This window comes from Modestobacter marinus, from assembly GCF_019799945.1.
GTDB classification, from domain to species: domain Bacteria; phylum Actinomycetota; class Actinomycetes; order Mycobacteriales; family Geodermatophilaceae; genus Modestobacter; species Modestobacter marinus_B.
In genome coordinates, this window is sequence record NZ_JABGCH010000027.1 from 1 (window position 1) to 55,289 (window position 55,289).

Here is a 55,289-nt window from a genome sequence, read left to right on the forward strand (position 1 = left end):
GATGAACTTGAATCCATGGCCGAGAACCGAGAATTGGCACTCTCGATATCAATCAACCAAAGGAACCCACCAGAATCCGAAGACCCCGGATGGGGGAATTGTTACATGGCACTGACTTTCGGCACGCTGTTGAGTTCTCAAGGAGCGGACGCGCGGAGAACCTGGCCTTGCGGCCTTCGTCTCGGGCGCCTTGTGCCACGTTACGCCGTGCACGGCTCGCTGTCACATCCGGAGATCTGACTGGCGGCTCCCGGCCCTCTCGGCCCGGTCTCGCTCGGCGCAGAGAGGAAGTTACGTGCCCGTCCGGGGCCCGTCAAACCAGTGCGGGTGCCGAACGGTCATCGACGGCTCCGATGGGATCCATCCCAGCGCAACACCGCAGGTCAGCGGGTCACGCGATCGGTGCGGTTGCGAGGCAGCTCACGGCCTCGGGGTCCCAGGGACCCCATCCGCACCCGGACCACGCCTCAGAGACCCAGGAGGGACTCGATCCCCACGGTCAGGCCGGGTCGCCGGCCGATCTCACGGACCGCCAGCAGCACGCCGGGCATGAACGACGCCCGGTCGTAGGAGTCGTGCCGCAGGGTGAGGGTCTCCCCCGCCGCCCCCATGAGCACCTCCTGGTGCGCGACCAGACCGGTCAGCCGCACCGCGTGCACCGGGACGCCCTCGACGTCGGCGCCACGGGCACCGGGCAGCGAGTCGGACGCGCGGGTCGCGTCCGGGGCGGCCGGAATCCCCGCCGCCCGCCGGGCCGCGGCGACCAGCCGGGCGGTGCGTGCGGCGGTCCCGGACGGGGCGTCGACCTTGTTGGGGTGGTGCAGCTCCACGATCTCCACGGACGGGAAGAACCGGGCGGCCTCCTGGGCGAAGCGCATGAGCAGCACCGCGCCGATGCCGAAGTTCGGGGCGATCAGCACGCCGATCTCCGGCTTGGGCTCCAGCCACTCGGCGATGGTGGCCAGACGCTGCTCGTCGAAGCCCGTCGTCCCCACCACGCAGTGGATGTTCTGGTCGATGCAGAAGCGGATGTTGTCCATCACGGAGTCCGGCCGGGTGAAGTCGACCACGACCTGCGCGCCGGCATCGGCGACGTTGAACAACCAGTCCCGCTCGTCGACCATGGCGACGAGCTCCATGTCCTCGGCCGCGTCGACCGCGCGGCAGACCTCGGTGCCCATGCGGCCGCGCGCCCCGAGCACTCCCACCGAGATGAGCGGTGGCTCCGCCGCGGAGACGTCGGAACCGGACGGGGAGGCGGCGGACGGAGTTCTCACCCCGCGATGCTCGTCAACCGTGCGGCGGGGCGCAAGGCGGCCCACCGCGTCCGGGGCTCACACCGACGCGCGTCGTCTCCGGACCAACCGCTCCCAGACCAGGAGGCCGACGAGCACACCGATCACGTCGGCGACCAGATCGGCCACCGAGGCGTCGCGGTTGACCAGGTCGGTCGCCTGCAGGATCTCGCTGACCCCGGCGTACAGGACCAGCAGGCCGGCCAGGACGCCACGGCCGACCCCGGCCCACCGACCGGTGAACGCGAGGACGGCGAACAGCAGCCCGTGCACCAGCTTGTCGATCCCGTACGGGCTCGGCGGCACGTCGGCCGGCGGGGCGAACAGCACCGCGAGCGAGACCAGGACGGCGATCGCGAAGGTGCCCCGGGAGAGGGCACTGTGCGCCTGGATCGGGGAGGCCACGGGTCAGGTCCCCAGCTTCTCGAGGTCCCGGTCCCGGTAGGGGCCGACGACGGCGAGGCACGTGGGCCGCCCGTACAGGTCCGCGGCGATCTCCCCGACCTGCTCCTGGTCGACCGCGTCGAGCCGGTCGAGCACCGCGCGCACCGGCAGGTACTCCCCGTAGGACAGCTCGCTCTTGCCCAGCCGGCTCATCCGGGACCCGGTGTCCTCCAGCCCCAGGACCAGGCCGCCCTTGAGCTGTCCGCGTCCCCGGGCGACCTCCTCGGCGCGCAGCCCGTTCGCCGCAACCTCCGCGAGCTCGGCCCGCACCAGGCGCAGCACCTCGGGCACCCGCTTGGGCGAGCAGCCGGCGTAGACCGACCAGGCGCCCGTGCCGGCGTAGTGGGTGAGCGACGAGCCGACGCTGTACACCAGCCCCCGCTTCTCGCGGATCTCCTGGAACAGGCGGGAGCTCATCCCGCCGCCGACGGCCGCGTCGAGCACGGCGGCGGCGTACCGCCGGTCGTCGAGCCGGCCCATGCCGACGCCGCCGAGCAGCAGGTGCGTCTGCTCGGTGCGCCGGTGGATCAGCCCGGTCGGCCGGGCGGGACCCGCGAAGCGGACGTCGTCCCCGACGCGAAGGGGGTCCGGGCGGGACGGCCCGGACAGCCGCTCGCCGAACGCCGCGGTCACCAGGTCCAGGACCTGCTGGTGGGACACCCGGCCGGCCGCGGACACCACGATCGAGGGCATCCGGTAGCGCCCGCGGTACCACCCGTCGACGTCGTCGCGGGTGAGCGCCTCGATCGACTCCACGGTGCCCAGGACCGAGCGCCCGAGCGGGGTGTCACCGAACAGCGTCTCGGCGAACAGGTCGTGGACGGCGTCGGACGGCTCGTCGTCGCGCATGGCGATCTCCTCGAGCACCACCGTCCGCTCGGACTCCAGGTCCGGCGCGGTGTTCAGCGCCTCGGTGACCAGGTCCCCGAGGAGCGTCACCGCGAGCGGCAGGTCGCTGGCGAGCACGTTCGCGTAGTAGCAGGTGTGCTCCTTGGCGGTGAAGGCGTTCATCTCACCGCCGACCGCGTCCATGGCGGTCGCGATCTCCAGCGCCGTCCGGCTGCGGGTGCCCTTGAAGAGCAGGTGCTCCAGGAAGTGCGACGAGCCGCCGAGCTCCGGGCTCTCGTCGCGCGAGCCGACGCCCACCCAGATGCCCAGGGTCGCCGAGAGGACGCCGGGCATCGTCTCGGTGAGCACCCGCAGGCCGCCGGGCAGCTCGGTCCGCTCGACGGTGCCGCCGAACTCGTCGACGTCGAGCACCTGTGTCAGACCGACCAGGGCCGGGACTGGCGCCACTGCGCCCGCCCCGGCCCCGGTCAGGGAGTCCGCGGTCGTCGTCACGCCTCCGCGGGTGCGTCGGCCTCGGTCGGGGCGTCGGCCGGGGCATCGGCCGCGGGGGCCTCCCCCTCGGCCGCGACCGGGACCAGGCTGATCTTGCCGCGCGCATCGATGTCGGTGATCTCGACCTGGATCTTGTCGCCGACGTTGACGACGTCCTCGACCTTGGCGATCCGCTTGCCGGCGCCCAGCTTGCTGATGTGGACCAGGCCGTCCTTGCCCGGCAGCAGCGAGACGAAGGCACCGAAGGCCGTGGTCTTGACGACGGTGCCGAGGAACCGCTCCCCCACCTTGGGCATCTGCGGGTTGGCGATCGCGTTGATCCGGTCCACCGCGGCCTGGGCCGAGGGGCCGTCGGAGGCGCCGACGTAGATCGTGCCGTCGTCCTCGATGGTGATCTCGGCGCCGGTCTCGTCCTGGATCGCGTTGATCATCTGGCCCTTGGGGCCGATGACCGCGCCGATCTTGTCGACCGGGATGCGCACCGTGGTCACCCGCGGGGCGTACGGGCTCATCTCGTCGGGGCCGTCGATGGCCTCCAGCATGACGTCGAGGATGTGCAGCCGGGCCGCGCGGGCCTGGGTCAGCGCACCGGCGAGGACGTCGGAGGGGATGCCGTCGAGCTTCGTGTCCAGCTGGAGGGCCGTGACGAAGTCCTTGGTGCCGGCGACCTTGAAGTCCATGTCACCGAAGGCGTCCTCCGCGCCGAGGATGTCGGTGAGCGCGACATACTGCGTCTTCCCGTCGACCTCGTCGGAGACCAGGCCCATGGCGATGCCGGCGACCGGCGCCTTCAGCGGCACACCGGCGTTGAGCAGCGCCAGCGTGGACGCGCAGACCGAGCCCATGGACGTGGAGCCGTTGGAGCCCAGCGCCTCGGAGACCTGCCGGATCGCGTAGGGGAACTCCTCGCGGTCGGGCAGCACCGGGAGCAGGGCCCGCTCGGCGAGCGCACCGTGGCCGATCTCGCGGCGCTTCGGCGAGCCGACCCGGCCGGTCTCACCGGTGGAGTACGGCGGGAAGTTGTAGTTGTGCATGTAGCGCTTGCGGGTCACCGGCGCGAGGGTGTCCAGCTGCTGCTCCATGCGCAGCATGTTCAGCGTGGTGACCCCGAGGATCTGGGTCTCGCCGCGCTCGAACAGCGCCGAGCCGTGCACCCGCGGGAGCACCTCGACCTCGGCCGACAGCGGCCGGATGTCGGTGACGCCGCGGCCGTCGATGCGGACCTTGTCGCGCAGGATGCGCTGCCGCACGACCTTCTTGGTGATCGAGCGGAAGGCCGCGGAGATCTCCTTCTCCCGGCCCGGGAACTGGGCCGACAGCGAGGAGACGACCTCGTCCTTGAGCTCGTCGGTGGCGTCGTTGCGCTCCTGCTTGCCGGCGATGGCCTGCGCGGCGGTGAGACGCTCGAGCCCGGCGGCCTCGACGGCGGCGTAGACGTCGTCCTGGTAGTCGAGGAACCGGGGGAAGAGCGCCTCGGGCTTGGCCGCCTGGGCGGCCAGCTCGCTCTGCGCCTGGCACAGCGCCTTGATGAAGGGCTTGGCGGCCTCGAGGCCCTGCGCCACGACCTCCTCGGTCGGGGCAGTGGCCCCGCCGGCAACCATCTCGACCGTCTTCTCGGTCGCCTCTGCCTCGACCATCATGATCGCGACGTCGCCGTCGGGCAGCACCCGGCCGGCCACGACCATGTCGAAGACGGCGTCCTCGAGCTCGGCGTTCGTCGGGAAGCCGATCCACTGGCCGTTGACCAGCGCCACCCGGGTGCCGCCGACCGGGCCGGAGAACGGCAGGCCGGACAGCTGGGTGGAGGCCGACGCACCGTTGATGGCGAGCACGTCGTAGAGGTGGTCGGGGTCCAGCGACAGGACGGTGATGACCACCTGGACCTCGTTGCGCAGGCCCTTGGCGAAGGTCGGGCGCAGCGGTCGGTCGATCAGCCGGCAGGTGAGGATCGCGTCCTCGGACGGGCGGCCCTCCCGGCGGAAGAACGAGCCGGGGATCCGCCCGGCGGCGTACATCCGCTCCTCGACGTCCACCGTCAGCGGGAAGAAGTCGAACTGCTCCTTGGGCTGGCGGCCGGCCGTGGTGGCCGACAGGAGCGTGGTGTCGCCCATGGTGGCGACGACGGAGCCGGCGGCCTGCTTGGCGAGGCGGCCGGTCTCGAAGGTGATGGTGCGTGAACCGAGCGACCCGTTGTCGATGACCGCGGTGGCGGTGTAGACGCCGTCCTCGGCGTCCAGGTCGGCGTTCGTGGTGGGTGCGGACATTCGTCGTCCTCTTCCTACGTCGCATGCGGCGACGTCCTCTTCGCGGCGGTGTGCCGGCTTCGTCCGGGGCGACCGGTCTTCGATCGAAACCCCTGGGTCCTTCTTGCCCTCGCCGGAGGCGGGGCGAACGTGCCCGGGGGCCACTACCGAGGACCGGCCCACACGTCGGGCGCGGCGGTCCGCCGGTGGGCCCGTGCGGCGGGTGCCGCACGAGAGAGGGGACCGCCCGGGTCTGCCCGGAACGGTCCCCTCGGTGGTGCTAGCGGCGCAGGCCGAGCCGCTCGATCAGCGAGCGGTACCGGTTGATGTCGGTCTTCGCCAGGTAGTTCAGCAGCCGACGACGACGGCCGACCAGCAGGAGCAGGCCCCGCCGGCTGTGGTGGTCGTGCTTGTGCTGCTTGAGGTGCTCGGTGAGGTCGCTGATCCGGCGGGTCAGCATCGCGACCTGCACCTCCGGCGAACCGGTGTCGTTCTCGACCGTCGCGTACTCGGCCATGATCTGCTTCTTCGTCGCGCTCTCCAGCGCCATGGTGCCTCCAGGGGCAGGTCACGTGTGGTCCCCGGTCTGTGTCACGGGGGCAGACTTCACACGCGTCGGTCTCCCGACGCCGAGACGAGGCTACCAGCGCCCTCCGCGGCGCCGGCGGGGCGGATCAGTCCAGGCCCAGCACCGACCGGGTCCGGGCGACGTCGCCGGCCATGGCCTCGACCAGCTCCGGCACGCCGCTGAAGGACAGCATGGGCCGCAGCCGCTCGACGAACTCGACCCCCACGTGCTCGCCGTAGAGGTCGCCGTCGAAGTCCAGGACGAACGCCTCGACGGTGCGCCGGCTGCCCTCGAACGTCGGGTTGGTGCCCACCGAGATCGCCGCCGGGAACCGCTCCCGGCTCGCTCCGCTGCGCGGGTCGCGCAGCACGAGGTGGCCGGCGTAGACGCCGTCCGCGGGGACGGCGGTGTGCGGCGGGCTCTCCACGTTCGCCGTCGGGTAGCCGAGCTCCCGGCCGCGCCGGTCACCGCGCACCACCACCCCGTCCACCCGGTGCGGGCGGCCCAGGGCGAGCCCGGCGGAGGCCATGTCCCCGGCGGCCACGCAGGCCCGGATGTAGGTCGAGGAGATGGTGACCTCGCCCTCGCCGTCCAGGTCCGGGGCGCAGCCCACGCTGGTCAGGTCCACCCCCTCCGCCGTGAAGCCGAACCGGCGTCCCTCCGCGGTGAGGGTCTCCACCGTGCCGGCGGCCCGGTGCCCGTAGGTGAAGTTCCGCCCGACGACCACCGAGGCGGCGTGCAGGTGCTCGACCAGCACCGTGTGCGTGAACTCCGCGGTCGTCAGCCGGCTGAACTCCGAGGTGAACGGCAGCACGCACATCGCGTCCACGCCGAGCTCGGCGACCAGCTCGGCCTTGCGGTCGGCGGAGGTCAGGATCGCCGGGTGCGAGCCCGGGCGCACGACCTCCGAGGGGTGCGGGTCGAAGGTCAGCAGCAGCGCCGGGCGGCCCAGCGTCCGGGCGCGCCCTACCGCCGTCCGGATGAGGTGCTGGTGCCCGCGGTGGACGCCGTCGTACATGCCGACGGTGACGACGGTGCGCCCGAGGTCCGGCGGGGTCGACTCGAGGCCGCGCCAGCGCAGCACGCCGCTCCTCTCCCCCGCCGGCCGGCGCTCAGGCCGCGGGCGCGACGCGGTGCAGCCAGCCGTGGGTGTCGGGGACCCGGCCGTGCTGGATGTCGAGCAGGTGCTGCCGCAGCTGCATGGTGAGCGGCCCGGGCTGCCCGTCGCCGACGGCGAAGTCGCCGGTGCGCGCCTTCACCGTGCCGACCGGCGTGATGACCGCGGCGGTGCCGCAGGCGAAGGTCTCGGTGACCGTGCCGTCGGCGACCCCCGCACGCCACTCCTCGACGCTGAACCTCCGCTCGGTGACCGTGTGCCCCAGCTCGCGGGCGACGGTGATGAGCGACTCCCGGGTGATGCCGGGCAGCAGCGTGCCGGTGAGCTCGGGCGTGACCAGCTCCGCGTCCGCGCCCTCGCCGAGGACGAAGAACAGGTTCATCCCGCCCATCTCCTCGACGTACTTCTTCTCCATCGCGTCAAGCCAGACGACCTGGTCGCAGCCGGCCGCGACGGCCTGCTCCTGGGCCAGCAGGCTGGCGGCGTAGTTGCCGGCGCACTTCACGTCGCCGGTGCCCCCGGGGGCGGCCCGGATGTAGTCCTCGGAGAGGTAGACCGAGACCGGGTGCACGCCGCGCGGGAAGTAGGCGCCGGCGGGGCTGGCGATCACGATGAACAGGTACTCGTGCGCCGGGCGGACGCCCAGGAACGGCTCCACCGCGAGCTGGTAGGGGCGGAGGTACAGCGTCTGGTCCGGGCCGGTGGGCACCCAGTCGCGGTCGGCGTCGACGAGCGCGTCGGCGGCGGTGAGGAAGGCGTCCTCCGGGACCGGCGGCATGGCCAGGCGCTTGGCGCTGCGGACGAAGCGGGCGGCGTTGGACTGCGGCCGGAAGGTGGCCACCGAGCCGTCGGGCTGCGCGTACGCCTTGAGCCCCTCGAAGATCGACTGGGCGTAGTGCAGGGTGGCCGCGCTGGGGTCCAGCTGCAGCGGCGCGTAGGCGGTGAGCCGGGCGTCGACCCAGCCCTCTCCGGTGCGGTACCGGGCCACGACCATCGAGTCGGTGAAGTGCCGGCCGAAGCCGGGGTCCTCGAGCACGGCGGCCCGCTCGGCGGCGGGGCGACGCGGCACGTCCTCCACGACCAGCGGCACGCCCTCGGTGAACATCCGGGAGGAGGTACGGCTGTCGGCGAGCGTGTCGGTCATGGCTCCCACCTGCTGGTTCCGTGCTGGAGCGGCGCGCGACGGTCGTCGGGCCGCCCCGTCACCCTAGCCCGCGCCATCGCGTGGTCGTCGCTCCGCGCAGGCGCGGGCCGGGTGACCGGGCTCAGGCGGTCTGACCCGCGGGGCCGGCGGACTGGATGACCTCGTAGCTCCACACGTGCTGCTGCGACCGCTCGGCCGCCGGGGCGAGGGTGTCGCCGCCGCCGTCGTGGGCGCGGTCGAAGTCCTGGCTGGTCTGCCAGGCCTCGTAGGCCGCCTGGCTGCTCCACCGGGTGTAGACGAGGTAGGCATCGGTGCCCTCGACCGGGCGCAGCAACTCGAACCACTCGAAGCCCGGGGTCGTCTCCACGGCCCCGGCGCGGCCGCGGAACCGCTCCTCGAAGCGCTCCCACTTGTCCGGGGGCATGGTCACGACGTTGATCTTGACGACGCTCATGCCCGCATCCTGCCCGACCGGGGCCGACCCGACACGGCGGGTGCGGGAGACTGCGGCGGTGACCGACCTGCCGCGCACCGCCGACCTGGGCTTCGCCCGGCTCGACCCGGACCGGGCGGCCCGCACCGGCACCCCGGAGGTCGTCTACGCCGCCGGCAAGACGCCCGCGGAGACGGTGGCCTGCCTGGCGGGGCTGCTGGACGCCGGGGTGCCGCTGGCCTGGGCCACCCGCGTGGACGAGGAGACCGCCGCGGCGATCCGCGAGCGCTGGCCCGCCGCGCACGTCGACCGGGGTGCGCGGGTCGCCTGGGTGGGCACCCCGCCGGAGCCCGTCGGCTCGGTGCTGGTGCTCACCGCCGGCACGTCGGACGGCGGGGTGGCCGCCGAGGTGGCCGCCACCCTGACCGCGAGCGGCGTCGGCTGGCGGCGGGTCGACGACGTCGGTGTGGCCGGGGTGCACCGCGTCCTCGCGGTCGCACCGGACCTGGCCGCGGCCGACGCGGTGGTGGTCGTCGCCGGGATGGACGGGGCGCTGCCCAGCGTGGTCGCGGGCCTCACCGACCGGCTGGTGGTCGCCGTCCCCACGTCGGTCGGCTACGGCGCCGCCTTCGAGGGCCTCGCCGCGCTGCTCACCATGCTGACCGCCTGCGCGCCGGGCGTGCTGGTGGTCAACATCGACAACGGCTTCGGCGCCGGGGTGGCCGCCGCGCGGATCGTGCGGTCAGCCCACCGGGCAGCCGGCTGACCGCAGCCGACTCACCGGTAGCGGACAGGGTCGGGCAGCAGCTCGTTCATCGCCCCCGACCGGAAGCCGCGGGGGTCCAGCTCGACCCGGTCGAAACCGGCGACGGCGGCCAGCAGCTCCGGTCGCGCCGCGATCTCCGGCACGCGGGCGACGTCCACCTCGACCCGCGCCACGTCGTCGCCCAGGTCGCGGACCCGCAGGTCCCGCACGGGGATCCCGGCCCCGGCCAGGGCCCCGCGCAGCGCGGCCTCGGCCCGCTCCACCCGGGCCAGTCGCTCGGCGGAGACCGGCACCCCGTAGGCGATCCGGCTGGCCAGGCAGGCGGCGGCGGGCTTGTCGGCCAGCGGCAGGTCCCAGCGGCGGGCGGCGGCCCGGACGTCGTCCTTGGTCATGCCCGCGCGCGCCAGGGGCGCCCACGCCCCCCGCTCGGCGGCCGCGCGGATGCCGGGCCGGAAGCCGGCCCGCAGGTCGTCGGCGTTGGTGCCGGTGACGACGTCGGCGATGCCCAGCCGGGCGGCCAGCGGCATCAGCACGTCGACCAGCTCGGCCTTGCAGAACGCGCACCGGTCACCGGCGTTGGCGACGTAGCCGGCCCGGCTGAGCTCGAAGGTGCGCGGCTGCTCGTGACGCACCCTCAGGGAGACCGCGACGTCGTGCGCGGCGGCCCGCTCGGCCGCGGGCAGGCTCGGTGAGACGGCGGTGGCGGCCACGACTCGGTCCGGTCCGAGCGCCCGCACGGCGGCGGCGAGCACCACCCCGGAGTCGACCCCGCCGGAAAAGGCGACGAGCACCCCGGGGACGGCGGAGAGCTCCGCGTCCAGCACCGCCAGCCGGTCCTCGAGCGTGCCCATGCCCGGCAGGCTGCCACACGCCGACCGGCCGGGGCGGCTCTACCGTGGCCGGCATGGGGACGGTCGCGTTGCCACCGTGGCCGGCGGTGCCGCCGGCGCACGGTCCCGTCGTCCTGCGGGCCTTCGCCGACGGGGACGCCGAGGTCGCGAGGGAGTTGTCGACCGACGCCTACGTGCCGCTGATCGGCACCCTCCCCGCCTCCGCCACCACCGAGGAGGCGCAGGAGTGGATCGCCCGGCAACGCGGGCGCTGGGCCGAGGGTGCGGGGTTCTCCTTCGCCGTCGCGCGGGCGGACACCGGCCGGGCCGTCGGCTTCGCCGGCCTGTGGCTGGCCCAGCTCCCCCAGGGACGCGCCGCCGCCGGGTACGCGATCGCGCCGGGCCACCGCGGTCAGGGGCTGGCGAGCGCGGCGCTGCGGGCACTCACCGGTTTCGCCTTGACCCTGCCCGGGCTGCACCGCATCGAGCTGCACATCGAGCCGTGGAACACCGGCTCGCTGCGGACCGCCGAGCGGGCGGGGTACCGCCGCGAGGGGCTGCTGCGCAGCCACCAGGAGATCGGGGGGCGGCGCCGCGACATGGTGCTGTACGCCGCCGTCCACGACTGACGTCCCCTCAGGAGGGCGGGAACCCGACGGCGACCCTGGCCACCTGTCCGGCGTCCTCGACCAGGGCGATCAGGCGCCCCTCCGGCGCGATCGCCGCGTGCAGGCCCGGAGCGCCGGTGGCGGGCACCCGCTGCCCGTGGCCCACGGCGACCGCCTCGGCCGCGGTGAGCTCACGGACCGGGAAGACCAGGCGGGCGGCGTCGGCCAGGGCCAGCACCCCTGCGCCGCTCCCCTGCTCGGCCAGCGCCCCGGCCGCCTCCTCCACCGGCCGCGCCTGCTCCGTGGAGAACGGCCCGGAGCTGGTGCGGCGCAGCGCGGTGAGGTGGCCGCCGACCCCGAGCGCCGCGCCGGCGTCGCGGGCGATCGCCCGCACGTAGGTCCCGGTGCTGCAGGCGACCGTCACCTCGACGTCGAGCAGGTCCGGGGTCGGCCGGCCCAGGCGGTGGACGTCGAGGCGGTGGACGGTGACCGACCGGGGAGCGAGCTCCACCTCCTCGCCGGCCCGGACCCGGTCGTAGGAACGGCGGCCGTCGACCTTGACCGCGCTCACCGAGGAGGGCACCTGCTGCAGCGCGCCGACCTGCGCGGCCAGCGCGGTGCGGACCGCCTCCTCGGTCAGTCCGGCGGTGGAGGCGGTGGCGGTGACCTCGCCCTCCCGATCGTCGGTCACCGTCCGCTGGCCGAGCCGGATCGTCGCGTCGTAGGTCTTGTCCGAGCCGGCGAGGTGGCCGAGCAGCCGGGTGGCCGAGCCGACCCCCAGCACGAGCAGCCCGGTGGCCATCGGGTCGAGGGTGCCCGCGTGGCCCACCCGGCGGACCGACAGCACCCGGCGGGCGCGCGCGACGACGTCGTGCGAGGTCATCCCGCCGGGCTTGTCGACCAGCAGCAGGGACGGCGGGACGTCGGCATCGGGCTTCCTGCGGGTCACCCGGCCACCGTCCCACCCAGCCACCGGTCGCCCCGCACCCGCCGGCCGACGGCGACCAGCCGCAGCACGATGAACAGCGTCAGGCCGGTCCACACCCCCGCCAGTCCCCAGTCCAGCCAGCCGGACAGCAGGGACAGCGGCACGAAGCCGAGCAGCGCCGAGCCGAGGGTCACCGTCCGCAGGTACCCGACGTCCCCGGCGCCCATGAGCACGCCGTCGAGCGCGAACACGACCCCGGCCAGCGGCTGCATCAGCGCGAGGAACCACCAGACGACGGCGGCCTGCGCGAGCACCGCGGGGTCGTCGGTGAACAGCGGCGGGAGCACCGGCCGCAGCGCGAGCAGCAGCGCCGCCACCACGATCCCGGTGCCGAGACCCCACCAGCTCACCCGCACGGCCGTGGACCGGGCGACGTCGGGGCGACCGGCGCCGAGGGCGTGGCCGACCAGCGTCTGCGCGGCGATCGCGTACGCGTCCAGGACCAGGGCGAGGAACATCCACAGCTGCAGCGCCACCTGATGGGCGCCGAGCTCGGCGGTGCCCGAGCGGGCCACCACGGCGGCGGCAGCGGCGAAGGCGAACTGCAGCACGGCCGCCCGCAGCAGCAGGTCCCGCCCGAGCACCAGCTGACCGCGCAGGGCGGGCAGCCGCGGCCGCCAGTCGAGGCCGGCGCCGCGCACGTCGCGCACGAGCGCGCGGACGAACAGCATCGCCGCCACCGCCTGACCGGCGACGTTAGCCAGCGCCGAGCCGACCAGTCCGAACCCGGCCGGGTGCACCAGCAGCGGGCACAGCACCAGGCTCACCAGACTGCCGGCCAGCACGAACCGCACCGGCCGGCGCAGCTCCTGCACGCCGCGCAGCCAGCCGTTGCCGGCCAGCGCGAGCAGCAGCAGCGGGAGCCCCAGGCTCCCCACCCGCAGCCACTGCTCGCCGGCGGTGGCCACCGGGCCCGCGCCGCCGGCGAGCAACCGGGTCAGCGGGCCGGCGAGCACCTGGAACAGGACGGCCAGCCCGACCCCGAGCCCGAGGGCCAGCCAGGTGGCCTGCACCCCCTCGGCCACGGCGCCGGCGCGGTCGCCGGCCCCGGCCCGGCGGGCGGCGCGGGCGGTGGTGCCGTAGGCGAGGAAGTTCAGCAGCGCGGCGACGTAGGCCAGCAGCCCGCCGCCGACCGCGAGCCCGCCGAGGGGCACCGTGCCCAGGTTGCCCACGACCGCGGTGTCGACGAGCAGGTACAGCGGCTCGGCGGCCAGCACGACCAGCGCCGGCGCGGCCAGCGCGGGGACCGACGGCGATGACCTGGTGCCCGGCCCCGGTCCCCGCCGTGCGCTCAGGCGCACAGTTCCGCGCGCAGGCGCGAGATGGTCCCGTCGAGGTCGAGGGTGGAGCTGTAGCCGGCCGCGGCCCGGTGGCCACCGCCGCCGAGGGAGACCGCCACCCGGGACAGGTCGGTGCCCCCGCGGGAGCGCATCGACACCACCCACGAGCCGTCGTCCTGGCCCTTGAGCACGCAGGCCACGTCCGCCTCCGCGGTGGAGCGCACCACGTCGACCAGTGCCTCCAGCTGATCGGAGGGCAGGCCGTGCGAGCGCGCCTCCCCCGCGCTGGACCAGGTCCACACCAGCCCAGCGCCGATCTCCGGCTCGAGCACCGCCCGACCGGTCACCGCCGAGAGCAGTCCCAGCCAGCCGAAGGGCGCGGTGTCGAACAGCCGCTGGCTGATCGCGGCGTGGTCGATGCCGGTGCGCAGCAGCCGGGCGGCGAGCTCGTGGGTACAGGGCACGGTGTTGCCGAACCGGAAGGAACCGGTGTCGGCGGACAGCCCGGCGTAGAGGCAGGTGGCCAGCTGCCGGTCCAGCTCGACGCCCAGGCCGTCGAGCAGCTGCGCCACGAGCACCACGGTGGCCGGCGCCTCGGGGTCGATGACCGAGACGTCCCCGAAGCCGGGGTTGCTGGCGTGGTGGTCGACGACCACCGAGCGCCCGGCGGTGCCCAGCAACGCGGCCAGCTCCCCGAGGCGGCCGGTGGACGCGGAATCCAGACTGACGAAGACGGCCGGGTCGTCCGGCACCGTGACCGGGTCGACGAGCCGGTCGGCGCCGGGGAGCCAGCCCAGCGACGCGGGCAGGGTGAACGGCGCCGGGAAGGTGGCGACGACGCGGGCCCCTCGGCGCCGGAGTCCCTCGGCGAGGGCGAGGGTGCTGCCGAGCGCGTCGGCGTCGGGCTGCACGTGCCCGGACAGCACCACGGTCGCCCCCGCGTCGGCCGCGGCGGCCAGGACGTCGACGGCGGCCGCGACGGAGGAGGCGGGAACGGTCATCGGATCAGGGCTGCTGGGGCTCGGGGGTGATGTCGCCGCCACCGACCGGGTAGCTGCTGCCGTCGTCCGGCTCGTCGGCGGCGATGCTCTCCGTCGTCCCGATCTGGCCGTGCTTGCCGCCGGCGGTCGGGTCACCGGTGGCGGGCTCCTCGCGCCCGCCGAAGGTCACCCGGTTCTCCTGGTCGGGGACGTCGGGGTTCGGGTCGCTCGACTCGGTCATGACGCGCTCCGACGGGTGGCGGGGGCGTCGGCGGGGTCGGTCAGCTCGGCGACGTCCCCGTCCTCGTCCTCGTCGTCCTCGTCGACGGCGGGACGGCGGTACGGGTCGGGCTCGCCGGCGTACTGCGCGCCCTCCCGGGCCCGGGCGAGCTCGGCGTCGGCCCGGCGGACCCGCTCCAGGGCCTCGTCGAGCTCGCGCGCGGTGTCGGGGACGATGTCGGCGACGAAGGCCAGCGTCGGCACGAACTTGATGCCGGTCTGCTTGCCCACGGTCGACCGCAGCACGCCGGTGGCGCTGGCCAGCGCCCTCGCGGAGTCCTCGACCTGCTGGGGGTCGCCGTAGACGGTGTAGAAGACGGTCGCCTCGCGCAGGTCGCTGGTGACCCGCGCGTCGGTGATGGTGACCATCCCCAGGCGGGGGTCCTTGATCTGCATCTCGATCGTGGCGGAGACGATCTGGCGGATGCGTACCGCCAGTCGGCGCGCCCGGGCCGGGTCGGCCATCTCGGGACCTCCAGTCGAAGGACCTCCTCCTCCTCAGCCCTCGCAAGCTCGGGCCGAGCCTCTGGAGGAGGCCGGGTGGATGTTCACGTATCGCTGTCGCTGTACAGCTGCCGGTGCGTCGACAGCAGCGTCACCTCCGGCCGCTCGGCCAGCAACCGCTCGCAGGCGTCGAGCACGTCGACGACCTGGGTGGCGTCGCCGGCCACGGTGGCGACCCCGACCTGCACACGACGGTGCAGATCGAGGTCGCCGACCTCGGCAGCGGCCACGGCGAAGCGTCGCCGCAGTTCGGCGACGATCGGCCGGACCACCGACCGCTTCTCCTTCAGCGAGTGGACGTCGCCCAGCAGCAGGTCGGCGGTCAGTGACCCGGTGAACACCGGCTCACCGCCGCCTGCACCCGCTGCCGGACGAGGTCAGCCGGCTTACGCGCGCGGCTTCTCACGCAGCTCGAAGGTCTCGATCACGTCATCGATCTTGATGTCGTTGAACGACCCCAGACCGATGCCGCACTCGTAGCCCTCCCGGACCTCGGTCGCGTCGTCCTTGAACCGGCGCAGCGAGTCGACGGTCAGGTTGTCCGCGACCACGGCGCCGTCCCGGATGAGGCGGGCCTTGGAGTTGCGGACGATCGTGCCGCTGCGCACCAGCGAGCCGGCGACGTTCCCGATCCGCGGCACCCGGAAGACCTCGCGGACCTCCGCGGTGCCCAGCTGCACCTCTTCGTACTCGGGCTTGAGCATGCCCTTGAGCGCGGACTCGATCTCCTCGATGGCCTGGTAGATGACCGTGTAGTACCGGACGTCCACCCCCTCGCGGGCAGCCAGCTCGGTGGCCTGACCCTCGGCCCGGACGTTGAAGCCCAGGACGATGACGTCGTCGGCCAGCGCCAGGTCGATGTCGCTCTTGGTGATCCCACCGACACCGCGGTGGATGACCCGCAGCGAGATGTCGTCGCTCACCTCGATCTTCATCAGCGCCTCTTCGAGCGCCTCGACGGTGCCCGAGTTGTCGCCCTTGATGATCAGGTTGAGCTGACGGGTCTCCTTGAGCGCCGCGTCGAGGTCCTCCAGGCTGATCCGCTTGCGCATCGACGCGTTCTGCGCGTTGCGGATGCGGGCCTGACGGCGGTCGGCGATCTGCCGCGCGATGCGGTCCTCCTCGACGACGAGGAAGGTGTCACCGGCACGCGGCACGGAGGTCAGGCCGACGACCTGGACGGGACGGGCCGGCAGCGCCTCCTTGAGCTTGTTGCCGTGCTCGTCGAGCAGCGACCGGACGCGCCCGTAGGCGTCGCCGGCGACGATCGAGTCGCCCTGGCGCAGCGTGCCGCGCTGGACGAGCACCGTGGCCACAGGACCCCGGCCCTTGTCCAGCTTGCCCTCGATGACCACGCCCTGCGGGTCCTGGCCGATGTTGGCGCGCAGGTCCAGCGAGGCGTCGGCGGTCAGCAGGATCGCCGTGAGCAAGTCGTCGAGACCCTGACGGGTGGTCGCAGAGACGTCGACGAACATCGTGTCGCCGCCGTACTCCTCGGCCACCAGCCCGTACTCGGTGAGCTGCTGGCGGATCTTGGCGGGATTGGCCCCCTCCTTGTCGATCTTGTTGACCGCGACCACGATCGGCACCTCGGCGGCCTGGGCGTGGTTGAGCGCCTCGACCGTCTGCGGCATGACGCCGTCGTCGGCGGCCACGACCAGCACGACGATGTCGGTGACCTTCGCGCCACGGGCACGCATCGCGGTGAACGACTCGTGACCGGGGGTGTCGATGAAGGTGACCGGACGCTCGTTGCCCTCCAGCTCGGTGACGATCTGGTAGGCGCCGATGTGCTGGGTGATCCCACCGGCCTCCTTGCCCGCCACGTTGGCGTGCCGGAGCGCGTCCAGGAGCTTGGTCTTCCCGTGGTCGACGTGACCCATGACGGTCACGACCGGCGGACGGATGTCCCAGTCCTCCTCGTCGCCCTCCTCGTCACCGAAGGTGAGGTCGAAGGTCTCGAGCAGCTCGCGGTCCTCGTCCTCGGGGCTGACGACCTGGATGACCCAGCCGATCTCGGCACCGAGCAGCTGCAGCGTCTCGTCGTTCACCGACTGCGTCGCGGTGACCATCTCGCCCAGGTGGAACAGGGCGGTCACCAGCGCGGCCGGCTGGGCGTTGATGCGCTCGGCCAGGTCGGTCAGCGAGGCACCACGGGGCAGCCGGACGGTCTGCCCGTTGCCGCGGGGCAGGCTGACGCCACCCATCGACGGCGCCGCCATGGAGTCGAACTCCTGACGCCGCTGCTTCTTGCTCTTGCGCCCGCGGACCGGACCGCGACCACCCGGACGCCCGAAGGCACCCGCGGTGCCGGCACCGGAACCACCGCGACCACGGCCGCGGCCACCGCCGCCACCGCCGCCACGGAAGCCACCGCCGGCCGGAGCGCCACCGGGGGCGCCGCCGCCACCGGGACGGAAGCCGCCGCCGCCACCGCCGCCGCCACCGGCACCGGGACCACCGGGACGGCCACGGCCACCGGCGCCGCCGGGACCACCCGGACGGCCGCCACCGGCCGGCCGCGGCGGCATCATGCCGGGGCTGGGACGCTGCGGCATCATGCCCGGGTTGGGACGGGGCCCACCGGGACCGGCGGCGGGACGAGGCCCACCGGGACCGGCCGCGGGACGCGGACCACCGGCGCCAGGGCCGGGACGCGGACCACCGGCACCCGGGCCGGGGCGCTGACCACCCGCAGCCGGGCCGGGGCGCTGACCGCCCGCGGCCGGGCCGGGACGCGGACCGGACGCCGGTGCACCACCGGGACGCTGCCCGGGGGCCGCCGGACGGGGCGCGCTGCTGAAGGGGTTGTTGCCCGGCCGGGGAGCCGGACGGGGGCCCGGACGCGCACCACCGGAGGCGGCCGGCCGCTGGGCGCCCGGAGTGGGGGCGTTCCCGACCGGACGGGGGCCGGGGCGCGGGCCGGCCGGAGCCGACGGGCCGGCGGCAGCCGCGGGAGCAGCCGGGGCGACCGGAGCCGACGGGGCAGCCGGAGCCGACGGGGCAGCCGGAGCCGGCGGCGCGCTCGCGGCGGGCTGCTGGACAGCCGGACGCGGGCCCGGACGCGGGCCGGGGGCCGGAGCACCCGGACGCGCTGCCGGACGGGCCACCGGGGCCTGCGCCGCCGGAGCCTGGGCCGCGGGAGCGGCCGGCGCCTGCGCCGCGGGAGCCTGGGCGGCCGGGGCCTGAGCCGCCAGCGCCTGAGCCGCCGGCGCCTGGGCCTGGGCCGCCGGATCCTGGGTCGCCGGGGCCGGAGCCGCGGGGGCCGGGACCTGGGCGGCGGGCGCCGCCGGGGCCTGGGCGACCGGACGCGGTCCCGGGGTGGGCCGGGGAGTCGGGCGGGACGGTGCGCTGGACGCGCCGTCGAACGCCTCACGCAGCCGTCGGGCCACCGGCGCCTCGACGGTGGACGAGGCGGACTTCACGAACTCGCCCTGCTCCTTGAGTTTGGCGAGCACGGTCTTGCTGTCGACGCCGAGCTCTTTCGCGAGCTCGTGTACGCGGGCCTTGCCTGGCACGGGTCTCCTCTTTGTGAGGCCGGCGGCTGGCCCGCTCGACCTCGTCGTCAGTGGTGCATGGTCATCGTGGCGACTTCACGGGTTGCTCATCCGAGGTCGTCCTGGTTCTCGAGGTGGACCGGCCGGGTGCCGGTCCGACGGGGTCCCGCTCACACCTGGTCACCGGCGGACCGGTGGACGTGGTGCTCGAGGGGGCCGGTCTCCAGCGGTGCGCCACGACGCAGCGCACGCGGGAAGGCCCGGCGCCGGACTGCTGCCTGCAGACACTCCGCAGTGGGGTGCAGGGACGCACCCCGGCCGGGGAGCCGCCGCCGCGGGTCGGGGGTGAGTCCCCCGTCGCGGACGACGACACGCAACAGCTCGGTGACCGGAGCGCGTCGCCGGCACCCCACACAGGTGCGGACCGGGATCGACGTGTCGGCCATCGCTGAGTCTAGCGCGCCGCGGGTCCGGGATGTTCCGCGCGTCGGGGCGGAGGCCGGTGCCCGCCCTGCGGGCCCCGTCCGACGGGGCGGCCGGTCGGCTGCGCCGGGCGCAGCGGCGCCCGGCCGACACCCGGCGAGACCGGGCCCTCGTCGACCTGGGCGTCGCTGCGGATGTCGATCCGGCAGCCGGTCAACCGGGCGGCCAGGCGGGCGTTCTGCCCCTCCTTGCCGATCGCGAGCGACAGCTGGAAGTCGGGGACGACGACCTGCACCGCGCGGGCCTTGGGGTCGACCACCCGGGCGCTGGTGACCCGCGCCGGCGACAGCGCCGAGGCGACGAAGGTGGCGTCGTCGTCCGACCAGTCGACGATGTCGATCTTCTCGCCGTGCAGCTCGCTCATCACGTTGCGCACCCGCTGCCCCATCGGGCCGATGCAGGAGCCCTTGGCGTTCAGCCCCGGCACCTTGGTGCGGACGGCGATCTTCGACCGGTGGCCGGCCTCCCGCGCCACCGACACGATCTCCACGCTGCCGTCGGCGACCTCGGGCACCTCCAGGGCGAACAGCTTGCGCACCAGGTTGGGGTGGGTGCGCGACAGCACCACCTGCGGCCCGCGGAAGGTGCGGGCCACGGAGACCACGTAGGCCTTCAGCCGGGAACCGTGCCGGTAGTCCTCACCGGGCACCTGCTCCCCGGCCGGGAGGGTGGCTTCCACCTTGCCGATGTCGACCAGCACCGCGCCCTGGGCGTTGCGGCGGGCGTCGGCCTGCACGATGCCGCTGACGATGTCGCCCTCCTTGCCCGCGTACTCGCCGAAGGTCTGCTCGTGCTCGGCGTCGCGCAGCCGCTGGACGATCACCTGCTTGGCGGTGCTCGCCGCGATCCGGCCGAAGTCGGTGGGGGTGTCGTCCCACTCGTGCACGACCTCACCGTCGGGGCCGAGCTCCTGGGCGAGCACGGCGACCTCGCCGGTCTTGCGGTCGACGTGCACCCGCACGTGCTTGGCCGCCCCGTGGGCGTGCCGGTAGGCGGTGACCAGCGCGGTCTCGATCGCCTGCAGCACCGTGTCCGCAGGGATGCCCTTCTCGCGCTCGACCGCCTTGAGGGCGGTCACGTCGATGTTCACTTCTTGCCTCCTCGTCGCGGCCGCTCCCCGCGCGGCGCGCGCCCGGGAGCCGGTCGTCCGGTCCTCCCACGCGCGCCGGCGGCCGGGGAGCCGGCCGGGTCGTGCCCGTCCTGGTCGCCGGGGTGGATGTCCCCGACCGTTCCGTCGTCGTCCGGCTCGTCGTCCTCGTGCAGCTCGTCGTGGACGTCGTCGTCGGTGTCGTCGTCCGGGTCCTCGGGCAGGTGCACCAACCCGGCGTCGCGGTGCCCCGCGGGCCGGGAGAACTCGACCTGCACCCGGGCCTCGCCGAGCTCGCCCCACCCCACGGTGCGCTCCCCCACGGACTTGCGCACCTGGCCCTTCTTCGTGCCGCCCTTCTCGACCGCGAGGACGACGGCCTCGTCGGTCACCCGCACCACCCGCGCGGTCATCTGCTCACGTGCCCCCTGGGGGCCCACCTCGACGCTGACCAGCCGCCCGGTGTTGCGCCGCCAGTGCCGCGGCAGGGTCAGCGGCCGGTCGACGCCGGGGCTGGTGACCTCCAGGACGAACGTCGAGCGACCCATGGCGTCGTCCTCGGCGTCCAGGACGTCGGAGACCGCCCGGCTGACCTCGGCGACCTCGTCGAGACTGACCCCCTCGTCGCGGTCGATGACCACCCGGACCACCGAGCGCTGCCCGGCCGGGCGCACGACCAGCTCCTCCAGGTCGTACCCCGCCGTGGTCACCACCGGCTCGACCAGCCCGGTGAGCCGGGTGGTGACCGCGTCCGGGGCGTGCGCACCTCGCGTGGACACCGGCTGCCTCCTGCTCGTCGGCGCTGCTGGTGGGGCTCCTGTCCGGAGGAGCTCCAGCGCGGGACCGGCTGGGCGCGCCGGACCGCCGGCGCGCAGCGCGTGAACCGTCAGGCTACCGCCCGCCGCTGCGCCTCTCTCGCCCCAGCCGACCGGGCGGCCTCCCGGTGCGTCCCGGCTGCGGACCCGGCCGCGGCTGCGAGGATGGACGGCGATGTCCGCACCGTGCTCTCCCTTCCCCGCGGGCGCCTTCTCCCGCCGCACCCTGCTCGTCGCCGCCGCGGCCGGGACCGCCGCCCTGGCGGCCGGGTGCACGAACGGCGCGGCGCAGGACCCGGCCGACGCGGTCACCCCGGCGCAGGCCGACCGGCTGGCCGCCCAGGTCGGGGTGCAGGAGCAGCTGGTCGCCGACTACGCGCAGGCGCTCGCCGCCGCTCCGCAGCTGGCCACGTCGGCAGCCGTGCTCGCCGCGCAGGCCCGCCAGCAGCTGGACCGGCTGCGGTCGGCCGCTGCCCAGCCGGCCCCGTCGAGCGGCGCGACGGCAGGAACCTCGGCGGCCGACGCGGTGCCTGCCGACGGTGCCGCCGCCTGGCTGCAGGCCCGGGTCAACGCTGCGGCCGACGCGCACGCGCGGGCCTGCCCGGACTTCACCGGCGGCCGGGCCGCACTGCTGGGCAGCATCGCCGCGGGTCTGCGCGCGCAGGCCGGGCAGCTCGCGTGACCACGAGGAGGTCCCATGCCTGACGGCACCAGCGGCACGACCGCGGCGACGGGTCCGGACGCCGCTGCCCCCGAGGACGCCGCGCTGCAGGAGGCACTGGCCGCCGCGTACACCGCGATCTGGGGGTACGGCGTCGTGGGCGCCGCCGTACCGGCGGAGAGCCGGCCGGCCGTGGTCACGGCCGAGCAGGCGCACCGGGACGTCCGGGACGAGCTGCTGGAGCTGCTGTCCGGCCGCGACGTGCAGCCGGTGGCCGCGGAGGCCGCCTACGACCTGCCGTTCCCGGTGCTCTCGGGGGTGGACGCGGCGGCGCTGGCGGTCACCCTCGAGGACGGCGCCGCCACCGCGTGGACCTGGGTGCTGGACCAGGCCGCCGAGCGCAGCACCCGGGAGCTGGCGGTCGTCGCGCTCACCGCGACCGAGCTGCGCGCCGTCGTCTGGCGCGCCCAGGCCGGCCGCACCCCGGTGACCAGCGCCTTCCCCGGCCTCCCCGAGGTCTGACGGCCCCGTCCGGGGCACCCGCCCCAAGCGTGCGAGGGGATGGGGAGGACGGGGTGCCTCACCCGAGGGCGGCGAGGAAGGCGTCGGCGACGTCCACCGCCACCTTGCTGGACTGCCCGGCCTCGACCAGCACGCAGAAGGCGATGTCCCCCTGCGGACCGCCGAGCCGGTAGCCCATGAACCAGCCGTGCGAGTCCGGCGGCGTGTTCGTGCCGAACTCCGCCGTGCCGGTCTTGCCGAAGACCTCCCCGCGGTCGGCCAGGCCGGTGGCGGTGCCCGTGAGCACCACCTCGCGCATCATCGGCCGCAGCTGGTCGAGCACCGCCTGACCAGGACCGGCCGGCGCGGTACCGGCCGGGGGCGCGCCGACCACCTCGACCGGCGCGGCGGGGGTGCCGCTGGCGATCCCGGCGGCCACCAGGGCCATCTGCGCCGGGCTCATGAGCACCTCGCCCTGGCCGATCGCGTCGGCGGCCTTTGTCGTCCCGGCGCTCGCCGACGGCACGTCGCCGCTGAAGACGTCCACCGGCAGCTGCCAGTCGGTGCCCACCCCGTAGGAGGCGGCCGCCTGGGTCAGGGCGTCATCGGGGAGCGTCAGCGCCTGCTGGATGAAGGTGGTGTTGCAGGACTCGGCGAACGCCTCGGTCATCGGCACGGTGCCCAGGTCGAACTGGTCCTCGTTCTCGAACTCCCGGCCGTCCACGACCGTGGTGCCCGGGCACGGCACCGGCGTCTGCGGGGTGACGGTGCCGGCCGAGAGCAGGGCGGTGGCGGTCATCGTCTTCATGCTCGAGCCCGGCGGGAACTGCCCGGACAGCGCGTGGGCCGGGTTCGCCGCCTCGTTCGAGCTCACCGCCAGCAGCTCCCCGGTGCCCGGCCGGACGACGACGAGGTGCGTGGCCAGCGGCTGCCCGCCCACCGCCGCGTCGGCCGCGTTCTGCAGCTCCGGCACCAGCGGCGTCTGCACCGGGGTGCCCGCCACCGGGTCGGCGCTCCCGACGACCCTGCCGGTGTCGCCGGTGGCCGCGTCGGTGCTCACCACCGCGACGCTGAAGCCCGGCGTCCCGGTCAGCTGCTCCTGGTAGGCGCGCTGCAGCCCGGACAGGCCCAGGCTGTCCCCGGCGGCGTAGCGGGGTGCACCGTCCTCCCCGGCGGTCTCCTCGATGACCTCCTGCGTCGCGTCGCCGACCCGGCCGAGCAGGGCCAGGCCGAACCGGGAGGTCGGGGCGAGCAGCCGGGTGCTGGTCGGGAACACCGCGCCGGGCAAGTCGAACACCTGGGCGCGGATCGCCTCGAAGTCCGGGCGGCGCAGGGTGATCACCGGGACGAACTGGCCCTCCGGCGCGGCCTGCACGTCGGCGGCGATCTGCTCGGCCGCGATGCCCGTCGCGGCCGACAGCCCCGCGGCCAGCGCCGGCAGGTCGGTGACCAGCGCCGGGTCGACGCCGACGTTGACGACCTCGGTCTCGGCGAACAGCGCCGCCCCCGTCGCGTCGGTGATCGGCGCGCGCTCGGCCAGGGACCGGGTCAGCGCCAGGTGCTGCCCCTCCCCCAGCTCGGGGTGCACGACCGTGGGCGCGGAGACGACCTGCCAGCCCTCGTCGCCCTCGGTGAGCGAGAGGGCGGCGTCGTAGCTCCAGTCCGGCGCGGCCGCGAGGTCCCAGGTGGCCGACCAGTCGACGGTCGCGCCGTCGTCGGTGACCGCGACGTCGCCGACGTCCGCGGTCAGCGTCGCGTCGGGCAGGTCCTCGGCGGTCTGCTGGAGGAGCGCGGTCGTGGCCGCCGGGTCGGTGGTGCGGCCGGCCGCGGCGTCGGCGTCCCCGCCGGACCAGTCCTCGAGGAATGCCTGCGCGGCCTGGCGCACCTCGTCGCTGGGGTCGGCCGAGCACCCGGCGACCAGCGGGCCGAGCAGCAGCACCGCCCCTCCGGCCACCACCGTGGCCCGCCGGACGGCGGACCCCCTCGAACCCGACCCGGAGCCCCGCTGGTTGCGCACCCGTCCACCCTCGCAGACCGGCGCCCGCGCACCGAGCACCCGGCCTCGGTGCAGGGGCCCGCGCCGAGCCGGCGAGGCGTGGGGTTCCTTGCTCAGAACAGCACCGAGGCGTAGGTGCCCACCGGCCGGAAGCCGACCCGGGCGTAGGCGGCCCGGGCGGGGCTGTTGTAGTCGTTGACGTAGAGGCTCACGACGGGGGCGATCGCCGTCCGTGCGTACTCCACGACCGCCGCCGTCCCCCGCTGCCCGATGCCCTGCCCGCGCAGGTGCGGCGCCACCCAGACGCCCTGCACCTGGCAGGCGGCGCGGGAGACCGCGCCGACGTCGGCCTTGAACAGCACCTGGCCGTCCTCGATCCAGGCCAGCGCCTGCCCGGCGCGGACCAGCTCGGCGACCCGGGCCCGGTAGCCGGCGCCGCCGTCCACGCGCAGCGGGCTGACGCCGACCTCCTCGGTGAACATGGCGATCGCGGCGGGCAGCAGCGTCTCCAGCTCGTCGGACCGCACCGGCCGCACCTGCGGCTCGGCGGGCACGGTCGGCGGCCCCTCGATGGCCAGCAGCGGCTGCCGGGCGCGCACCTCGCGCGCCGGGCCCCACGAGGGGGCCAGCAGCTCCCACAACGGAAGCACGGCCTCGGCCGGGCCGACGATCGTGGAGCACCGCCGGCCGGCCCGGCGGGCCCGCTCGGCGAAGGCCTCGGCGGCCTCCCGCCCCACGCCGGGGCGGGCGAACGGGATCAGGTTCGCCCCGGCCAGGCAGACCGCGTCGATCCGCCGTCCGACGCCGATGCCCCACAGCGGGGCGCCGAGGGTGGAGGTCGCGGTCCCGTAGGTCTCGACGCGCCCGGCCAGCATGCAGGCGGCCACCGGGTGGGTGGCCAGCAGCGACCGGACGGCGGGCTCGTCGTCCTCGTCGAGGACCCGGGCCGACAGCGAGCGGAGCACGCGGACCCCTGCGCTCAGCCGGGGGTCAGGAGACGGTGACGACCGGCGGGCCGGACGCCACGCCGTCGTCGGCGTGCGCGGCGGCGATCCGCATGGCCTCCTCGATGAGGGTCTCGACGATCTGCGACTCGGGCACGGTCTTGACCACCTCGCCCTTGACGAAGATCTGGCCCTTGCCGTTGCCCGAGGCGACGCCGAGGTCGGCCTCCCGCGCCTCCCCGGGGCCGTTGACGACGCAGCCCATGACGGCCACCCGCAGCGGGATCTCCATCCCCTCGAGGCCGGCGGTGACCTCGTCGGCGAGCTTGTACACGTCGACCTGCGCGCGCCCGCAGGACGGGCAGCTGACGATCTCCAGCCCGCGCTGGCGCAGGTTCAGCGACTCCAGGATCTGGTTGCCGACCTTGACCTCCTCCGCGGGCGGCGCGGACAGCGAGACGCGGATCGTGTCGCCGATGCCCTGGGACAGCAGCGCGCCGAAGGCCACCGCCGACTTGATGGTGCCCTGGAAGGCGGGACCGGCCTCGGTGACGCCCAGGTGCAACGGGTAGTCGCACTGCGCGGCGAGCAGCTCGTAGGCCCGCACCATGACCACCGGGTCGTTGTGCTTGACCGAGATCTTGATGTCCCGGAAGTCGTGCTCCTCGAACAGCGAGCACTCCCACAGCGCGGACTCGACCAGCGCCTCGGGGGTGGCCTTGCCGTACTTGGCCAGCAGCCGGCGGTCCAGCGAGCCGGCGTTGACGCCGATCCGGATGGGGGTGCCGGCGTCCTTGGCCGCCCGGGCGATCTCCCCGACCTTGTCGTCGAACTTCTTGATGTTGCCGGGGTTCACCCGCACCGCGGCGCAGCCGGCGTCGATGGCGGCGAAGACGTAGCGCGGCTGGAAGTGGATGTCGGCGATGACCGGGATCTGCGACTTCCTGGCGATGATCGGCAGCGCCTCGGCGTCGTCGGTGTCCGGGACGGCGACCCGCACGATCTGGCAGCCGGACGCGGTGAGCTCGGCGATCTGCTGCAGGGTCGCGTTGATGTCGGCGGTCTTGGTGGTGCACATCGACTGCACGCTGACCGGGTGGTCGCTGCCGACGCCCACCCCGCCCACGTCGAGCTGACGGGTCTTGCGCCGGGGCGCGAGGACGGGCGGCGGCGGGGCGGGCATGCCGAGGCTTACTGTCACGGGATCTCAGTCTTCCATTACTGCAGGGTGATGGGGTTGACGATGTCGGCGATCAGGAGCAGCCCGGACAGCACGACGAACGCGCCGGCGACGACGTAGGCGACCGGCATCAGCCGGGCGATGTCGAAGGGTCCGGGGTCCGGGCGGCCGCGCAGCCGGGCGACGGTGGCCCGGGCCTTCTCGTAGAGCGCGCCGGCCACGTGCCCGCCGTCGAGCGGGTAGATGGGCAGCAGGTTGAACAGGAACAGCACCAGGTTGACGCCGGCCAGCAGCTGGAAGAAGAAGCTGATCTTCTCGGTGGTGGTGAAGTTGGCGTAGGCGAAGACCTCACCGGAGAGCCGGCTCACCCCGACGACGCCGATCGGGCCGTTCGGGTCGCGCTCCTCGCCGAGGAACGTGGCGCGGAACAGCGCGGGGATGCGCTGGGGCATCTCCACGAGCTTGTCCACCGACTGGACCAGCCGGTCGCCGAGGAAGCCCGGCACCGCGCTGACCGGCTGCTGCACGTAGGTCTGCGCGGCGCTCACGCCGACGTAGCCGACGGTGTCGGTGCCGTCGGCCTCCCCGTCGTCGTCGGCGTCGACGTAGACGGTGTTGGCGATCGGCGTGACGGTCAGGTCCAGCCGCCGGGCGGTGCCGTCCCGGTCCCGCTCGACGGTCACGACGACGGGGGTGTCGATGCTGCCCCGGATGGCGCCCTGGACCTGCGTCCAGCCCTCGTCGGGCTGCTGGCTGACCGGCTCGCCGTCGATCGCCACGATCGTGTCCCCGGCGCGCAGCCCGGCCGCGGCGGCGGGCGAGGGGGGCGCGTCCTCGGGGCAGGTGGTGGCGCTCGAGGTGGCCGGCAGCACGCACTCGGGGACGGCGGCGATGGTGGTCGTCGTCCCCGGGATGCCGAAGCCCACCAGGACGACGGTGAAGAAGATGACGGCGAGCACCAGGTTGTGGAAGGGGCCGGCGAACATCACGATGACCCGCTGCCACCAGGGCTTCTTGTAGAAGACCCGGTCGCCGTCGCTGGGCAGGACGTCGTTGAGCGCCTGGCCGCGCACCTCGGCGATGAAGCTGCGCATCCGGGTGGCGCGCTTGCTCTCGTGCTCCTCCGCCGGCGGGATCATGCCGACGATCCGGATGTAGCCGCCGAGCGGGACGGCCTTGATGCCGTACTCGGTCTCGCCCCGGCGGAACGAGGCGACGGTCGGGCCGAAGCCGACCATGAACTGGGGCACCCGCATGCCGAACCTGCGGGCCCAGAAGAAGTGGCCGAACTCGTGGAAGCCGATCGAGAACAGCAGGCCGATCGCGAACGCGACGATCCCCAGGACCGTCAGGAGGAACCCGTTCAGCTCAGCCTCCGGCGATGGCGGCGCGGGCGTGCTCCCGAGCCCACCTCTCGGCGGCCAGCACGTCCTCGACGCAGGTCGGTGCGCCGAGGTCCGGCGCGGCGTCGAGGGTACGCGCGATGACCTGGACGATGGCTGGGAACGAGAGGCGTCCGGCGGCGAACGCGGCGACCGCCTCCTCGTTCGCGGCGTTGTAGAGCGCCGGGACGACGCCGCCGGCCTCACCCGCCTGCCGGGCGAGTCGGACGGCGGGGAAGACCTCGGCGTCCAGCGGCAGGAACTCCCAGGTGCTCGCGGTCGACCAGTCCAGGGCGGGCTGCACGTGCGGCAGCCGGTCCGGCCAGGCCAGCGCGAGCGCGATGGGCAGCCGCATGTCCGGCGGGCTCGCCTGGGCGATGGTCGCACCGTCGGTGAAGGTCACCATCGAGTGCACGATCGACTGCGGGTGCACGACGACGTCGATGTCGGCGTACGGGACGCCGAAGAGCAGGTGCGCCTCGATCAGCTCCAGCCCCTTGTTGACCAGGGTCGCGGAGTTGATGGTGACGACCGGGCCCATGTCCCAGGTGGGGTGGGCCAGCGCCTGCTCCCGGGTGACCCCGGCGAGCTCGGCTGCGGAGCGGCCGCGGAACGGCCCGCCGCTGGCGGTGAGCACCAGCCGGGCCACCTCCTGGCGCGCCCCGCCCCGCAGGCACTGCGCCAGCGCGGAGTGCTCGGAGTCGACCGGCACCAGCTGCCCCGGCGCCGCCGCGGCGGTGACCAGCGCGCCGCCGGCGACCAGGGACTCCTTGTTGGCCAGCGCGACCGTGCGCCCGGCGCGCAGCGCGGAGAGGGTCGTCCCCAGCCCGATGGAGCCGGTGATGCCGTTGAGGACGACGTCGGCCGGGCGGGCGGCGAGCTCCTCGGCGGCGCGCGGACCGGCGAGGATCTCCGGCAGGGCGTACCTGCCCTGCGCCCAGCCCCGCTGCTGCGCGGCGGCGTAGAAGGCCAGCTGCAGGTCCTGCGCGGCGGTCGCCCGGGCCACGGCCACGGTGCGCACGCCCAGCGACAGGGCCTGCTCGGCCAGCAGCCCGACGTCCCCGCCGCCGGCCGCCAGGCCGGTGATCCGCAGCCGGTCGGGGTTCTGCCGGACGACGTCGATCGCCTGCCGGCCGATGGACCCGGTGGACCCGAGGACGGTGACCGTCCGCGGGCTGCTCTGCGGTGAACTCACCAGGCCATCCTCGCAAGACGCGCTCCCCCGCCCGTCCGGTGCGCGCGTGGCGGGCCTGTCATCATGGCCACGGAAGCGAGCTTGCGAGCTCACCGAGACGACCAGCAGCGCCGCGAACGCGGCCGACGAGCGCCAGCGAGGAAGCCACGTGAGCGAGCACAGCGGACGGGGACAGGGCCACCAGACCAGCGCGCGGGTGGTCGAGCAGCCCATGCGCGAGGAGGGCGTCGTCCGCGCGGGCGAGACGCCGATCACCCACGAGCACCCCGAGGACTGGGGCTGGCACGGGGAGATGGGCAAGTGGGGCCGCCGCCTGGTGTGGCTCCCGATCGTGAGCCTGCTGGTGATGCTGGTCGGCAACCACGAGGGCCGGGTCGAGGACCTCTGGCTGCTCGCCCTGGCGCTGACCATGGTCGGCATCGCGCTGTGGGACGTCCGCCGGCGGAAGAACTCCTGGCGCTCCCGCTGACGGAGGACCTGCTCAGCTGACGGTGACGCCGATCGCCGTGCCGACCAGGTAGGTCGCGCCGGCGGCGACGGCCCCGAACAGCAACTGGCGCAGCGCGGCCCACCACCACGGGCGCGGGGTGAACCGGGCGGACAGCGCACCGGCGAGGGCGAGCCCGGCACCTCCGCACACCAGCGCCAGCCAGAGCACGGACATCCCGAGCAGGTACGGCAGCAGGGGCACCGCCGCGCCGGCCGCGAAGGTGACGAACGAGGACACCGCGGCCACCCGCGGCGAGGGGGTGTCCTCCGGGTTGAGCCCGATCTCCGCCACGACGTGCAGCCGCAGCGCGGTCTCCGGGTCGCGGGACAGCTGCACCGAGACCCGCTCGGCCAGCTCGTCGTCCACCCCGCGGGCCCGGAGCAGCTCGACCAGCTCGCGGCGCTCGCCCTCCGGGTTGCGCAGCAGCTCCTGGCGCTCCTTGGCGACCTCGAACTCGAGCTGCTCGTTCTGGGTGGTCACCGACGTGTACTCGCCCAGCGCCATGGAGACGGCGCCGGCGACCAGGCTGGCCATGCCGGACAGGACCACGGTCTGGGCGGACGCCCCGCCGGCCCCGACCCCGGAGACCAGCGCGGTGTTGGTCACCAGCCCGTCCATGGCACCGAAGACGGCGGCCCGCAGCCATCCGCCGGACACGTCCGCGTGCGTGTGCTCGTGCGCCTCCGCGCCGGGCAGCGCACCGGTGCTCACGTCAGGTCCGACTCCGCCCCCAGGGGCACGCTCTCCTCGATCCCCGGCACCGGGGTCGCGATGGTGGGGACGCCGTCCACCCGGTCGGCGGCGGCCAGCTGCCCGCAGGCGCCGTCGATGTCCTGGCCGCGGGTGTCGCGCACCGTCGTCGGCACGCCCGCGGCGCGCAGCCGCGCCACGAACTCGCGCTGGGCCGGCAGCGGGCTCGCGTCCCACTTGCTGCCCGGGGTGGGGTTCAGCGGGATGAGGTTCACGTGGGCCAGTCGCCTGGCCAGCAGCGTGCCGAGCAGGTCGGCGCGGAACGGCTGGTCGTTCACGTCGCGGATGAGCGCGTACTCGATCGAGTACCGGCGGCCGGTGCGGCGGCCGTAGTCGTCCGCGGCGGCGAGCACCTCGGCGACGTTCCAGCGGGTGTTGATCGGCACCAGGGTGTCGCGCAGCTCGTCGTCGGGGGCGTGCAGGCTGACCGCGAGGGTGGCGTGCAGCCCCTCCTCGGTCAGCTTCCGGATGGCCGGCACCAGGCCGACCGTGGACACCGTCACCGACCGCTGCGACAGCCCGAGGCCGTACGGCGCGGGGGTCACGAGCGCGTCGAGGGTCTTGCGGACCCGGGCGTAGTTGGCCAACGGCTCGCCCATGCCCATGAACACCACGTTGGACAGCCGGCCCGGGCCGCCGGCGATCTCCCCGTCGGCCATCGCCGCGGCCGCCGCGACGGCCTGGCCGATGATCTCGGCGGCGGAGAGGTTGCGGGTGAGGCCGCTCTGGCCGGTGGCGCAGAACGGGCAGGCCATGCCGCACCCGGCCTGGCTGGAGATGCACACGGTGGCGCGGTCCGGGTAGCGCATGAGCACGCTCTCGACGAGGGCGCCGTCGTGCAGCCGCCACAGCGTCTTGCGGGTGCGCCCGCCGTCGGCCTCCAGGTGCCGGACGGGCGTCAGCAGCCCCGGCAGCAGCGCCTCGGCGAGGTCCGCGCGCGCGGCCGCCGGCACGTCGGTCATCCGGGCCGGGTCGGTGACCCCGGCGTAGAAGTGCCGGGCCAGCTGGTCGGCGCGGAAGGCCGGGTGCCCCAGCTCGGCGACCGCGGCGCGGGCGTCCTCCCGGGTCAGGTCGGCGAGGTGGCGCGGCGGCTTGGCACGGCGGGGAGCGTCGAAGACGAGCGGCAGGGCAGTCATGGCGCCTCCATGGTCCCACCCCGCTGGCTGCGGGGCCGCCGCGCGCGGGTGAGATGGCTCCCGGCCTCAGGGCTGGACGGTCGGGATCTCCGGAGTCGTCGCCGTGGCCGTGGCCTCCGTGGAGGTGCCCGCAGGGTCGGCCGTCGTGGTGGCCTCCGGAGTCGTGCCCGTCGGAGCGGCCTCGGTCGTGGTGGCCGGGGCGCTGGTCTCGGTCGTCGTGGCCGTCGCGGTGGCCTCCGTCGCCGTCGGGACCGCCGTGGACGGGGCCTCTGCGCTGGTCGTCGCCGTCCCCGGCGCGGTCGCCGTCCGTCCGGGGACGGCGGTCTCCGGGCCGACCGGCTGGGGCGCCGCCGGATCGAGCCCGACGAGGTCCTGGTTCACGACCGGAGGCTCCCCGGCCGGCGGGGCGACGACGACGGCACCGCCGGGCACTGCCACGTCGGCCGGCGCCTGGGCGGCCGCGGACGGGCGCACCCGGGGGACGACGGACGCCCGGCCCGCCGCGCTGGTGGTGCCCTTGACCCAGACGGCTCCGGCCGAGGGCTGCGGCGTGGTCGCCACCGGGTCGATGGCCTCGGCGGCGGGAACGGGAGCCGTCGGGACGGCGGAGACGGGAGCCGTCGGGACGGCGGAGACGGGAGCCGTCGGGACGGCGGGGCTCGGCGTCCGGGCCCGCCCGGCACCCGGTGCGGTGGTGGCGGCTCCCCCGGTGTCCTGCTCGGCGGCCGCGACGGCCGGTCGCTCCGGGTCGGAGCCCCCGGCCGAGGCCAGGCCGACGCCCGCGGCGACGAGCAGCACGGCCAGCGGGACCAGGATGCGGGCGCGCCACCGGGGCGCGACGGGAGGCGTGCGGACGGCCACGACCTCCGCCTGCTCTACCCCCTCCGCCGGGGCCGGCTCTTCCGCCGTGGGCTCGTCGAGCTCAGCGGCCGGCTCGGTCGCGCGGGCCGACTCGGCGGCGAGCACCTCGGCGGCCAGGCGGAGGGCGGCACGCTCCTCCTCGGCCTGCCGGTCGGTCCGCTCGTCCTCCTCGGGACGCAGCGCCTGCAGCTCGGCGTCCAACTCCAGGGCCGCGCGCACCAGCGCCTCGCGGCCGGTCGCGTCCTCCGGTGTGCTGCCGCCGTCCTCGATGGCCGGTTCGGCCGGGGCGGGCTCCGGGGCGGTCCACTGCGGCAGCCAGACCTCGTCCCACGCCGACGCGGGATCGGCGGGCTCGCCCTCCCGGGGGGCGGGCACGATCGCCGGCTCCCGGCCGGCCGCGGCCTCGGTCGGGAGCGCGGTCGCCGCGTCGTCCGACCGAGGCCCGGGGACCCCGGTCTCCGTCGTCGTCGGAGAACCGTCCCCCCGCGCTCGTCGCGACGCCATCCGCACTCCTCCCCGGCGGTCGTCGCCGGCCGCCGAGCGCGGCCGGCGTCATCGACCGGATCCGTCCAGCGATGCTCCCGCACGGCCTGGCGCGGGCACCGCGCGACGGGCGGTCACATGTGACGACGCCGCGTCACGGAATTGGTGCGATGTCGCCAGGCACCCGGGACACGTCCGCGTGCTGCCGGACCCAGGCGTGCATGGCGATCCCCGCGGCCACCCCGGCGTTCAGCGAGCGCGTCGAGCCGAACTGCGCGATGGACACGGTGAGGTCGGCGGCCGCCCGAGCCTGCGGGGTGAGGCCGGGTCCCTCCTGGCCGAACAGCAGGACGCACTGCCGGGGCAGCCCGGCGGTCTCCAGCGCGACCGCGCCGGGACCGTTGTCGACCGCCACGACCGTCAGACCGGCCGCGCGGGCGAACGCGGCCAGCCCGGCCACGTCGGGGTGGTGGCGCAGGTGCTGGTAGCGGTCGGTGACCATCGCGCCGCGGCGGTTCCACCGACGGCGGCCGACGACGTGCACCTCCGCGGCGAGGAACGCGTTCGCCGTCCGCACCACCGTCCCGATGTTCAGGTCGTGCCCGAAGTTCTCGATGGCGACGTGGAAGGGGTGCCGGCGCTGGTCCAGGTCGGCGACGATCGCCTCGAGGGTCCAGTAGCGGTACCGGTCGGCGACGTTGCGCCGGTCGCCCTCGGCCAGCAGCACGGGGTCGTAGCGGTCGTCGTCGGGCCAGGGGCCCGCCCACGGGCCGACGCCGACCGACGTGCCCCACTCGGTCGGGCCGGGTACGGAGTCCTCGCTCATCGCCGGGCATGCTGCCACCTGGGTCCGGGACGACGGACCGCGGACGCCGGGAGGACGCACGTGCCCGCTGACCTGCTGGTGCACCTGATCACGCCGGGCGACTGGCGGGCGGCGCTGTCCGCGGGGGCGGTCCGCCCGCCGTCGCTGGTCACCGAGGGCTTCGTGCACCTGTCGGCGCCGGGCCAGGTCCACCTGCCCGCGGCCCGGCTCTTCCCGGGGCGGCGGGACGTCGTCCTGCTGGTGGTCGATCCGCGGCGGCTGACCGCACCGGTGCGCTGGGAGCCCGGCGACCCCGGCGACCCGGGGAGCATGCGGTTCCCGCACCTGTACGGCGAGCTGCCCACTTCCGCCGTGGTCGCGGTGGTGCCGTGGCGGGCGGGAGTTCCGCTGGAGCTGCCCGACCCGGGGGACGCCGACGCGCGGGCCAGGGCGCTGATGGTCTCGCTGCCGGTCCGCCGGGCGCCGCAGGTGCAGGACCTGCCCGGCGGCTTCGCCGTGGCCGATCCCGCCTTCCCGCACTCGCGGGACGACAACCGGGTCCTGCTCACCGCCCTGGCCGACGCCGGCGCGGTCGAGGCGGTGACGTCGGACGTGGCGGCCCGGGCCGGCTGGCCGGCGGCCGCGGCCACCCTGCTGCACCCCGGCTCCGCACCGGTCGCCGCCGAGCTGGAGCAACGGGGCTGGGAGGTCTCCCCCACGGTCGTGATGGCCCGCTGGGCGCCCTTCCCCGAAGGTCCGCCGCCACGGGTCGAGGCCGTGCCGCAGGAGGCGGTGCACGGGCTGTGGGACGCGCAGTGGCGCCGGGAGCTGACCGAGCTGGGCGCCGAACTGGACGAGGTGGTCGCCCAGCTGGTGGGCCGGGAGCACCGCACCGACCGGGTCGTCGCGGTCACCGACCTCGCCGTCCAGGAAGGTGGCCGGGTGGTCGCCACCGCCCAGCTCCGGATCGACGGCGCGACGGCCTGGATCGAGTCGGTCGTGACGGACCCGGCGGCCCGCCGGCAGGGCCATGGGGACGCGCTGGTGGCGGCTGCGCTGGGCCGGGCGGCGGCGGCCGGGTGCGACCTGGTGCTGCTGGAGGCCGCGGTCCTGGACTGGCCGCGGGAGTGGTACGCGCGCCGGGGGTTCTCGGTGGTGGCCCAGACCTGGGAGGCGGTCAGCCTGCGTTGACTGCTCCTCGGCCCCGTTCCGGGTCCCGCGCTGAGCTCGCGAAGCGCGGGGAGAACGGGGTCGTTCTACACCGGCGCGACGACCGAGAGGATGAGCCAGGCGACCGCCGCGGAGGGCAGCAGCGAGTCCATCCGGTCCATCAGCCCGCCATGCCCGGGCAGCAGGTTGCCCATGTCCTTGATGCCCAGGTCGCGCTTGATCAGCGACTCACCCAAGTCACCGAGGGTGGCGGTGAGCGCGATGGCCACCCCGAAGAGCACCCCGCCCCACCAGGGGCCGTGGAAGGTCAGGATCATCAGCAGGACCCCGACGAGCACGCACGCGGCCACCGAGCCGGCGAGGCCCTCCCACGACTTCTTGGGGCTGACCGACGGCGCCAGCGGGCGCTTGCCGAACCGCACGCCCGCGGCGAACCCGCCGACGTCGCTGCAGACCACCGTGACGATGAACGCGAGCACCCGGGCCACGCCGTCGTCGGGCACGAGGAGCAGGGCGGCGAAACCGGCGAGCAGGGGGACGTACAGGGCGACGAGCACGGCGGCCGAGGCGTCCCGGAGGTAGCCGACCGGGCCGTCCGCCAGCCGCCAGACCAGGACGGCGACGACGGTCAGCAGGAAGCCGACCACCAGCCCGGAGGCACCGCGGGTCCAGGCGAGCGCCAGCATCAGGACCGCGCCGACCAGGACCGGGGTCAGCGGGGACTGCTGCCCGCCGGCCCGCAGGGCCCGGCTCAGCTCGACGATGCTGATCACCACGGCCGCGACGAGCACCAGCAGGAACGACGGGCGCCACACCAGCAGCGTCGCCAGGACGACGCCGCCGAGGCCGGCCCCGACGCTGACCGCGGCCGCCATGTCGCGGCCGGCCCGGCCGGGGGCGCGGGGCGGCTGGTCCACCGGCTCGGCGGCGACGTCCGCCGCGGGCCGCGCCGGCTCGCCGGCGGCGTCCGCCGCGGGCGGCGCCGGCCGGGGCGCCGGTGTCGGTCGCGCGGCTCCGCGGGCAGCGGGCGGCGGGACCGGGGGACGCCCGCTCCGGCGCTCCGGCGCGGCCTCCGGCAGCCCCACCGTCGAGGGACCGCTGACCGCCGCCGGGGCGTCACCGGTCCGCGGCTCGGCCAGGCCGGACCGGCCGCGGGCAGGCTCGCGCCCCGAGCCGACGTGCTCGGGGCGGTCGTGGCGGCGGATCACGGCGGCGTCCGGGGACCGGGTCAGACGTCGAGCAGTTCGGCTTCCTTGTTCTTCATCGCCTCGTCGATGCTGGCGACATGGGTGGCGGTCAGGTCGTCGAGCTCCTTCTCCGCCCGCCGGACGTCGTCCTCACCGGCCTCGCCGTCCTTGGCGATGCGGTCCAGCTCCTCCTTGGCCCGCCGGCGGACGTTGCGGATGGCGACCTTCGCCTCCTCGCCCTTGTGCCGGGCCACCTTCACCAGGTCGCGGCGGCGCTCCTCGGTCAGCTGCGGGAAGATCACGCGGATCAGCGAGCCGTCGTTGGTGGGGTTCACGCCCAGGTCGGAGTCGCGGATGGACCTCTCGATGGCGTTCAGCTGGCTGGCGTCGTAGGGCTTGATGACGGCCATCCGCGCCTCGGGGACGCTGATCGAGGCCATCTGCGGCACCGGCGTGGGCGACCCGTAGTAGTCCACGATGATCTTGTTGAACATCGAGGGGGCGGCGCGGCCGGTACGGACGGAACCGAGGTCCTCGCGGGCGACCGACAGGGCCTTGTCCATCCGCTCCTCGGCGTCGAGCAGGGTGTCGTCGATCACGGGTTCACTCCTCCTGCGGCGGCTGCCGCCGTACTGGCCGGGATGGGTTGCTGCGTGGGTGTGGGCGACGTCCGGCGACCGTCGTCCGTACCCGGTCGCCGCCGGGTCAGACCGGCTGACTGATCAGCGTGCCGATCTTCTCACCTGCGACCGCACGAGCGATGTTGCCGTCCTTCAGCAGGTTGAACACGACGATCGGCATGCTGTTGTCCATGCACAGGCTGATCGCCGTCGCGTCGGCGACCTTGAGCTGCTTGGCCAGGACCGTGCCGTAGTCCAGGTCGTCGTACATGGTGGCGGACGGGTTGGTCCGCGGGTCGTCGTCGTAGACGCCGTCGACGCCGTTCTTGGCCATGAGCAGCACCTGGCAGCCGATCTCCAGCGCGCGCTGCGCGGCGACGGTGTCGGTGGAGAAGTAGGGCATCCCCGCCCCGGCGCCGAAGATGACCAGCCGGCCCTTCTCCATGTGCCGGACGGCCTTGCGCGGGATGTAGGGCTCGGCGACCTGCCCCATGGTGATCGCCGTCTGCACCCGGGTCTCCAGGCCGACCTGCTCGCAGAACGCCTGCAGGGCGAGGGAGTTCATGACCGTGCCGAGCATGCCCATGTAGTCGGCGTGCCGGCGGTCCATGCCGGCCTCGGCGAGCTCGGCGCCCCGGAAGAAGTTGCCACCGCCCACGACCACGGCCACCTGGGTGCCGCCGTGCACGACCTCGGCGAGCTGCTCGGCGATGTTGTGCACGATGCCGCCGTCGACGCCGACGCTGCCGCCGCCGAACGCCTCACCGGAGAGCTTGAGCAGCACCCGCCGGTAGCCGCTGCCGTCGGCGGGGGCGGAGGCGGCGGGCGCGAACAGCAGGCCCTCCGGGTTGCTGGCAGCCGTCGTGTCGGTCACGTTCGTCCCTCGGGTCGGTGTCGTCTGGATCGGATCCTGCCGCATCGGCGGCGCGGGGTCCTCCGCACCGTCCGGACAGCAGAAGGACCCCGCTGCCCCCCACGCCTCGCAAGCTCGGCGCGGGCCCCTGCAGCGGGGCCGATCTACTGCTCGTGCTTAGGCCTGGCCGACCTCGAACCGGACGAACCGCTCGACGGTCAGTCCGGCGTCGCCGGCGACCTGCTTCACGGTGCGCTTGGGCTCGGTGATGGAGGGCTGCTCCAGCAGGACGAAGTCCTTGTAGTAGGCGTTGACCCGACCCTCGACGATCTTGCTGATCGCCTGCTCGGGCTTGCCCTCCTCCTTCGCCGTCTGCTCGGCGACCCGGCGCTCGGTCTCCACCGCCTCGGCGGGGACCTCCTCGCGGGTCAGGTAGCGCGGACGGGCGGCGGCGATGTGCATCGCCAGGGAGCGCGCCGCCTCCTCGTTGCCACCGGAGTACTGCACCGCGACACCGATGGCCGGGGGCAGGTCGGTGGCGCGCTTGTGCAGGTAGACGGCGGTGGTGCCCTCGAAGACGGCGAACCGGGAGAGGACCAGCTTCTCGCCGATGCGGACCGACTCGGCCTCGATCAGCTTCTCGACGGTCTGGCCGTCGACCTCGGTGGCCAGCAGGCCCGCGACGTCGGCCGGCTTCTCGGTGATCGCGAGGTCGAGGAGCTTCTCGGCCAGCGCGACGAAGTCGGCGTTCTTGGCGACGAAGTCGGTCTCGCAGTCGAGCTCGAGCAGCGCGCCGCCCTTGCTGACGACGACGCCGTTGGTCGTCGAGCGCTCGAGGCGCTTGCCGACGTCCTTGGCGCCCTTGATCCGCAGGAACTCGACGGCCTTGTCGTACTCGCCGTCGGCCTCGGTCAGGGCCTTCTTGGCGTCCATCATGCCGGCGCCGGTGGCGTCGCGGAGGCGCTTGACGTCGGCTGCGGTGAAGGCGGGCATGTCACTTCCTTCTGGAGTGGTGTGCTGGGTGCGGACGTGCGGCGGCGCCGCTCCCCGCCCACTGGGGGCCGTGGGGAGCGGCGCCGGCGCTTCAGCCGTTCTGGGCGCCCTGGGTGCCGGTCTCGGTGCTGCCGGTGGCGGGCACGCCCTCGACCGGGGCGACCTCCTCGGCGGTGACGGCCGGCGGCGCGGCCGGGGTCTCCGGCAGCTCGGTGGCCGGGGCGTCGCCGGTCTGGCCGGTGAGGAGCTCGCGCTCCCAGTCGGCCAGCGGCTCGCCGCCGCCGACGGCCGGGGTCTCGGCGCCGTCTTCGGTGCGACCGGCGTTGGCCTGCGCGGCCGAGCGGGCCATGAGGCCGTCGGCGACCGCGTCGGCGATGACGCGGGTCAGCAGGGCGGTGCTGCGGATGGCGTCGTCGTTGCCGGGGATCTTGTAGTCGACCTCGTCGGGGTCGCAGTTGGTGTCGAGGATCGCCACGACGGGGATGCCCAGCTTGCGGGCCTCACCGACGGCGATGTGCTCCTTCTTGGTGTCCACGATCCAGACGGCGCTGGGCACCTTCTTCATGTCGCGGATGCCGCCGAGGGAGCGCTCGAGCTTGGCCTTCTCGCGGGAGAGGACCAGCTGCTCCTTCTTCGACAGGCTGACCAGGGCGCCGGTCTGCTCGAGGTCCTCGAGCTCGCGGAGGCGCTCCAGCCGCTTGAAGACGGTCTGGAAGTTGGTCAGCATGCCGCCCAGCCAGCGCTGGTTCACGTAGGGCATGCCGACGCGGGTCGCCTGCTCGGCGATGACCTCCTGCGCCTGGCGCTTGGTGCCGATGAACATGATCGAACCGCCGTGGGCGACGGTCTGCTTCACGAACTCGTAGGCCTGGTCGATGTAACCCAGCGTCTGCTGGATGTCGATGATGTAGATGCCGTTGCGCTCGGTGAAGATGAACCGCTTCATCTTCGGGTTCCAGCGCCGGGTCTGGTGCCCGAAGTGGACCCCGCTGTCGAGCAGGTTCTTCATGCTGACGACTGCCACGTGGCGCCGCCTTCCTTCTCGTGCGCGGGCGACCGGTGGCCGGGACCGCGCTGCTCGGTTGTCGCACACGCCCCGGTGGGGCGCTGCCCTGGTGTCCGGCCGCGCCACCGAACCCGCCGGAGAGGTCGGGACCGAGGTGGCGACTGCCCCGCTGCAGCAGCGAGAAGAGGACACGCGAAGTCGGTCCACCAGAGGCGGACCGCGTCGACGAGCATACGCGCTCCCCCGAACGGCCCGGACCGGCCGTCCCCAGGGGCGGCTGCGGTCCACAACCGGCCGTCCCGGGCCCCGGCGGGACTCCCAACGGGGCACGATTCCCCGGGTGACCGCCCGCCGCCTGCTCGCCGTGCTCGGAGCCGTCGTCGCGGTCCTGGCGGGTCCCGCCACCGCTGCCGCCGCGCCCCCGCCGGCTCCCTCCGGCACGTGGTCCTGGCCGCTGGCCGGGCCACCGGTCGTGACGCGCTGGTTCGAGCCCCCGCCCGGTCCCTACGCGGCCGGGCACCGCGGCGTGGACCTGGCCGGTGCCGACGGCGCCCCGGTGCTCAGCGCGGCGGACGGCGTGGTGGCCTTCGCCGGGATGGTCGCGGGGCGGCCGGTGGTGAGCGTCGACCACCCCGGCGGCCTGCGGACGACGTACGAGCCGGTGCGGGCAGGGGTCGCGGCGGGCCGGGCGGTGACCCGCGGCGCGCCGCTGGGGGTGCTGCTGCCCGGGCACGCCGGCTGCCCGGCCGCCGCCTGCCTGCACTGGGGGCTGCGCCGCGCGGGCACCTACCTGGACCCGCTCTCCCGGCTCTCCCCACCACGGGTGCGGCTGCTGCCGTGGGGCGACGGCCGGCGGGTGGAGGCACGGGCGAGGCAGCAACGCCGAGGGCCGGCGTCGCCCCCGGTGGGGAGCGACGCCGGCCCTCGGCGTACCGCGCGGCTCAGTGGCTGCGCGGGGCGAGACGGATCAGCGGTCGGCGTGCACCGGCTGGCTGCGGTCGAGGGTGCGGTGGTCGTCACCCTCGACCTCCTTGGCGAACAGGGCTGAGCCCGCTGCCCACAGGAGGCCGCCGAGGAGGCCGATCCACGCACCAATCTCGGTGTTCAGGTCCGCCCCGCGCTCGAAGGCGCCCGGGGCGTCGAAGACGTAGCCGAGGGACAGCAGGACGGCGGCGAAGCCGACGGCCATGGTCGTCAGGGTCAGGCCGCGGTGCTGGTTGCGGCGGGCGCGCTGCAGTGCGTAGAGGAGCGCGGCCGCCAGGCCCACGCCGAGGAACGCGGTGAACGCGATGACGGTGTCGGCCTCGTAGCCGCTCGCCGAGGTCGCCTGGTCACCGGTGGTCGACACCCAGTCGAGGAACGTGGCGATGAAGAAGAGGGCGATGCCGGCGATGGCGACGTAGGCGCCCGTCGGCTTCGCGCGGTCGTCGTGGTGCAGCGCGTCAGCGCCGGAAGAAGGTCGTGCATTTGCTGCCATGGGCCGACACTGCCCACAGGGCGCCCACAGAGAAACAAGATGTGACGAACACGACACCCGAACCTGCAGGCGGCACGGCACATGTGGCCATCCGGCCGTCACTTGGTGCCGACGACGCGGTCAGGCCATGTCGACGAGCTTGGTGCGCAGGTGCAGGACCGCCTTGGTGTGCAGCTGGCAGATCCGGCTCTCCGTCACGCCGAGGACCCGGCCGATGTCGGCCAGGGTGAGCCCCTCGAAGTAGTAGAGGCTGACCACGACCTTCTCCCGGTCGGGCAGCTGCTCCACGGCGCGGGCCAGCAGCTGCCGGGCCTCCCCGTGCTCGGCCATCGCCTGCGGGTCGAGGGCACTGGAGTCCTGCAGGGTGTCGACCAGGCGGGGCGCCGAGCCGTCGTCGTCGACCAGCAGCTCGTCGAGGGCGACGACGTTGACCAGGGACAGCTGGCCGAGGAACTTGCGCACCTCCTCGACGTCCAGGTCCATCGCCGCGGCGATCTCCTCGTCGGTCGGGCTGCGCCGCAGCTGGCTCTCCAGCGCGGCGACCGTGCGCTCGAACTGCCGGGCCTTCATGCGCACCGAGCGCGGGATCCAGTCCGTCGAGCGCAGCTCGTCGATGATCGCGCCGCGGATCCGGGCCATCGCGTAGCTCTCGAACTTGATCTCCCGGGACGGCTCGAACCGGGTGATCGCGTCGATGAGGCCGAACGTGCCGTAGGAGACCAGGTCGGCCTGCTCGACGTGCGCCGGCAGGCCGCTCCCGACCCGGCCGGCGACGTACTTGACCAGCGGCGCGTAGTGCAGGATCAGCCGGTCGCGCAGCGCGCTGTCCCGGTCGACGACGTAGCGCGCCCACAGGTCGGCCACCGCCGCGTCCGTGCCCTCACTGCCACCGACGTGCACTGTCGCCTCAGACACCGGACTCCCCTCCGTGCGGTCCCCGACCGCGGCATCGCCCCGTTCCCGGGACACCTTCTCAGGCCCGCGGGTGCGCCCGCGCGTGCACCGCACGGAGCCGCTCCACCGTCACATGCGTGTAGACCTGCGTGGTGGCGAGGCTAGCGTGCCCCAGCAGCTCCTGGACGGAGCGCAGGTCGGCGCCGCCCTCCAGCACGTGGGTGGCCGCGGAGTGCCGCAGCCCGTGCGGGCCGATGTCCGGTGTCCCCGGTGCCGCCGCCACCGCTGCGTGCACCACCCGGCGCGCCTCGCGGGCGTCCAGCCGCCCACCGCGCGCGCCGAGCAGCAGCGCCGGGCCGCTGCCCTCGGTGGCCAGCACCGGCCGCCCGCGGGTCAGCCAGGCGTCGACGGCGGCGGCCGCCGGCGCGCCGAAGGGGACGCTGCGCTCCTTGCGTCCCTTGCCGAGCACCCGCAGCAGCCGGCGCCCGCGGTCGACGTCGTCGACGTCCAGACCGACGAGCTCGCCGACCCGCACGCCGCTGGCGTAGAGCAGCTCGAGCACCAGGGCGTTGCGCAGCCGCAGCGCGGCCTCCTCCGGGGACTCGTCCTCGGCGGGAGCGCCGCCGGCCTGCTCCATCACGGCCCGGGCCTGCTCGGTCCCGAGCACGTCGGGGAGGGTGCGGTGGGCCCGGGGGCTGGCCAGGCGGAGCCCGACGTCCTCGGCGGTCTGGCCGGTGCGGCGCAGGTGGGCGGTGAATGACCGGGCCGAGGCCGCTCGCCGCGCCGTGGTGGCGCGGCCGTCGCCCCGGGTCCGGCCCGCGGCCAGCCAGCTGCGCAGGGTCGCGAGGTCGAGGTCGGCGACGGTGGTCCCGCTGCGCCGCACCAGGTGGTCCAGCAGCGAGACGACGTCACCGAGGTACCCGCGCACCGTGTGGTCGGACAGGTCGCGCTCCAGCCGCAGGTGCTCCTCCCAGCCGTCCAGCGACTCGGCGAGGGCGGGGGGCAGCGCGGCGCGCATCTGTGCGGTCCCGGCGGCCATGTCCCGAGCCTGCGGGGGCTCCCGCAGGCGGTCAACGGGGCGCGCCGCACCGGCCCCGTCGCCGCCGGCTCAGCGCGCACTCCGCACACGCCGGAGCCGCCAGCCCGTGCCGGTCCACTCCACCAGGTCGGCGAGCTCGAGCCCGGGCAGCACCCGCAGCACGTCGACGGCGTCGACCCCGGCGACCGACGCCAACCGCTCCGGCGGGACCCCGATCCGCACCGGGCAGGCGTCGAGCACCCGCCGGGCGACGTCCGACAACCCGTCTCGCGGGTCCGCCGCCCGCTCGGCGGGCTGGGCCAGGTCGTGCCCGAACGAGCCCACGGCGTCGAGCACGTGCGCCGCGGAGGCCACCAGGACGGCCTCCGCCTCCCGGTCGCGGAGCAGCTCGTGGCAGCCCACGGACATCGCCGAGGTCACCGGCCCGGGCACCACCATGACCTGCTTGCCCAGCTTCCGGGCCCGGTGCGCGGTCGCCGCCGCGCCGGACCGAGCGGCCGCCTCGACGACCACGGTGCCCCGGGTGAGCGCGGCGATCAGCCGGTTGCGCACCAGGAAGCGGTGCTGGTGCGGCGCGGCGCCCGGTGGCCACTCGCTCACCACCAGCCCGCTGTCGGCGATCCGGTTCAGCAGCGCCCCGTTACCGGCGGGGTAGGGCCGGTCGACCCCGCAGGCGAGCACGGCGATCGTCGGCCCGCCCGCGGCCAGCGCGCCCCGGTGGGCGGCGGCGTCGATCCCGAAGGCGCCGCCGGACACCACCGTCCAGCCCCGCTCCCCCAGCTGGTGGCCGAGCTCGCCGGCGACGTGCTCGCCGTACGCGGTGCACGCCCGCGCCCCGACGACCGCCACCGCCCGGTCGGCGAGCTCGTCGAGCCGCCGCGGCCCACGGACCCACAGCGCGACCGGGGGCACCGGCGCCACCGTCCGTGGCGACTGGCTCCTGGGATCGTCCGGCTCCGCGGCGGTGGCGAGGGTCAGCGAGTGCAGCGGGAACGCCGGCCACTCGTCGTCCTCGGGGACGACCAGCCGCGCGCCGCACCGCTCGGCGCTGCGCAGGTCGGCCAGGCTCTGGTCCTGCTCCGCCCGGGCGCCGACGAGCCCCAGGACCGGAGCGGGCGCGCGGCCCGACCGGATGCGGCGGACCGCCTCCAGCGGGCCCTCCCGGTCCACGAACCGCCAGAAACCGACCGACCCCGGCTCCGCGGCCCGGCTCAGCCAGGCCCGGGCGCGCCGCACCGCCGGCGGCACCCCGCCGTCGATCGCGGGCCCGGGGTCCGCGAGGTCCTCATCGAGGGTGCTCATGCGGCTGCCCGCTGGAGTCGCATGCCCAGGGCCTCGGCGACGTGCTCGGCCCGCGGGCTGGTCGCCCCGGCGAGGTCGGCGAGGGTCCAGGCGACCCGGAGCACGCGGTCAAAGCCGCGGACCGACAGCGACCCCCGCTCCAGCGCCCGCTCGGCCAGCGCAAGCGCGCCACGGGGCACGGGCCAGCGCTCGCGCAGCAACCGGCCCGGGACCTGGCTGTTGACGGCCAGGCCCGTGCCGGCCAGCCGGCTCGCCGCGGCCGAACGTGCCACCCGGACCCGCCGGGCGACCACGGCGGTGGACTCCGGCGGCGCCAGCCCGTCCAGCCAGGCCGCCCGGGTCACCGCCGGCAGCTGCACCCGCAGGTCGATCCGGTCGAGCAGCGGTCCCGAGAGCCGGGACTGGTAGCGGCGCCGCTCCAGCGGGCTGCACGTGCAGGCCACGTCACCGGCCGCACTCGCGCACGGACACGGGTTGGCGGCGAGCACCAACTGGGCCCGGCAGGGAAAGGTCGCCGAGCCCGAGGCCCGGTGGATGGTGACCTCCCCGCGCTCCAGCGGCTGGCGCAGCGTGTCCAGCACCGCCCGCGGGAACTCGGGGGCTTCGTCGAGGAAGAGCACGCCCAGATGGGCCCGGCACAGCGCACCCGGCCGGATCTGGCCCGAGCCGCCGCCGACGAGCGCGACGGTCGAGGCCGAGTGGTGGGGCGCCTCGAAGGTCGGGCGGGTGACCAGCGGCGCACCCGGTGGCAGGGTCCCGGCGATCGAGGCGATCGCGGTCACCTCCAGCGACGACCGTTCGTCCAGCGGCGGCAACAGGCCGGGCAGGCGCTCGGCCAGCATCGTCTTCCCGGCCCCGGGGGGGCCGCTGAGGAACACGTGGTGCCCGCCGGCGGCGGCCACCTCCACCGCCCGCCGGCCGGCCGCCTGCCCCACGACGTCGGCGAGGTCGGGCCCGGGCGGGGCCTCAGGTGCCGCCGAGCGGGTGTGCCCGGGGATCGGCGTCCGGCCCGCGAGATGGGCCACCACCTGCGCCAGGCTGCCGGCCGCGAGCACCTCGATGCCCTCGACCAGCGCGGCCTCGTCGGCGTTGTCCCGCGGGACGACGACGCTGCCGTGCCCGGCCCGGGCGGCCGCCAGCACCGCCGGGAGGACCCCGCGGACCGCGCGGACGCCGCCGTCGAGCCCGAGCTCGCCGAGCAGCACCAGGTCCCGCACCCGGTCGGCGGGCACCACCCGGGTGCCGGCGAGCACGGCGACCGCGAGTGCCAGGTCGAACCCGCTCCCCTGCTTGGGCATGGCCGCCGGGGACAGCCCGATCGTGACCCGGCGCAGCGGGAACTCGTGCCCGACGTTGACCACCGCGGCCCGGACCCGGTCGATCGACTGCCGGACCACGGCGTCGGGCAGGCCGACGAGCACCACCGTCGGCACGCCCGGCGCCAGGTCGACCTCCACCTCGACCATCGCGCCGTGCACCCCGACCAGGCCCACCGACCACGTGCGTGCCAGCGCCATCAGAACGCGTTCCGCAGATGGGTGACCCGGGCCGGCCCCGCGGCGGGGACCTCCACGCCCACCACGTCGAACCGCAGGTCGGGGGCGTGGTGGTCGTGCGCGTCGAGCCACGCCCGCGCCAGGTGGCGCAGGCGCCGTCGCTTGGCCGGCGTCACCGCCTCGGCGGGGGTGCCGTAGCCGGTGCCCGAGCGGGTCTTGACCTCGCAGAAGACCAGGGCGTCGCCGTCCCGGGCGACCACGTCCAGCTCACCGTCCCGGCAGCGCCAGTTGCGGTCCAGGACGTGCAGACCGGAGTCGGTGAGGGCGCGTACGGCGATCCGCTCGCCGTAGGCACCCAGGGCGGCGCGCCGCGCCGGGGGTCGCTCGTCTGTGCTCACGCCGCCACGGTGCTGGGCCCGCACCGGCCCGCGGGAGCCCGGCGAGGGATCTGTGGACGGAGGGCCCGGTTGTGGACGACGACCGGCGCGGGACGGTCAGCGGCTGGTCGGCTGAGCGGGTGACCTACCTCAGCACGACCGCGTGCGGCTCAGGGCAGACGGGGGCCGTCGGGCAGCTCGAGGTCGGGCTTGTCCAGCTCCTCGACGTTGACGTCCTTGAACGTCACCACCCGGACGTTCTTCACGAAGCGGGCCGGGCGGTACATGTCCCACACCCACGCGTCGGAGAGGTTCAGCTCGAAGAACACCTCGCCGCCGGCCTCGCGCACCTGGAGGTCGACGCTGTTGGCCAGGTAGAACCGCCGCTCGGTCTCCACGACGTAGGAGAACTGCCGGACGATGTCCTTGTACTCGCGATAGAGCTGCAGCTCCATCTCGGTCTCGTACTTCTCGAGGTCCTCGGTGCTCATCGCGCGTGCTCCACGAGGGACGGGGTTGCGGCCACGAGCCCGGCTGCGGACAGCGGGGGCGCGGACGGGGACGACGGAGCGTCGGTCGGGAGGAGCACCAGTCCATCATCGTCCATCGCCCCAGCAGTCGGCAGCGGCAGCATCCGCCCGGCGTGTGCCTCGCGCGCCCGGACCACGTTGACGAAGCGCATGCGGTGCTCGGGGCACGGCCCGTGCCGGTCCAGGGCCTGACTGTGCGCCTCGGTGATGTAGCCCTTGTGCACGTCGAACCCGTACTCCGGGAAGCGGTCGTGCAGCTCCAGCATCATCCGGTCCCGGGTCACCTTGGCCAGCACCGAGGCCGCGGCGACGCAGGCCGCGACCCGGTCCCCCTTCCACACGGCGAGCGTGGGCCGGCACAGCCCGCTGACCGGGAAGCCGTCGGTGAGCACGTAGTCGGGCCCGGGCTGCAGGACCCGGACGGCGCGGCGCAGCGCTTCGACGTTGGTGACGTGCATGCCCCGGGCGTCCAGCTCGGGCACCGGGATGACCACCACCGACCACGCCACCGCTCGGTCGACGACCTCGGCGTAGACCCGCTCACGGGCAGCCGCGGTGAGCAGCTTGGAGTCCGCCAGCCCCGGCACGCGGCCACGCCGCCCGGCGGGCAGCACGCACGCGGCGGCCACGAGCGGGCCGGCGCACGCGCCACGGCCGGCCTCGTCGGCACCGGCGACCGCGGGGAAGCCCCGCTGCCGCAGCGAGCGCTCCATCGCCCACAGGGCGTCGGAGACGCCGTCGTCGGGAGCTCGGGTGGAGGCCGGGGGCGCGGATCGGGCAGCCATCGCCTGCCGACCCTACGTCGGCCGGCGGGCGGGCAGGAGAGGCCATGGAGAACGGGACGAGCCGGTCCCCGGGGGAACGGGGGACCGGCTCGCGGGTGACCTCCCGGCCGGCGACGCCGGACCGGTCGGCCGGCCGGGGACGGGCGTGCCGCCCCGGCGAACCCAGTCGGTCCGGGTACCGCGGAACCAGGTGCCCGGACCGACGACGGCCCTCCGGTCAGAGGCCGGAGGAGGTGAAGGAGTGCGTGCCGCAGCTGCAGCCCGGGTGGCGGGCGGAGAGCACGAGGGAGACCGCGTGCGCCCGGTCGCGGGCGCCGAGCTTGCGCAGGATCGCCTTGACGTGGGACTTGACGGTGTCCTCGCTGATGAACAGGTTCTTGCCGATCTGCCGGTTCGACTGCCCCTGGAGCAGCTCGTCGAGGACGTCGGACTCCCGGCGGGTCAGGGGCACCTCGGGCGTCACCTCCCGGGCGACCGGCTCGGCGCCACCTTCGGTGCGCCGGATCTGCGGGTCCACCACCGTGCGCCCGGCGCGGGCGGCGAGGACCGACCAGCCGAGCAGCGTCGGGGAGGTGTTCATCAGCAGGTAGCCGCGGACACCGGCGGCCAGCGCCTCGTTGACCACGGCCGGGTCCTCGGACGTGGCCAGGGCCACGATCGAGATCTGCGGAAAGCGGCGGCGGAGGTCGCGGCAGGCGTTGAGGGTGGCGGCCCGGCCGGAGCCCAGTTCCACCACCACGGCGTCGGGGCGGGCCGACTCGGCGAGGGTGAGCGCGCGGCGGGGCTCTCCCGGGGCGCCCACGGCCTGCAGGCCGGGGGTCTCGTTGACCATGCCGATCAGCCCCCGCCGCAGGACCGGCGCATCCGCGAGGATGAGCACACGGGTCACCCCGCGGGGGGCACTGGCCATCGGTGCAGACATGGGTCCGACCTCTCCGTTCGAATTCTGGCTTCTGTCAGCCATTCCATCGACCGGGAGAACGGGGTGCTTTAACACATTCTCGGACAATTCTCGGGAGATTGTCCGAATGGGGTGCGTGCGGGTCGTCCCGCACCATTCCGGGACGGGTCCCGATCAGCCGGGCGGGCCCTCCCGGCTCGGCCGGGTGTGCACCGGGCGGCGGATGCGCCGCCATCCCGTGCGCGGCGGCCGCCGGGACGGCCCGGCCGCCCGGGCACTGCGGCGACGGCGCCATGCCGTGACCGGCAGCGCGCCGGTGAGCCCGAGCACGTAGGGCACGGCCACCGCCGCGCCGCCCTGCACCGGGACGCCGGCCGCCGACGCCTGCGGCCCCTGGATGTCCGGGCTGCCGATGCCGCCCATCCGGTCCAGCGGCCAGACGATCAGCGCCGCCTTGCCGATGACGTCGTCGACGGCAATCGTCCCGGCGTACTGGTCGCCCATGTGGGCCTTGGAGTCCGCCGACGCCGAGCGGTGGTCCCCCATCACCCACAACCGGCCCTCGGGCACGGTGACCGGGGGGAAGCCCCGGGTCTCGATCGGGGTGTCCTGGTAGATGTACGGCTCGTGGAGCGGTTCCCCGTCGACGGTGACCCGCCCCTCGGGGTCGCAGCACTGCACGGTCTGGCCCGCGGTCGCGATGACCCGCTTGACGAAGTCGTCCTCGCTGGGCGGGGCGAGCCCGATCGTGCGGCCGAGGGTGAGCAGCGCGCCGGAGAACCAGTTGGTGGGCTCCGCGACGGTGATCTCCGGTGCCCAGGTGTCCGGCCCGCGGAACACGACGACGTCGCCGGGCTCGGGCTCGCCGAACCAGTACGGCACCTTGTTGACCAGCACCCGGTCACCGGTGCAGCCGGTGCAGCCGTGCAAGGTCTGCTCCATCGACCCGGAGGGGATGAAGAACGCCTGCACGAGGAACGTCTTCACCAGCAGTGCCAGGACGAAGGCGATGACCAGCAGGACCGGCAGCTCCTTGAGCAGCGACCCCTTCTTCGCGGGCTTCGTCCGGCCGGCGGACGACGAGTCACTGGCGGGGTCCGAGGCGCGCTGCCCGGCCGGGCCGGCGGGGTCCGGGGCGGGCTGCCCGGCCGGGCCGGCGGGGTCGTGGGTGCTCATCGCCGTCCAGCCTACGGTCCGGTGCGGCTGCGGTCCGGCGACCCGCCTGGCCAGCGGCCCGGTCGGCAGGGTGCGCCGGGAACGAGAACGGGCCGGCTGCCCAGTGGCAGCCGGCCCGTGCGGGCGTCGCTGAGGTCAGCGAGCGACGACCTCGCGCTTCTCCTTGATCTTGGCGGCCTTGCCGCGCAGCTCGCGGAGGTAGTACAGCTTCGCCCGGCGGACGTCGCCGCGGGTGAGGACCTCGATCTTCTCCACGACCGGGGTGTGCACCGGAAAGGTGCGCTCCACGCCGACGCCGAAGCTGACCTTGCGCACGGTGAAGGTCTCGCGGATGCCGCCGCCCTGACGGCGGATCACGACGCCCTGGAAGACCTGGATGCGCGATCGGTTGCCCTCGATGACCCGCACGTGCACCTTCACGGTGTCCCCGGGGCGGAACTCGGGGATGTCGTCGCGCAGCGACTCGGTGTCGAGGGCGTCCAGGGTGTTCATCGCAGCAGTCCTCAGTTCTGGCGGAAACTCGTCGTCGTACGGACAGCGGTGTCCCGGCGTGTCCGTACCGGAAGGTCGCGCTCCACGGCCCGCGACGGAGTCGTCAGGCGCGGAGCCACCGTCGACGGGAGCCAACGGCGTGCAGCAGCTCTCTACTGTGCCACATCGTCAGCAGACGACGCGCGGCGGCCCCGACCACGGGCCGCTCAGCAGCGCCGGGAGGGCCGTCGGGAGCTCGCGTGGGGCGAACCTCACACCGCGGGCGCCGATCTCCGCCGCGCTCCACCACCGGTGCGGCTCGTCGGCGGCCAGCTCGAGCTCCGTGCGTCCCCGGCCGTCCACCTCGTGCACCACGTCCCGCAGCACGAAGAACGTCTCGCGGGAGTCGACCAGCCGGTCCCCCCACGCGGCGACGTGGCGGCGCAGCCAGACCGGGCCCTCCAGAGCAGCCGGGTCGACCCGGAGCCCGACCTCCTCGGCGAGCTCGCGGGCGGCGGCGGTGCGCAGGTCCTCGCCGTCCTCCACTCCCCCACCCGGCGCGTACCAGAAGCGGACCGGGTCACCGGCGTCCGGCGCCGCACCCCGGGAGCCGAAGAGCAGCAGCCGCCGGTCGCGGTCCAGCACCAGCACGCGGCTGGTCGGCCGCACCCAGGCGGCGGTCACGGCTGGGGGTCGGCGTCCAGCGCGGCCCGGTCCGCGGCGCTCAGCGTGCCCTCGGCGAGGCCGGCCAGCAGGTCGGGACGGCGGTCGGCGGTGCGCCGCAGCGACTGCTCCCGGCGCCACCGGGCGATCGCGGCGTGGTCGCCGGACAACAGCACGGGCGGCACCTCGTGACCCCGCCAGGACGCCGGCCGGGTGTAGGACGGCCCCTCGAGCAGCCCGTCGGCGTGCGAGTCGTACTCGACGGAATCCGCGTTGCCCACCACGCCGGGGATCAGCCGGGTGACGGCCTCGACCATCACCAGCGTCGCGGACTCCCCGCCGGCGAGCACGTAGTCACCGATCGAGACCTCCGACACCGGCCCGGAGTCGGCCGCCCACTCGGCCACGCGCTGGTCGATGCCCTCGTACCGGCCGCAGGCGAAGACCAGGCCCGGCTCGGTGGCCCACTGCGCGGCGGTGGCCTGGGTGAAGGGCCGCCCGGCCGGCGTGGGCACGACCAGGCGGGTGCCGGGCGGGCGGACGGCCTCCAGCGCGCGGGCCCACGGTTCCGGGCGCATGACCATGCCGGGCCCGCCGCCGTAGGGCGAGTCGTCGACGGTGCGGTGCACGTCGTCGGTCCACTGCCGCAGGTCGTGGACGGCGACGGTGACCAGCCCGCGGGCGGCCGCCCTGCCCAGCAGCGACTGGCCCAGCGGGGCGAGGTACTCGGGGAAGATCGTGACGACGTCGATGCGGAACCCGGTCACAGCACCCCCTCGCTGGCGCTCGTCGGCCCCGCGACCGGGCGGTGCTGTGCCTCCGGTGACCTCGCGAGCTGGGTCACAGGTCCAGGAGCCCCTCCGGCGGGTCGACGACCACGCGCCCGCCGGGCACGTCGACCGTGGGCACCATCGCCGCGACGAACGGCACGAGCAGGTCACCGCCCTCGGGACGGCGCACGACGAGCAGGTCCGTGCCCTCGTGGCGCACCCCGGTGACCTCGCCGAGCGGTGAGCCGTCGGGCAGCTCCGCGGCGAGACCGACCAGCTCGTGGTCGTAGAAGTCGTCGGGGTCGTCGAGCTCGGGCAGGTCGGTGACCGGCACCAGGAGCTGGGTGTTGCGCAGCGCGTCGGCGGACTCCCGGTCGGCGATCAGCTCGCCGTCCGGGCCGGTCAGCTGCAGCAGCAGCGTGCCGCTGTGCCAGCGGGCGGCGGCCACGGTCAGCGGTCCCCGGGCAGCGGGGTCGGTGAGCAGCACCGCGCCGCTGGTGAAACGGAGGTCGGGGTCGTCGGTGCGGACCTCGACGGTGACCTGACCACGGACACCGTGGGGCCGGCCGATGCGGCCGACCACCACGGTGTCGGTGTGAGGCTGGGCGCCGTCGGCGCCGGGGGTGCTCAGCGCCCGTCGGTGTCGACGACGTCGACCCGCAGGCCGCGGCCGCCGACACCGGTCATCACCTGGCGCAGGGCCTTCGCCGTGCGCCCGCCGCGACCGATGACCTTGCCGAGGTCGTCGGGGTGCACCCGGACCTCGAGGGTCTTGCCGCGCCGGCCGTTGACCAGGTCGACGACGACGTCGTCGGGGTTGTCGACGATGCCCTTGACCAGGTGCTCGAGCGCCTCTTCGAGCACGTCTTACTCGGCGGGAGTCTCGGCCGGGGCGCCCGCGGCGGTCCCGGAGCCGGCGGCACCGGCGGCCTCGGCGACTGCCTCGGCCGGGGCGGAGGCGGCGTCGGTCTTGGGGGCGGCCTTCTTGCGCGGGGTGGTCGCCTCGGCGGCCGGCTCGTTGCCGGCAGCGCGCGCGGCCTCCTCGTAGATGGCCTTCTTGTCGGCCTTGGGGGCCGCGACCTTCATCGGGGCCGGAGCCGGCTCGCCCTTGAACTTCTGCCAGTCACCGGTCACCCGGAGGATGGCGGCGACGGCCTCGGTCGGCTGGGCGCCGACGCCGAGCCAGTACTGGGCGCGCTCGCTGTCGACCTCGATGAAGGAGGGGTCCTCCTTCGGGTGGTACTTGCCGATGGTCTCGATCGACCGGCCGTCCCGCTTGGTGCGGGCGTCGGCGACGACGATGCGGTAGTACGGCGCGCGCATCTTGCCCAGGCGCATGAGCTTGATCTTGGTGGCCACGGTGTGTGGTGTGCTCCTCGAACGCGGTGTGGTTGCTCGCCGGACGGACGCGTGGGGGTACGCCGGGGCGGAGCGATGGACACGGGCGGGGATGGTGAGAGGGCCGCCCACCGCCGTGTTCGACCGTCCATTGTGCCAGACGTCCGAAACGGCGGTGGGGCCGCGCCCGAGGGCGGCCCTCAGCCGCGGACGGCGGCGACCACGGCGGCCGCGGCGTCGGCGACCGGGACCTCGGACCGCTCCCCCGTCGCCCGGTCGCGCAGCTCGATGACGCCGTCGGCCAGCCCGCGGCCCACGGTGACGATCGTCGGCATGCCCAGCAGCTCGGCGTCCTTGAACTTCACCCCGGGCGAGACCTTCGGCCGGTCGTCGAGGAGGACGGTCAGCCCCGCGGCGACCAGCTCCCCGGCCAGCGTCTCGGCGTACTCGAAGACGGCGGCGTCCTTGCCGGTGGCGACCAGGTGGACGTCGGCCGGCGCGACCTCGCGCGGCCAGACCAGGCCCAGCTCGTCGTGCGTGGACTCGGCGATGGCGGCGACCGCGCGGGAGACCCCGATGCCGTACGAGCCCATGGTGACGGTGACGAGCTTGCCGTTCTCGTCGAGCACCTTGAGGTCGAGGGCCTCGGCGTACTTGCGCCCCAGCTGGAAGATGTGGCCCAGCTCCACGCCGCGGGCCAGCTCGAGCGGGCCGGAGCCGTCCGGCGCGGGGTCGCCCGGGAGCACCTCGGCGGCCTCGATGACGCCGTCCCAGGTGAAATCCCGGCCGGCGACCAGGTCGAACACGTGCTTGCCCGGCTCGTTGGCCCCGGTGATCCACCGGGTGCCGGGCACGACCCGCGGGTCGACCAGGAAGCGGATGCCGGTCTTGCTCTCGCTGCCGAGCACCTGCGGCCCGATGTAGCCCTTCACGAGGTCCGGGTGGGCGGCGAAGTCGGTGAACGGCTCGACCTCGGCCGGGGACACCTGCGCCTCCAGCCGCTTGGCGTCGACCTCGCGGTCACCGGGCAGGCCGACGACCAGCGGCTCGCGGGTGCCGTCCGGGTGCACCAGGATGACGACGACGTTCTTCAGCGTGTCCGCCGCGGTGTACCCGGCGTCCGGGAACACCTGCCGGGCGACGGCGACCAGCGTCTCGATGGTCGGGGTGTCCGGGGTGTCCTCGACGTGCGCCTCGGGCAGGCCGTCGAACGGGATCGCCTCCGGGACGACGGTGGTGACCGCCTCCACGTTGGCCGCGTACCCGCCGGGCGAGCGGACGAAGGTGTCCTCACCGATCGACGTGGGGTGCAGGAACTCCTCGCTCCTGGACCCGCCCATCGCCCCGGACATCGCGGACACGATCACGTACTCCAGGCCGAGCCGGTCGAAGACCTTGATGTAGGCCTCGCGGTGCGCGGCGTAGGAGCGGTCCAGTCCGGCGTCGTCGACGTCGAACGAGTAGCTGTCCTTCATCGTGAACTCGCGGCCGCGGAACAGCCCGGCCCGGGGCCGCGCCTCGTCCCGGTACTTGGTCTGGATCTGGTACAGCGTGGCCGGCAGGTCCTTGTAGGAGCCGTAGAGGTCCTTCACCAGGAGGGTGAACATCTCCTCGTGGGTGGGGCCCAGCAGGTAGTCACCGCCCCGCCGGTCCTTGAGCCGGAAGAGGTTGTCGCCGTACTCGGTCCAGCGGTTGGTGGCCTCGTAGGGCTCGCGCGGCAGCAGCGCCGGGAAGTGCACCTCCTGCCCGCCCATCGCGTCCATCTCCTCGCGGACGACGCGCTCGACGTTGCGGAACACCCGGTAGCCCAGCGGCAGCCAGGTGAACCCGCCCGGCGCCGCCCGCCGGATGTAGCCGCCACGCACCAGCAGACGGTGGCTGGGGACCTCCGCATCGGCCGGGTCGTCGCGCAGGGTACGCAGGAACAGGGTGGACATCCGCAACAGCACGGGCCCAGTCTCCCAGGCGCCCGGCGCGGGTCGTCCACGGGTTTCCCACCCGCGCCGGGCCCGCGCCCCCGGCCGGGCGTCCCCGGCCGGGCGGTGCGGTGTCAGTCGTCCGAGCCGTGCCCGCCGCGGTCCCCGCCGTGGTCGTCACCCGGCGGGTCGTCGGAGCCGTGCCCACCTCCGCTGCGGCCGTCGGAGTCGTCGCCCGACCCGGAGGCGCTCGCCGGGGCCAGCGTGCTGCTGCCGCGCCCGCTGCTGTCGTCGGCCTGGGGTCCCTCGACCGAGAACTGCGGCGTGCCGGCGACGCACGCGACGCGCACCTCTATCTCCAGCGTGCCGTTCTCGAACTCCACCTTGCCCAGGTCGTTCGAGTCGTCGAGCCACCAGCCCGGGGTCGGCGCGCTGGCCAGCACGGGAACGCCGTCGGCGCAGGAGGCGTACACCGAGCCGCCGTCCGTGACGTGCTGACCGTCGGTGACCACGGGCGGCGGGTCGGTGGGTGTCGGGTCGGCCGTCGGGGAGGTCGAGGATGTCGGGGTCGCCGGGCTCGAGGTCGCCGGGCTCGCGTCGGCCGTGCCGGACGGGGTGGAGGTGACCGACGCCGGCTGGCTGCCGGGCGAGGCCGAGGCATCGACCAGCGACACGGCGAGGAGTCCGAGGCCGACGGCCGCGGCCGCCGCGGCGGTCCAGGCGGAGCCGAGGAGGAGGGTTCGCTTCATGTCGAAGACCTTCTCGCCGGCCAGGTCAAGGGCACGCTAAGGAGTGATCAAGACCGGGCAGACCGGTCCCCGTGCCCGGATCGGACACTAGCGTCCGCTCCGTGGCACACCTGCTGGTGATCGAGGACGACGAGCGGATCCGCACTGCGCTGATCCGGGCGCTCCGCGACCGCGGGCACGCCGTCACCTCGGCCGGCACGGCGCTGGCCGGCCTGCAGCAGGCGGTCGAGGACCGTCCCGACCTCGTCGTCCTGGACCTGGGGCTGCCCGACCTGGACGGCCGGGAGCTGCTGCGCATGCTGCGGGCCGTGTCCACCGTGCCGGTGGTGGTGGCGACGGCGCGGGACGACGACGGCAGCGTGGTGCAGGCCCTGGACGCCGGCGCCGACGACTACGTGGTCAAGCCCTTCCGGGCCGACCAGCTCGAGGCCCGCATCCGCGCCGTGCTGCGCCGGGCGGCCGGCCCCGCCGACGCGGGCCCGGCGCCGAT

General features: G+C 74.8%; 60 protein-coding genes and 1 pseudogene (1 of these 61 running past the window's edge). 8 read left to right on the forward strand and 53 right to left on the reverse strand.

Annotated elements, in window-relative coordinates; translation table 11 throughout:
• Positions 1–467 precede the first annotated feature (467 nt).
• The 8 genes from dapB to HK417_RS19065 form a co-directional block, all read right to left on the reverse strand.
• Complete coding sequence (dapB, locus tag HK417_RS19030; protein ID WP_222269592.1) at positions 468–1,277, reverse strand: 4-hydroxy-tetrahydrodipicolinate reductase; 810 nt, start codon at positions 1,275–1,277, stop codon at positions 468–470.
• A 57-nt stretch (positions 1,278–1,334) separates the two neighbouring features.
• On the reverse strand, positions 1,335–1,700 hold the full coding sequence (locus tag HK417_RS19035; RefSeq protein WP_222269594.1) for a VanZ family protein: 366 nt from the start codon (positions 1,698–1,700) through the stop codon (positions 1,335–1,337).
• Between the two features lie 3 nt (positions 1,701–1,703).
• Positions 1,704–3,080, reverse strand: coding sequence for a M16 family metallopeptidase (locus tag HK417_RS19040; RefSeq protein ID WP_308123708.1), 1,377 nt, complete (start codon positions 3,078–3,080; stop codon positions 1,704–1,706).
• Positions 3,077–5,344 carry a polyribonucleotide nucleotidyltransferase gene (locus HK417_RS19045; protein ID WP_222269595.1) on the reverse strand — a complete coding sequence of 756 codons (2,268 nt, stop codon included), beginning with the start codon at positions 5,342–5,344 and terminating at the stop codon, positions 3,077–3,079. Before HK417_RS19045 ends, HK417_RS19040 begins: the two co-directional genes overlap by 4 nt.
• A gap of 259 nt (positions 5,345–5,603) precedes the next feature.
• The gene (rpsO, locus tag HK417_RS19050; RefSeq protein ID WP_222269598.1) at positions 5,604–5,873 is read right to left on the reverse strand and encodes a 30S ribosomal protein S15; all 270 of its coding nucleotides are present in this window, start codon (positions 5,871–5,873) and stop codon (positions 5,604–5,606) included.
• 124 nt (positions 5,874–5,997) lie between these two features.
• Positions 5,998–6,975: a bifunctional riboflavin kinase/FAD synthetase gene (locus tag HK417_RS19055; RefSeq protein ID WP_222269600.1), complete on the reverse strand. Its 978-nt coding sequence runs from the start codon at positions 6,973–6,975 to the stop codon at positions 5,998–6,000.
• Between the two features lie 28 nt (positions 6,976–7,003).
• Positions 7,004–8,152: a branched-chain amino acid aminotransferase gene (locus HK417_RS19060; protein ID WP_222269602.1), complete on the reverse strand. Its 1,149-nt coding sequence runs from the start codon at positions 8,150–8,152 to the stop codon at positions 7,004–7,006.
• 121 nt (positions 8,153–8,273) lie between these two features.
• Positions 8,274–8,606 carry an antibiotic biosynthesis monooxygenase family protein gene (locus HK417_RS19065; protein WP_222269604.1) on the reverse strand — a complete coding sequence of 111 codons (333 nt, stop codon included), beginning with the start codon at positions 8,604–8,606 and terminating at the stop codon, positions 8,274–8,276.
• 58 nt (positions 8,607–8,664) lie between these two features.
• Here HK417_RS19065 and larB point away from each other — a divergent pair, with 58 nt between their 5' ends.
• Entirely contained in the window at positions 8,665–9,351 is a 687-nt protein-coding gene (larB, locus tag HK417_RS19070; protein WP_222269606.1) for a nickel pincer cofactor biosynthesis protein LarB, read from the forward strand.
• An 11-nt stretch (positions 9,352–9,362) separates the two neighbouring features.
• On the opposite strand, the gene HK417_RS19075 is transcribed toward larB, so the two are convergent.
• Positions 9,363–10,202: an ExsB family transcriptional regulator gene (locus HK417_RS19075; RefSeq protein WP_222269608.1), complete on the reverse strand. Its 840-nt coding sequence runs from the start codon at positions 10,200–10,202 to the stop codon at positions 9,363–9,365.
• 53 nt (positions 10,203–10,255) lie between these two features.
• On the opposite strand from HK417_RS19075, the gene HK417_RS19080 reads away from it, so the two are divergent.
• Entirely contained in the window at positions 10,256–10,810 is a 555-nt protein-coding gene (locus tag HK417_RS19080; protein ID WP_222269610.1) for a GNAT family N-acetyltransferase, read from the forward strand.
• Between the two features lie 7 nt (positions 10,811–10,817).
• On the opposite strand, the gene truB is transcribed toward HK417_RS19080, so the two are convergent.
• From truB to rimP, 12 genes and pseudogenes are all read right to left on the reverse strand, one after another.
• Positions 10,818–11,738: a tRNA pseudouridine(55) synthase TruB gene (gene truB / locus HK417_RS19085; protein WP_222269612.1), complete on the reverse strand. Its 921-nt coding sequence runs from the start codon at positions 11,736–11,738 to the stop codon at positions 10,818–10,820.
• Entirely contained in the window at positions 11,735–13,078 is a 1,344-nt protein-coding gene (locus HK417_RS19090) for an MATE family efflux transporter (RefSeq protein ID WP_222269614.1), read from the reverse strand. Before HK417_RS19090 ends, truB begins: the two co-directional genes overlap by 4 nt.
• The gene (locus tag HK417_RS19095) at positions 13,069–14,058 is read right to left on the reverse strand and encodes a DHH family phosphoesterase (RefSeq protein ID WP_222269616.1); all 990 of its coding nucleotides are present in this window, start codon (positions 14,056–14,058) and stop codon (positions 13,069–13,071) included. Before HK417_RS19095 ends, HK417_RS19090 begins: the two co-directional genes overlap by 10 nt.
• 4 nt (positions 14,059–14,062) lie before the next feature.
• Complete coding sequence (locus HK417_RS19100; RefSeq protein WP_222269617.1) at positions 14,063–14,278, reverse strand: hypothetical protein; 216 nt, start codon at positions 14,276–14,278, stop codon at positions 14,063–14,065.
• Positions 14,275–14,781, reverse strand: a complete 507-nt coding sequence (gene rbfA / locus HK417_RS19105; RefSeq protein ID WP_222269619.1) for a 30S ribosome-binding factor RbfA — start codon at positions 14,779–14,781, stop codon at positions 14,275–14,277. Before rbfA ends, HK417_RS19100 begins: the two co-directional genes overlap by 4 nt.
• An 83-nt stretch (positions 14,782–14,864) precedes the next feature.
• Positions 14,865–15,161, reverse strand: a complete 297-nt coding sequence (locus tag HK417_RS19110; protein ID WP_222269621.1) for a DUF503 domain-containing protein — start codon at positions 15,159–15,161, stop codon at positions 14,865–14,867.
• 45 nt (positions 15,162–15,206) lie between these two features.
• Positions 15,207–17,381, reverse strand: a complete 2,175-nt coding sequence (gene infB / locus HK417_RS19115; RefSeq protein WP_261327307.1) for a translation initiation factor IF-2 — start codon at positions 17,379–17,381, stop codon at positions 15,207–15,209.
• The gene (locus HK417_RS25725; RefSeq protein ID WP_261327308.1) at positions 17,378–17,578 is read right to left on the reverse strand and encodes a hypothetical protein; all 201 of its coding nucleotides are present in this window, start codon (positions 17,576–17,578) and stop codon (positions 17,378–17,380) included. Before HK417_RS25725 ends, infB begins: the two co-directional genes overlap by 4 nt.
• A 616-nt stretch (positions 17,579–18,194) precedes the next feature.
• Positions 18,195–18,338: pseudogene (locus HK417_RS25730) on the reverse strand (translation initiation factor IF-2 N-terminal domain-containing protein); the annotation flags it as partial.
• Positions 18,339–18,487: 149 nt separating this feature from the next.
• On the reverse strand, positions 18,488–18,763 hold the full coding sequence (locus HK417_RS19120) for a YlxR family protein (RefSeq protein ID WP_222269625.1): 276 nt from the start codon (positions 18,761–18,763) through the stop codon (positions 18,488–18,490).
• An 8-nt stretch (positions 18,764–18,771) separates the two neighbouring features.
• Positions 18,772–19,890, reverse strand: a complete 1,119-nt coding sequence (nusA, locus tag HK417_RS19125) for a transcription termination factor NusA (protein ID WP_222269627.1) — start codon at positions 19,888–19,890, stop codon at positions 18,772–18,774.
• A complete protein-coding gene (gene rimP, locus HK417_RS19130; protein WP_222269629.1) occupies positions 19,887–20,666 on the reverse strand; it encodes a ribosome maturation factor RimP in 780 nt (259 codons plus the stop codon). The genes nusA and rimP overlap by 4 nt, the downstream gene beginning before the upstream one ends.
• 211 nt (positions 20,667–20,877) lie before the next feature.
• On the opposite strand from rimP, the gene HK417_RS19135 reads away from it, so the two are divergent.
• Positions 20,878–21,384, forward strand: coding sequence for a hypothetical protein (locus HK417_RS19135; protein WP_222269631.1), 507 nt, complete (start codon positions 20,878–20,880; stop codon positions 21,382–21,384).
• Between the two features lie 15 nt (positions 21,385–21,399).
• A complete protein-coding gene (locus tag HK417_RS19140; protein ID WP_222269633.1) occupies positions 21,400–21,885 on the forward strand; it encodes a ferritin-like domain-containing protein in 486 nt (161 codons plus the stop codon).
• A gap of 58 nt (positions 21,886–21,943) precedes the next feature.
• Here HK417_RS19140 and HK417_RS19145 read toward each other — a convergent pair whose 3' ends face one another.
• The 5 genes from HK417_RS19145 to dxr all read right to left on the reverse strand — a co-directional run bounded on the left by HK417_RS19145 (position 21,944) and on the right by dxr (position 28,561).
• Entirely contained in the window at positions 21,944–23,881 is a 1,938-nt protein-coding gene (locus HK417_RS19145) for a penicillin-binding transpeptidase domain-containing protein (protein WP_308123709.1), read from the reverse strand.
• A gap of 92 nt (positions 23,882–23,973) precedes the next feature.
• Positions 23,974–24,825: a GNAT family N-acetyltransferase gene (locus HK417_RS19150; protein ID WP_222269635.1), complete on the reverse strand. Its 852-nt coding sequence runs from the start codon at positions 24,823–24,825 to the stop codon at positions 23,974–23,976.
• Between the two features lie 25 nt (positions 24,826–24,850).
• On the reverse strand, positions 24,851–25,987 hold the full coding sequence (gene ispG / locus HK417_RS19155) for a flavodoxin-dependent (E)-4-hydroxy-3-methylbut-2-enyl-diphosphate synthase (protein WP_261327309.1): 1,137 nt from the start codon (positions 25,985–25,987) through the stop codon (positions 24,851–24,853).
• A gap of 35 nt (positions 25,988–26,022) precedes the next feature.
• Positions 26,023–27,351, reverse strand: a complete 1,329-nt coding sequence (locus HK417_RS19160; protein ID WP_261327326.1) for a M50 family metallopeptidase — start codon at positions 27,349–27,351, stop codon at positions 26,023–26,025.
• Position 27,352: 1 nt separating this feature from the next.
• Positions 27,353–28,561, reverse strand: coding sequence for a 1-deoxy-D-xylulose-5-phosphate reductoisomerase (gene dxr, locus HK417_RS19165; RefSeq protein ID WP_222269639.1), 1,209 nt, complete (start codon positions 28,559–28,561; stop codon positions 27,353–27,355).
• 148 nt (positions 28,562–28,709) lie between these two features.
• On the opposite strand from dxr, the gene HK417_RS19170 reads away from it, so the two are divergent.
• A complete protein-coding gene (locus tag HK417_RS19170; protein ID WP_308123710.1) occupies positions 28,710–29,030 on the forward strand; it encodes a DUF2631 domain-containing protein in 321 nt (106 codons plus the stop codon).
• A gap of 12 nt (positions 29,031–29,042) precedes the next feature.
• Here the strand turns inward: HK417_RS19170 and HK417_RS19175 are convergent, their stop codons facing one another.
• The 4 genes from HK417_RS19175 to HK417_RS19190 all read right to left on the reverse strand — a co-directional run bounded on the left by HK417_RS19175 (position 29,043) and on the right by HK417_RS19190 (position 33,107).
• Positions 29,043–29,762 (reverse strand): VIT1/CCC1 transporter family protein, encoded by a 720-nt coding sequence (locus HK417_RS19175; RefSeq protein WP_222269641.1) that lies wholly within the window; start codon positions 29,760–29,762, stop codon positions 29,043–29,045.
• Entirely contained in the window at positions 29,759–30,937 is a 1,179-nt protein-coding gene (gene rlmN / locus HK417_RS19180; RefSeq protein ID WP_222269643.1) for a 23S rRNA (adenine(2503)-C(2))-methyltransferase RlmN, read from the reverse strand. The genes HK417_RS19175 and rlmN overlap by 4 nt, the downstream gene beginning before the upstream one ends.
• A 66-nt stretch (positions 30,938–31,003) precedes the next feature.
• Entirely contained in the window at positions 31,004–32,302 is a 1,299-nt protein-coding gene (locus HK417_RS19185) for a hypothetical protein (protein WP_222269645.1), read from the reverse strand.
• 133 nt (positions 32,303–32,435) lie between these two features.
• Positions 32,436–33,107 carry a TrmH family RNA methyltransferase gene (locus HK417_RS19190; protein WP_222269647.1) on the reverse strand — a complete coding sequence of 224 codons (672 nt, stop codon included), beginning with the start codon at positions 33,105–33,107 and terminating at the stop codon, positions 32,436–32,438.
• Between the two features lie 60 nt (positions 33,108–33,167).
• Between HK417_RS19190 and HK417_RS19195 the strand changes: the two genes are divergently transcribed.
• Positions 33,168–34,277: a GNAT family N-acetyltransferase gene (locus HK417_RS19195; RefSeq protein ID WP_222269649.1), complete on the forward strand. Its 1,110-nt coding sequence runs from the start codon at positions 33,168–33,170 to the stop codon at positions 34,275–34,277.
• Between the two features lie 65 nt (positions 34,278–34,342).
• Here the strand turns inward: HK417_RS19195 and HK417_RS19200 are convergent, their stop codons facing one another.
• The 5 genes from HK417_RS19200 to rpsB all read right to left on the reverse strand — a co-directional run bounded on the left by HK417_RS19200 (position 34,343) and on the right by rpsB (position 38,933).
• A complete protein-coding gene (locus HK417_RS19200; RefSeq protein WP_222269651.1) occupies positions 34,343–35,464 on the reverse strand; it encodes a phosphatidate cytidylyltransferase in 1,122 nt (373 codons plus the stop codon).
• Positions 35,465–35,484: 20 nt separating this feature from the next.
• Complete coding sequence (gene frr, locus HK417_RS19205) at positions 35,485–36,042, reverse strand: ribosome recycling factor (RefSeq protein ID WP_222269653.1); 558 nt, start codon at positions 36,040–36,042, stop codon at positions 35,485–35,487.
• A gap of 106 nt (positions 36,043–36,148) precedes the next feature.
• Positions 36,149–36,937: a UMP kinase gene (gene pyrH / locus HK417_RS19210; protein ID WP_439957934.1), complete on the reverse strand. Its 789-nt coding sequence runs from the start codon at positions 36,935–36,937 to the stop codon at positions 36,149–36,151.
• Positions 36,938–37,093: 156 nt separating this feature from the next.
• Positions 37,094–37,909: a translation elongation factor Ts gene (tsf, locus tag HK417_RS19215; protein WP_222269655.1), complete on the reverse strand. Its 816-nt coding sequence runs from the start codon at positions 37,907–37,909 to the stop codon at positions 37,094–37,096.
• Positions 37,910–38,000: 91 nt separating this feature from the next.
• The gene (rpsB, locus tag HK417_RS19220; protein ID WP_222269657.1) at positions 38,001–38,933 is read right to left on the reverse strand and encodes a 30S ribosomal protein S2; all 933 of its coding nucleotides are present in this window, start codon (positions 38,931–38,933) and stop codon (positions 38,001–38,003) included.
• A gap of 322 nt (positions 38,934–39,255) precedes the next feature.
• On the opposite strand from rpsB, the gene HK417_RS19225 reads away from it, so the two are divergent.
• Entirely contained in the window at positions 39,256–39,963 is a 708-nt protein-coding gene (locus HK417_RS19225) for a murein hydrolase activator EnvC family protein (RefSeq protein WP_222269659.1), read from the forward strand.
• On the opposite strand, the gene HK417_RS19230 is transcribed toward HK417_RS19225, so the two are convergent.
• From HK417_RS19230 to HK417_RS19315, 18 genes are all read right to left on the reverse strand, one after another.
• A complete protein-coding gene (locus tag HK417_RS19230) occupies positions 39,883–40,392 on the reverse strand; it encodes a hypothetical protein (RefSeq protein ID WP_222269661.1) in 510 nt (169 codons plus the stop codon). The two genes, HK417_RS19225 and HK417_RS19230, sit on opposite strands and share 81 nt — an antisense overlap.
• A 120-nt stretch (positions 40,393–40,512) precedes the next feature.
• Positions 40,513–41,307: an RNA polymerase sigma factor WhiG gene (whiG, locus tag HK417_RS19235; protein WP_222269663.1), complete on the reverse strand. Its 795-nt coding sequence runs from the start codon at positions 41,305–41,307 to the stop codon at positions 40,513–40,515.
• A gap of 58 nt (positions 41,308–41,365) precedes the next feature.
• Positions 41,366–42,325, reverse strand: coding sequence for a tyrosine recombinase XerC (locus HK417_RS19240; RefSeq protein WP_222269665.1), 960 nt, complete (start codon positions 42,323–42,325; stop codon positions 41,366–41,368).
• Positions 42,326–42,394: 69 nt separating this feature from the next.
• Positions 42,395–43,627: a DNA-processing protein DprA gene (dprA, locus tag HK417_RS19245; RefSeq protein ID WP_222269667.1), complete on the reverse strand. Its 1,233-nt coding sequence runs from the start codon at positions 43,625–43,627 to the stop codon at positions 42,395–42,397.
• Positions 43,624–45,144: a YifB family Mg chelatase-like AAA ATPase gene (locus HK417_RS19250; RefSeq protein WP_222269669.1), complete on the reverse strand. Its 1,521-nt coding sequence runs from the start codon at positions 45,142–45,144 to the stop codon at positions 43,624–43,626. Before HK417_RS19250 ends, dprA begins: the two co-directional genes overlap by 4 nt.
• Positions 45,144–45,521 carry a YraN family protein gene (locus HK417_RS19255; RefSeq protein WP_222269671.1) on the reverse strand — a complete coding sequence of 126 codons (378 nt, stop codon included), beginning with the start codon at positions 45,519–45,521 and terminating at the stop codon, positions 45,144–45,146. Before HK417_RS19255 ends, HK417_RS19250 begins: the two co-directional genes overlap by 1 nt.
• A 149-nt stretch (positions 45,522–45,670) precedes the next feature.
• Entirely contained in the window at positions 45,671–45,991 is a 321-nt protein-coding gene (locus tag HK417_RS19260; RefSeq protein ID WP_222269673.1) for a DUF2469 domain-containing protein, read from the reverse strand.
• On the reverse strand, positions 45,988–46,815 hold the full coding sequence (locus HK417_RS19265) for a ribonuclease HII (RefSeq protein WP_222269674.1): 828 nt from the start codon (positions 46,813–46,815) through the stop codon (positions 45,988–45,990). Before HK417_RS19265 ends, HK417_RS19260 begins: the two co-directional genes overlap by 4 nt.
• 217 nt (positions 46,816–47,032) lie before the next feature.
• Complete coding sequence (locus tag HK417_RS19270; protein WP_222269676.1) at positions 47,033–47,737, reverse strand: response regulator transcription factor; 705 nt, start codon at positions 47,735–47,737, stop codon at positions 47,033–47,035.
• Positions 47,738–47,890: 153 nt separating this feature from the next.
• On the reverse strand, positions 47,891–48,892 hold the full coding sequence (gene lepB, locus HK417_RS19275) for a signal peptidase I (RefSeq protein ID WP_222269678.1): 1,002 nt from the start codon (positions 48,890–48,892) through the stop codon (positions 47,891–47,893).
• A 135-nt stretch (positions 48,893–49,027) separates the two neighbouring features.
• A complete protein-coding gene (rplS, locus tag HK417_RS19280; RefSeq protein ID WP_222269680.1) occupies positions 49,028–49,384 on the reverse strand; it encodes a 50S ribosomal protein L19 in 357 nt (118 codons plus the stop codon).
• Positions 49,385–49,552: 168 nt separating this feature from the next.
• Complete coding sequence (locus HK417_RS19285) at positions 49,553–50,047, reverse strand: NUDIX hydrolase (RefSeq protein WP_222269681.1); 495 nt, start codon at positions 50,045–50,047, stop codon at positions 49,553–49,555.
• Positions 50,044–50,793: a tRNA (guanosine(37)-N1)-methyltransferase TrmD gene (gene trmD, locus HK417_RS19290; RefSeq protein ID WP_222269683.1), complete on the reverse strand. Its 750-nt coding sequence runs from the start codon at positions 50,791–50,793 to the stop codon at positions 50,044–50,046. The genes HK417_RS19285 and trmD overlap by 4 nt, the downstream gene beginning before the upstream one ends.
• A gap of 73 nt (positions 50,794–50,866) precedes the next feature.
• Positions 50,867–51,382 (reverse strand): ribosome maturation factor RimM, encoded by a 516-nt coding sequence (gene rimM / locus HK417_RS19295; protein WP_308123711.1) that lies wholly within the window; start codon positions 51,380–51,382, stop codon positions 50,867–50,869.
• Positions 51,383–51,423: 41 nt separating this feature from the next.
• Positions 51,424–51,660 (reverse strand): RNA-binding protein, encoded by a 237-nt coding sequence (locus HK417_RS19300; RefSeq protein ID WP_014742367.1) that lies wholly within the window; start codon positions 51,658–51,660, stop codon positions 51,424–51,426.
• Positions 51,661–51,663: 3 nt separating this feature from the next.
• Positions 51,664–52,155 (reverse strand): 30S ribosomal protein S16, encoded by a 492-nt coding sequence (gene rpsP, locus HK417_RS19305; RefSeq protein WP_222269685.1) that lies wholly within the window; start codon positions 52,153–52,155, stop codon positions 51,664–51,666.
• Positions 52,156–52,334: 179 nt separating this feature from the next.
• Positions 52,335–54,083, reverse strand: a complete 1,749-nt coding sequence (locus tag HK417_RS19310) for a proline--tRNA ligase (RefSeq protein WP_222269687.1) — start codon at positions 54,081–54,083, stop codon at positions 52,335–52,337.
• A 101-nt stretch (positions 54,084–54,184) separates the two neighbouring features.
• Positions 54,185–54,799: a hypothetical protein gene (locus tag HK417_RS19315; protein ID WP_222269689.1), complete on the reverse strand. Its 615-nt coding sequence runs from the start codon at positions 54,797–54,799 to the stop codon at positions 54,185–54,187.
• Between the two features lie 101 nt (positions 54,800–54,900).
• On the opposite strand from HK417_RS19315, the gene HK417_RS19320 reads away from it, so the two are divergent.
• Positions 54,901–55,289 carry the 5' portion of a response regulator transcription factor gene (locus HK417_RS19320; protein ID WP_222269691.1) on the forward strand. The gene runs 301 nt beyond the window's last position, so the window shows 389 of its 690 coding nt (coding positions 1–389); it begins with the start codon at positions 54,901–54,903; its stop codon lies beyond the right edge, outside the window.

Excerpts from the sequence above, each read along its gene's own strand:
- HK417_RS19075 (WP_222269608.1), bottom strand. The coding sequence starts at position 10,202 with ATGGGCACGCTCGAGGACCGGCTGGCGGTGCTGGACGCGGAGCTCTCC.
- HK417_RS19065 (WP_222269604.1), bottom strand. The coding sequence starts at position 8,606 with ATGAGCGTCGTCAAGATCAACGTCGTGACCATGCCCCCGGACAAGTGG.
- HK417_RS19250 (WP_222269669.1), bottom strand. The coding sequence starts at position 45,144 with ATGGCGCTGGCACGCACGTGGTCGGTGGGCCTGGTCGGGGTGCACGGC.
- rbfA (WP_222269619.1), bottom strand. The coding sequence starts at position 14,781 with ATGGCCGACCCGGCCCGGGCGCGCCGACTGGCGGTACGCATCCGCCAG.
- HK417_RS19100 (WP_222269617.1), bottom strand. The coding sequence starts at position 14,278 with ATGACCGAGTCGAGCGACCCGAACCCCGACGTCCCCGACCAGGAGAAC.
- rlmN (WP_222269643.1), bottom strand. The coding sequence starts at position 30,937 with ATGACTGCCCTGCCGCTCGTCTTCGACGCTCCCCGCCGTGCCAAGCCG.
- dprA (WP_222269667.1), bottom strand. The coding sequence starts at position 43,627 with ATGAGCACCCTCGATGAGGACCTCGCGGACCCCGGGCCCGCGATCGAC.
- HK417_RS19080 (WP_222269610.1), top strand. The coding sequence starts at position 10,256 with ATGGGGACGGTCGCGTTGCCACCGTGGCCGGCGGTGCCGCCGGCGCAC.
- HK417_RS19240 (WP_222269665.1), bottom strand. The coding sequence starts at position 42,325 with ATGGCCGCCGGGACCGCACAGATGCGCGCCGCGCTGCCCCCCGCCCTC.
- ispG (WP_261327309.1), bottom strand. The coding sequence starts at position 25,987 with ATGCCCGCCCCGCCGCCGCCCGTCCTCGCGCCCCGGCGCAAGACCCGT.
- HK417_RS19060 (WP_222269602.1), bottom strand. The coding sequence starts at position 8,152 with ATGACCGACACGCTCGCCGACAGCCGTACCTCCTCCCGGATGTTCACC.
- HK417_RS19270 (WP_222269676.1), bottom strand. The coding sequence starts at position 47,737 with ATGTCTGCACCGATGGCCAGTGCCCCCCGCGGGGTGACCCGTGTGCTC.
- HK417_RS19265 (WP_222269674.1), bottom strand. The coding sequence starts at position 46,815 with ATGGCTGCCCGATCCGCGCCCCCGGCCTCCACCCGAGCTCCCGACGAC.
- infB (WP_261327307.1), bottom strand. The coding sequence starts at position 17,381 with ATGATGCCGCAGCGTCCCAGCCCCGGCATGATGCCGCCGCGGCCGGCC.
- tsf (WP_222269655.1), bottom strand. The coding sequence starts at position 37,909 with ATGCCCGCCTTCACCGCAGCCGACGTCAAGCGCCTCCGCGACGCCACC.
- lepB (WP_222269678.1), bottom strand. The coding sequence starts at position 48,892 with ATGAGCACCCACGACCCCGCCGGCCCGGCCGGGCAGCCCGCCCCGGAC.
- HK417_RS19095 (WP_222269616.1), bottom strand. The coding sequence starts at position 14,058 with ATGACCGTTCCCGCCTCCTCCGTCGCGGCCGCCGTCGACGTCCTGGCC.
- rpsO (WP_222269598.1), bottom strand. The coding sequence starts at position 5,873 with ATGGCGCTGGAGAGCGCGACGAAGAAGCAGATCATGGCCGAGTACGCG.
- HK417_RS19185 (WP_222269645.1), bottom strand. The coding sequence starts at position 32,302 with ATGGCGTCGCGACGAGCGCGGGGGGACGGTTCTCCGACGACGACGGAG.
- HK417_RS19135 (WP_222269631.1), top strand. The coding sequence starts at position 20,878 with ATGTCCGCACCGTGCTCTCCCTTCCCCGCGGGCGCCTTCTCCCGCCGC.
- rplS (WP_222269680.1), bottom strand. The coding sequence starts at position 49,384 with ATGAACACCCTGGACGCCCTCGACACCGAGTCGCTGCGCGACGACATC.
- HK417_RS19140 (WP_222269633.1), top strand. The coding sequence starts at position 21,400 with ATGCCTGACGGCACCAGCGGCACGACCGCGGCGACGGGTCCGGACGCC.
- HK417_RS19045 (WP_222269595.1), bottom strand. The coding sequence starts at position 5,344 with ATGTCCGCACCCACCACGAACGCCGACCTGGACGCCGAGGACGGCGTC.
- HK417_RS19230 (WP_222269661.1), bottom strand. The coding sequence starts at position 40,392 with ATGGCAGCAAATGCACGACCTTCTTCCGGCGCTGACGCGCTGCACCAC.
- HK417_RS19260 (WP_222269673.1), bottom strand. The coding sequence starts at position 45,991 with ATGAGCACCGAGGACCTCGAGAAGTACGAGACCGAGATGGAGCTGCAG.
- HK417_RS19315 (WP_222269689.1), bottom strand. The coding sequence starts at position 54,799 with ATGAAGCGAACCCTCCTCCTCGGCTCCGCCTGGACCGCCGCGGCGGCC.
- HK417_RS19120 (WP_222269625.1), bottom strand. The coding sequence starts at position 18,763 with ATGGCCGACACGTCGATCCCGGTCCGCACCTGTGTGGGGTGCCGGCGA.
- HK417_RS19190 (WP_222269647.1), bottom strand. The coding sequence starts at position 33,107 with ATGAGCGAGGACTCCGTACCCGGCCCGACCGAGTGGGGCACGTCGGTC.